48 protein-coding genes and 4 pseudogenes are annotated in these 47,107 nt (G+C 68.8%); 28 read left to right on the forward strand and 24 right to left on the reverse strand.

The window, feature by feature from the left end; genetic code table 11:
• A pseudogene (locus A5622_RS01110) lies at positions 1-188 on the reverse strand (mycothione reductase); the annotation flags it as partial.
• Here A5622_RS01110 and A5622_RS01115 point away from each other — a divergent pair.
• Positions 181-1,227: pseudogene (locus A5622_RS01115) on the forward strand (mycothione reductase); the annotation flags it as partial. The pseudogenes A5622_RS01110 and A5622_RS01115 overlap by 8 nt on opposite strands.
• A gap of 2 nt (positions 1,228-1,229) precedes the next feature.
• On the opposite strand, the gene A5622_RS01120 reads toward A5622_RS01115, so the two are convergent.
• Positions 1,230-1,721, reverse strand: a complete 492-nt coding sequence (locus A5622_RS01120) for a Fur family transcriptional regulator (RefSeq protein ID WP_066876122.1) — start codon at positions 1,719-1,721, stop codon at positions 1,230-1,232.
• Between the two features lie 157 nt (positions 1,722-1,878).
• On the opposite strand from A5622_RS01120, the gene A5622_RS01125 reads away from it, so the two are divergent.
• The 21 genes and pseudogenes from A5622_RS01125 (at position 1,879) to A5622_RS01225 (ending at position 21,805) form a co-directional block, all read left to right on the forward strand.
• Positions 1,879-2,991 carry a HoxN/HupN/NixA family nickel/cobalt transporter gene (locus A5622_RS01125; RefSeq protein WP_066876125.1) on the forward strand — a complete coding sequence of 371 codons (1,113 nt, stop codon included), beginning with the start codon at positions 1,879-1,881 and terminating at the stop codon, positions 2,989-2,991.
• A gap of 99 nt (positions 2,992-3,090) precedes the next feature.
• Entirely contained in the window at positions 3,091-3,426 is a 336-nt protein-coding gene (locus A5622_RS01130) for a hydrogenase maturation nickel metallochaperone HypA (protein ID WP_066870348.1), read from the forward strand.
• Between the two features lie 28 nt (positions 3,427-3,454).
• Positions 3,455-4,228 carry a hydrogenase nickel incorporation protein HypB gene (hypB, locus tag A5622_RS01135; RefSeq protein WP_066870345.1) on the forward strand — a complete coding sequence of 258 codons (774 nt, stop codon included), beginning with the start codon at positions 3,455-3,457 and terminating at the stop codon, positions 4,226-4,228.
• Between the two features lie 256 nt (positions 4,229-4,484).
• Positions 4,485-5,540, forward strand: a complete 1,056-nt coding sequence (locus tag A5622_RS01140) for a hydrogenase expression protein HypE (RefSeq protein WP_066870342.1) — start codon at positions 4,485-4,487, stop codon at positions 5,538-5,540.
• Positions 5,541-5,642: 102 nt separating this feature from the next.
• Positions 5,643-7,442 (forward strand): nickel-dependent hydrogenase large subunit, encoded by a 1,800-nt coding sequence (locus A5622_RS01145; RefSeq protein ID WP_066876127.1) that lies wholly within the window; start codon positions 5,643-5,645, stop codon positions 7,440-7,442.
• A gap of 50 nt (positions 7,443-7,492) precedes the next feature.
• Positions 7,493-8,425, forward strand: coding sequence for a NifU family protein (locus A5622_RS01150; protein WP_066876129.1), 933 nt, complete (start codon positions 7,493-7,495; stop codon positions 8,423-8,425).
• A gap of 46 nt (positions 8,426-8,471) precedes the next feature.
• Positions 8,472-9,116, forward strand: a complete 645-nt coding sequence (locus A5622_RS01155) for a DUF5947 family protein (RefSeq protein WP_066876131.1) — start codon at positions 8,472-8,474, stop codon at positions 9,114-9,116.
• Positions 9,113-9,754, forward strand: a complete 642-nt coding sequence (locus tag A5622_RS01160; RefSeq protein ID WP_066876132.1) for a DUF6084 family protein — start codon at positions 9,113-9,115, stop codon at positions 9,752-9,754. The genes A5622_RS01155 and A5622_RS01160 overlap by 4 nt, the downstream gene beginning before the upstream one ends.
• Positions 9,751-11,113 (forward strand): annotated as a pseudogene (locus A5622_RS01165) (hypothetical protein); the annotation flags it as partial. The gene A5622_RS01160 and the pseudogene A5622_RS01165, both read left to right, overlap by 4 nt.
• Before the next feature lie 127 nt (positions 11,114-11,240).
• Positions 11,241-11,732, forward strand: coding sequence for a hydrogenase maturation protease (locus A5622_RS01170; protein ID WP_066870323.1), 492 nt, complete (start codon positions 11,241-11,243; stop codon positions 11,730-11,732).
• A 3-nt stretch (positions 11,733-11,735) separates the two neighbouring features.
• Complete coding sequence (locus tag A5622_RS01175) at positions 11,736-11,999, forward strand: HypC/HybG/HupF family hydrogenase formation chaperone (protein WP_066870320.1); 264 nt, start codon at positions 11,736-11,738, stop codon at positions 11,997-11,999.
• A gap of 1 nt (position 12,000) precedes the next feature.
• Positions 12,001-14,370: a carbamoyltransferase HypF gene (gene hypF, locus A5622_RS01180; RefSeq protein ID WP_066876133.1), complete on the forward strand. Its 2,370-nt coding sequence runs from the start codon at positions 12,001-12,003 to the stop codon at positions 14,368-14,370.
• The gene (locus tag A5622_RS01185) at positions 14,367-15,086 is read left to right on the forward strand and encodes a HypC/HybG/HupF family hydrogenase formation chaperone (protein WP_066870314.1); all 720 of its coding nucleotides are present in this window, start codon (positions 14,367-14,369) and stop codon (positions 15,084-15,086) included. Before hypF ends, A5622_RS01185 begins: the two co-directional genes overlap by 4 nt.
• Positions 15,083-15,757: an SIS domain-containing protein gene (locus tag A5622_RS01190; RefSeq protein WP_066876134.1), complete on the forward strand. Its 675-nt coding sequence runs from the start codon at positions 15,083-15,085 to the stop codon at positions 15,755-15,757. Before A5622_RS01185 ends, A5622_RS01190 begins: the two co-directional genes overlap by 4 nt.
• Positions 15,757-16,869, forward strand: coding sequence for a hydrogenase expression/formation protein HypE (gene hypE / locus A5622_RS01195; protein ID WP_082972112.1), 1,113 nt, complete (start codon positions 15,757-15,759; stop codon positions 16,867-16,869). The genes A5622_RS01190 and hypE overlap by 1 nt, the downstream gene beginning before the upstream one ends.
• Before the next feature lie 11 nt (positions 16,870-16,880).
• Positions 16,881-17,153 (forward strand): HypC/HybG/HupF family hydrogenase formation chaperone, encoded by a 273-nt coding sequence (locus A5622_RS01200; RefSeq protein ID WP_066870309.1) that lies wholly within the window; start codon positions 16,881-16,883, stop codon positions 17,151-17,153.
• A 12-nt stretch (positions 17,154-17,165) separates the two neighbouring features.
• Positions 17,166-18,296: a hydrogenase formation protein HypD gene (gene hypD, locus A5622_RS01205; protein ID WP_066870306.1), complete on the forward strand. Its 1,131-nt coding sequence runs from the start codon at positions 17,166-17,168 to the stop codon at positions 18,294-18,296.
• Positions 18,293-19,027 carry a DUF6390 family protein gene (locus tag A5622_RS01210; protein WP_255361664.1) on the forward strand — a complete coding sequence of 245 codons (735 nt, stop codon included), beginning with the start codon at positions 18,293-18,295 and terminating at the stop codon, positions 19,025-19,027. Before hypD ends, A5622_RS01210 begins: the two co-directional genes overlap by 4 nt.
• A gap of 21 nt (positions 19,028-19,048) precedes the next feature.
• Positions 19,049-20,182 (forward strand): alkaline phosphatase family protein, encoded by a 1,134-nt coding sequence (locus tag A5622_RS01215; RefSeq protein ID WP_066876138.1) that lies wholly within the window; start codon positions 19,049-19,051, stop codon positions 20,180-20,182.
• An 85-nt stretch (positions 20,183-20,267) separates the two neighbouring features.
• Positions 20,268-20,723, forward strand: a complete 456-nt coding sequence (locus A5622_RS01220) for a hypothetical protein (RefSeq protein ID WP_066876140.1) — start codon at positions 20,268-20,270, stop codon at positions 20,721-20,723.
• 122 nt (positions 20,724-20,845) lie between these two features.
• Positions 20,846-21,805, forward strand: a complete 960-nt coding sequence (locus A5622_RS01225) for a PPE family protein (RefSeq protein WP_066876142.1) — start codon at positions 20,846-20,848, stop codon at positions 21,803-21,805.
• On the opposite strand, the gene A5622_RS01230 is transcribed toward A5622_RS01225, so the two are convergent.
• The 13 genes from A5622_RS01230 to dxr form a co-directional block, all read right to left on the reverse strand.
• Positions 21,802-22,581 carry a 3-oxoacyl-ACP reductase gene (locus tag A5622_RS01230; RefSeq protein ID WP_066876144.1) on the reverse strand — a complete coding sequence of 260 codons (780 nt, stop codon included), beginning with the start codon at positions 22,579-22,581 and terminating at the stop codon, positions 21,802-21,804. The genes A5622_RS01225 and A5622_RS01230 overlap by 4 nt on opposite strands.
• Before the next feature lie 3 nt (positions 22,582-22,584).
• Entirely contained in the window at positions 22,585-23,949 is a 1,365-nt protein-coding gene (locus A5622_RS01235; RefSeq protein WP_066876153.1) for an aldehyde dehydrogenase, read from the reverse strand.
• A gap of 1 nt (position 23,950) precedes the next feature.
• Positions 23,951-24,760, reverse strand: coding sequence for a gamma-glutamyl-gamma-aminobutyrate hydrolase family protein (locus A5622_RS01240; RefSeq protein WP_066876181.1), 810 nt, complete (start codon positions 24,758-24,760; stop codon positions 23,951-23,953).
• Positions 24,747-26,120, reverse strand: coding sequence for a glutamine synthetase family protein (locus tag A5622_RS01245; RefSeq protein WP_156752797.1), 1,374 nt, complete (start codon positions 26,118-26,120; stop codon positions 24,747-24,749). The genes A5622_RS01240 and A5622_RS01245 overlap by 14 nt, the downstream gene beginning before the upstream one ends.
• A 41-nt stretch (positions 26,121-26,161) precedes the next feature.
• A complete protein-coding gene (locus A5622_RS01250; RefSeq protein WP_066870371.1) occupies positions 26,162-26,713 on the reverse strand; it encodes an alpha/beta hydrolase in 552 nt (183 codons plus the stop codon).
• A gap of 129 nt (positions 26,714-26,842) precedes the next feature.
• Positions 26,843-28,348 carry a cobyric acid synthase gene (locus A5622_RS01255; RefSeq protein ID WP_066876155.1) on the reverse strand — a complete coding sequence of 502 codons (1,506 nt, stop codon included), beginning with the start codon at positions 28,346-28,348 and terminating at the stop codon, positions 26,843-26,845.
• Positions 28,349-28,358: 10 nt separating this feature from the next.
• Positions 28,359-29,216 carry a type I methionyl aminopeptidase gene (gene map, locus A5622_RS01260; RefSeq protein ID WP_066870276.1) on the reverse strand — a complete coding sequence of 286 codons (858 nt, stop codon included), beginning with the start codon at positions 29,214-29,216 and terminating at the stop codon, positions 28,359-28,361.
• Positions 29,217-29,248: 32 nt separating this feature from the next.
• Complete coding sequence (locus A5622_RS01265; RefSeq protein WP_066876157.1) at positions 29,249-29,833, reverse strand: DUF1707 domain-containing protein; 585 nt, start codon at positions 29,831-29,833, stop codon at positions 29,249-29,251.
• Between the two features lie 154 nt (positions 29,834-29,987).
• Positions 29,988-31,802: a penicillin-binding transpeptidase domain-containing protein gene (locus A5622_RS01270; RefSeq protein ID WP_066876159.1), complete on the reverse strand. Its 1,815-nt coding sequence runs from the start codon at positions 31,800-31,802 to the stop codon at positions 29,988-29,990.
• A 162-nt stretch (positions 31,803-31,964) separates the two neighbouring features.
• Positions 31,965-32,819 (reverse strand): GNAT family N-acetyltransferase, encoded by an 855-nt coding sequence (locus A5622_RS01275; protein ID WP_066870268.1) that lies wholly within the window; start codon positions 32,817-32,819, stop codon positions 31,965-31,967.
• Between the two features lie 53 nt (positions 32,820-32,872).
• Positions 32,873-34,051: a flavodoxin-dependent (E)-4-hydroxy-3-methylbut-2-enyl-diphosphate synthase gene (gene ispG / locus A5622_RS01280; RefSeq protein ID WP_066876163.1), complete on the reverse strand. Its 1,179-nt coding sequence runs from the start codon at positions 34,049-34,051 to the stop codon at positions 32,873-32,875.
• Between the two features lie 16 nt (positions 34,052-34,067).
• Complete coding sequence (locus A5622_RS01285; protein WP_066876183.1) at positions 34,068-35,282, reverse strand: RIP metalloprotease; 1,215 nt, start codon at positions 35,280-35,282, stop codon at positions 34,068-34,070.
• Between the two features lie 20 nt (positions 35,283-35,302).
• Positions 35,303-36,514, reverse strand: a complete 1,212-nt coding sequence (gene dxr / locus A5622_RS01290; protein WP_066876165.1) for a 1-deoxy-D-xylulose-5-phosphate reductoisomerase — start codon at positions 36,512-36,514, stop codon at positions 35,303-35,305.
• A 120-nt stretch (positions 36,515-36,634) separates the two neighbouring features.
• Between dxr and A5622_RS01295 the strand changes: the two genes are divergently transcribed.
• Positions 36,635-36,889 carry a DUF2631 domain-containing protein gene (locus A5622_RS01295; protein WP_066870261.1) on the forward strand — a complete coding sequence of 85 codons (255 nt, stop codon included), beginning with the start codon at positions 36,635-36,637 and terminating at the stop codon, positions 36,887-36,889.
• A 17-nt stretch (positions 36,890-36,906) separates the two neighbouring features.
• Here A5622_RS01295 and A5622_RS01300 read toward each other — a convergent pair whose 3' ends face one another.
• The 6 genes from A5622_RS01300 to pyrH all read right to left on the reverse strand — a co-directional run bounded on the left by A5622_RS01300 (position 36,907) and on the right by pyrH (position 41,954).
• Positions 36,907-37,764 (reverse strand): cytochrome c biogenesis CcdA family protein, encoded by an 858-nt coding sequence (locus tag A5622_RS01300; protein ID WP_066876167.1) that lies wholly within the window; start codon positions 37,762-37,764, stop codon positions 36,907-36,909.
• Positions 37,765-37,768: 4 nt separating this feature from the next.
• A complete protein-coding gene (locus A5622_RS01305) occupies positions 37,769-38,275 on the reverse strand; it encodes a protein disulfide oxidoreductase (RefSeq protein ID WP_066870256.1) in 507 nt (168 codons plus the stop codon).
• Positions 38,276-38,409: 134 nt separating this feature from the next.
• On the reverse strand, positions 38,410-39,504 hold the full coding sequence (rlmN, locus tag A5622_RS01310; RefSeq protein WP_066870253.1) for a 23S rRNA (adenine(2503)-C(2))-methyltransferase RlmN: 1,095 nt from the start codon (positions 39,502-39,504) through the stop codon (positions 38,410-38,412).
• A gap of 34 nt (positions 39,505-39,538) precedes the next feature.
• Positions 39,539-40,468, reverse strand: coding sequence for a phosphatidate cytidylyltransferase (locus A5622_RS01315; RefSeq protein ID WP_066876168.1), 930 nt, complete (start codon positions 40,466-40,468; stop codon positions 39,539-39,541).
• Positions 40,469-40,500: 32 nt separating this feature from the next.
• Positions 40,501-41,058 (reverse strand): ribosome recycling factor, encoded by a 558-nt coding sequence (gene frr, locus A5622_RS01320; protein WP_066870247.1) that lies wholly within the window; start codon positions 41,056-41,058, stop codon positions 40,501-40,503.
• Between the two features lie 62 nt (positions 41,059-41,120).
• Positions 41,121-41,954: a UMP kinase gene (pyrH, locus tag A5622_RS01325; protein ID WP_066876169.1), complete on the reverse strand. Its 834-nt coding sequence runs from the start codon at positions 41,952-41,954 to the stop codon at positions 41,121-41,123.
• Positions 41,955-42,295: 341 nt separating this feature from the next.
• On the opposite strand from pyrH, the gene A5622_RS01330 reads away from it, so the two are divergent.
• Together A5622_RS01330 and A5622_RS01335 are read left to right on the forward strand one after the other, a co-directional pair.
• Positions 42,296-42,535 (forward strand): general stress protein CsbD, encoded by a 240-nt coding sequence (locus A5622_RS01330; protein WP_066870241.1) that lies wholly within the window; start codon positions 42,296-42,298, stop codon positions 42,533-42,535.
• Positions 42,536-42,741: 206 nt separating this feature from the next.
• The gene (locus A5622_RS01335) at positions 42,742-43,461 is read left to right on the forward strand and encodes a response regulator transcription factor (protein WP_066876170.1); all 720 of its coding nucleotides are present in this window, start codon (positions 42,742-42,744) and stop codon (positions 43,459-43,461) included.
• A gap of 45 nt (positions 43,462-43,506) precedes the next feature.
• Here the strand turns inward: A5622_RS01335 and A5622_RS01340 are convergent, their stop codons facing one another.
• Complete coding sequence (locus A5622_RS01340) at positions 43,507-44,445, reverse strand: lysophospholipid acyltransferase family protein (protein WP_066870234.1); 939 nt, start codon at positions 44,443-44,445, stop codon at positions 43,507-43,509.
• Between the two features lie 93 nt (positions 44,446-44,538).
• Positions 44,539-45,102, reverse strand: a complete 564-nt coding sequence (locus A5622_RS01345; RefSeq protein ID WP_066870231.1) for an MPT63 family protein — start codon at positions 45,100-45,102, stop codon at positions 44,539-44,541.
• Positions 45,103-45,405: 303 nt separating this feature from the next.
• On the opposite strand from A5622_RS01345, the gene A5622_RS29475 reads away from it, so the two are divergent.
• The gene (locus A5622_RS29475) at positions 45,406-45,579 is read left to right on the forward strand and encodes a hypothetical protein (RefSeq protein WP_197499689.1); all 174 of its coding nucleotides are present in this window, start codon (positions 45,406-45,408) and stop codon (positions 45,577-45,579) included.
• Between the two features lie 90 nt (positions 45,580-45,669).
• The gene (locus A5622_RS01350) at positions 45,670-46,509 is read left to right on the forward strand and encodes an SDR family oxidoreductase (protein ID WP_066870228.1); all 840 of its coding nucleotides are present in this window, start codon (positions 45,670-45,672) and stop codon (positions 46,507-46,509) included.
• 53 nt (positions 46,510-46,562) lie between these two features.
• Here A5622_RS01350 and A5622_RS01355 read toward each other — a convergent pair whose 3' ends face one another.
• Positions 46,563-46,934 carry a ChaB family protein gene (locus A5622_RS01355; RefSeq protein WP_232002813.1) on the reverse strand — a complete coding sequence of 124 codons (372 nt, stop codon included), beginning with the start codon at positions 46,932-46,934 and terminating at the stop codon, positions 46,563-46,565.
• Between the two features lie 77 nt (positions 46,935-47,011).
• Between A5622_RS01355 and A5622_RS27725 the strand changes: the two are divergent.
• Positions 47,012-47,107, forward strand: a pseudogene (locus tag A5622_RS27725) (cation transport regulator ChaB); the annotation flags it as partial.

The following is a 47,107-nucleotide window of genomic DNA, read 5'->3' on the forward strand; positions in this document are numbered from 1 at the left end:
GCCGCGAATTCGTCGCCCGCATCGGTGCGCAACAGGTAGCGGCCGTCGGCCTGCACGCCACCGAATCGGGTGCGCTGCTTGTAGACATCGATGTTGGGTGCGGCGTTCCGGTAATCCTCACCGCTGACCCCGATCGGGTCGATGCGCCCGAAGACGCGCGAGACGATGTCGTCCCAGCGCACCCGATTCGGTGGCGTGCAGGCCGACGGCCGCTACCTGTTGCGCACCGATGCGGGCGACGAATTCGCGGCCGACCAGGTGGTGATCGCCGCCGGGGCACGAGCGGTGGTGCCCCCGGCGATCCTCGAGTGCGGCGCCCGGTACTACACCAGCGACACGATCATGCGAATCTCGGAGCTGCCCGAGCATCTGGTGATCGTCGGGGGCGGCTTCGTGGCAGCCGAATTCGCCCACATCTTCTCCTCGCTGGGCTCGCGGGTCACCCTGGTGATCCGGGGCTCTGCCCTGCTGCGGCATTGCGACGACATCGTGTGCAAGCGCTTCACCCGCATCGCGTCGAGCAAATGGGAGCTGCACACCCACCGCAACGTCGTGGGCGCCGAGAACCAGGGCTCGGACGTCGCGGTGGAACTCGACAACGGGCACACGGTGCACGCCGACGCGCTGCTGGTGGCGACCGGGCGGGTCTCCAACGCCGATCGACTCGACCTCGAGCAGGCCGGTGTCGCCGTCGAGGACGGCCTGGTGGCCGTCGACTGTTACCAGCGCACCACGGCGCGTGGCGTCTTCGCCCTCGGCGACGTCTCCTCGCCGTATCAGCTCAAGCATGTCGCCAACCACGAGGCGCGCGTCGTGCAGCACAACCTGCTCTGCGACTGGGACGACACCGACGCGATGGCACTCACCGACCACCGCTACGTGCCGTCGGCGGTGTTCACCGATCCGCAGATCGCCTACGTCGGGCTGACCGAAAACGAAGCCATCGCACAGGGTTTCAAGATCTCGACCAAGATTCAGGACTACGCCGACGTCGCCTACGGCTGGGCGTCGGAGGACACCACCGGGATCGTCAAGCTCATCGCCGAGCGCGGCACCGGGCGGCTGCTGGGCGCGCACATCATGGGAACCCAGGCATCGTCGATCATCCAGCCGTTGGTCCAGGCCATGAGCTTCGGACTCACCGCGCCGGAGATGGCCCGCGGCCAGTACTGGATCCATCCGGCGCTGCCCGAGGTGGTGGAGAACGCCCTACTGGGCCTGCGCTGACCTCAGCGCCGGCGCGAGCGCGCGTCGCCCTCGGCGTCCTGGCACTGCGGGCACAGGCCGTGCAACGTCAGCCCCGCCGCCTCCGAGAGCGCGAAGGAACTGCCCGCCATCGCGTGCTCGAGCGCCGAACTCAGCTGCCGGGCGGGCACCTCGATGATGGTGCCGCAGTTCGTACATACCGCGTGATGGTGCGGCGCGGTGGCCAGCCCGTAGGTCGTCACGCCGCCCTCGAGCGTCAGCGCGTGCAACACCCCCTGATCGACCAGCGTCGTCACCGTGCGGTAGACGGTCGCCACGTCGGGCGCATGGGTGCCGGGCGGCAGGCATTCGCGCAGCCGCTTGTCGATCTCGGCGACCGGCAGGTGACCGTTGACGGGCTCGAGCACCGCCAGCACCTGAATTCGCGAGGCCATCCGCCGCAGCCCCCGAGCGCGCAGCAGATCGCCGATCCGCTCGGTGACCGACGCATCCAGTACCGACGGGTTGGGCGTCACCGGTTCAGTGTCGTCCCCATGCGGCCGGATCGCCAGTCCCGGGCGCGATCGGCGGCACGCGAATTCCTGCGACTCACTTGCATCTGGCGAGCCGCGGTACTTACAGTCGTGCCGGTTGTCTCAGCCGATACCGCAAGGACGCGCCGGAAGGACCCCAGTGGCCAGCACCGAGATCGACCGGCGGCCGTCACGAACGAGCAGGCTTCGCGGCGCCCTGACGCGGGCGGAGCGGTGGCGGCTGGCGACGATGCTGGCGGTGATCGTCGCGCTACACCTGCTCGGCTGGCTCACCATGATTCTGCTCGTGGCACCGGCCCAATACAGCTTGGGCGGCAAGGCATTTGGTGTCGGCATCGGACTGACGGCCTACACCCTGGGCATGCGGCACGCGTTCGACGCCGACCATATCGCCGCTATCGACAACACCACCCGCAAGCTGATGAACGATGGGCAACGCCCGCTGGCGGTGGGCTTCTTCTTCTCCCTGGGTCACTCCACCGTGGTGTTCGGGCTGGCCTTGCTGTTGGCGTGCGGGGTGAAGGCGGTCGTCGGCCCGGTCGAGGACGACTCCTCGACGCTGCACCATTACACCGGGCTGATCGGCACCAGCGTCTCGGGCGTGTTCCTCTACGCCATCGCGCTGCTCAACCTCATCGTCCTGGTCGGCATCCTGCGGGTGTTCACCCGACTGCGGCGGGGCGAATACGATCCCGACACCGACGCGGCCGAACTGGAACGGCAACTGGGCAACCGTGGGCTGATCAACCGGTTGCTCGGCCGCTTCACCAAGTCGATCACCAAGTCCTGGCACTGCTATCCCGTCGGGCTGTTGTTCGGGCTCGGTTTCGACACCGCCACCGAGATCGCCCTCCTGGTGCTGGCCGGCACCAGCGCCGCGGCCGGGCTGCCCTGGTACGCCATCATGTGCCTGCCGGTGCTGTTCACCGCGGGCATGTGCCTGCTGGACACCATCGATGGCTCGTTCATGAATTTCGCCTACGGCTGGGCCTTTTCCAATCCGGTGCGCAAGATCTACTACAACATCACCATCACCGCGCTGTCGGTGGCCGTCGCGTGGGTGATAGGCAGCATCGAACTGCTCGTCCTGTTCGCCGACCAGTTCGGTTGGCGGGGCGCGTTCTGGAGCTGGATCGGCGGGCTGGACCTCAACGCGATCGGCTACATCGTCGTCGCCATGTTCGTCGCCACCTGGGCGGTGGCCCTTCTCGTCTGGCGCTACGGACGCATCGAAGAGAAGTGGACCTCCTGAGTCGACCAAGCGCCTGACCGCAAATCGCCGTTCGGGTGTAGAACAGTGCTCATGGGCTCGTTGGCCTGCGCCCGGCTCGCGGATCGCCGGTGATCGGCGATGCACGAGCTGTCGCTGTGTGAAGCGATCGCCGGTGTGGTCAGGGATCACGCCGCCGGCCGCCACGTCGACGTGGTGCGGGTGCGGGTCGGTGCGCTGCGCCAGGTGGTGCCCGAGTCGCTGTCCTTCTGCTGGACGCTCGTCCGCGACGCCGAGGACATGCCGGACGCCGAACTCGAACTCGAATGCGTCGGCGCCGAAGTCCGGTGCCGCGCCTGCGGCGGGCAGTCCGAGATCACCTCGCCCTGGTCGATCTGGTGTCCGCGGTGTGACAGTCCCGACGTCGAGGTGCTGCGCGGCGACGAATTCCTGGTGACCTCGCTGGACGTGTCATGAAAAAGATGTCTCGTGAAAGGCGTTGACGATGGGTAGATTTCATCGGCACGACGACGGGACCGTGCACACCCACTCCCACGATGACCTCCCGCACGACCACGACCGCGGCGACCACAGCCGCTATCAGACCGGCGGCCAGCGCGTCGAGGTGCTGGAGGCGATCTTCGCCGAGAACGACATGCGGGCCGACGCCAATCGGGCGGCGTTCGAGCGCAACGGGGTACGCACCCTCAACCTGATGAGCTCCCCGGGCTCCGGCAAGACCACCATCCTGCAGGCCACTCTCGACGAACTCGCCGGCGACCTGGCCATCGGGGTGATCGAGGGCGATATCGCCACCGACCTGGACGCGGCCAAGCTCAGGGGCCGCGGCGCCCAGGTGTCACTGCTCAACACCAGCAACGGATTTGGTGGCGAGTGCCACCTCGACGCGCCCATGGTCAACCGGGCACTGCGCGGCCTCGACCTGGCCGCGCTGGATTTGGTGGTCATCGAGAACGTCGGCAATCTGGTCTGCCCGGCGGAATTCGACGTCGGCGAACACGCCAAGGCCATGGTCTACTCGGTGACCGAGGGCGAGGACAAGCCGCTGAAGTATCCGGTGATGTTCCGGTCTGTCGACGTGGTGCTGCTGAACAAGATCGACCTGGTGCCCCACCTGGACGTGGACGTCGACAGCTACATCGCCCACGTCCGCAAAGTCAATGCGACAGCTTCGATTTTGCCGGTCAGTGCCCGCACCGGCGATGGTATGGCCGCGTGGTTCGGCTGGCTGCGGCGCTTCGCCACGGATGAGGACTGAACGGCGCCTCCGCCCGCGCACTCCTGCGAAACGTTCGCAGGAGCAGCGCCCCGTTTCGACGCAACCGTCGCGGCGGATCAGCTAAGCGCGACAAGGCTTTTCACCACTGTACAACATGTGCCTACTAATCAGTAATGTCGAACCGTTGACAACGCCCAATAGCGGGAGTAGACCCAAAAAATAGCGCTGCGCAAGTGGGCCGACGGTCGACTCCGGCGGCGCCAGGAGCCCCAGCCCGGCTCCGGAAAGCTGCAGCATGCCAACGGAAGCAGCAGTCAAGGCAGAACAAACATTGATCCATGTTCTATGGATAAACGCGGGCCTCAGTTGTGACGGCGATTCGGTGGCATTGACTGCTGCCACCCAGCCCAGCGTCGAGGAGATCGCCTTGGGAGCGTTGCCCGGACTCCCCCAGGTCGCGGTGCACTGGCCCCTGATCGACTTCGAATGCGGACCCAACGGAGGCGCGGACGACTTCCTGGAGTGGTTCTTCAAAGCCGATCGCGGCGAGCTGGAACCCTTTGTTCTCGTGGTCGAAGGCTCCATCCCGAACGAGAAGATCAAGGACGAGGGCTATTGGTGCGGCTTCGGCAACGACCCCGCCACCGGGCAGCCGATGACCACCAGTGAGTGGCTCGACCGGTTGGCGCCCAAGGCCACCGCCATCGTGGCGGTGGGGACCTGCGCCACCTACGGGGGCATCCACGCGATGGCCGGCAACCCGACGGGGGCGATGGGCGTGCCGGACTACCTGGGCTGGGACTGGAAGAGCAAGGCGGGCATCCCGATCGTGTGCGTGCCGGGCTGCCCGATCCACCCGGACAACCTGTCGGAGACGTTGACCTACCTGCTGTACATGGCGACCGGTCAGGCACCGATGATCCCGCTCGACGACGCGCTACGGCCACAGTGGCTGTTCGGCAAGACCGTGCACGAGGGCTGCGACCGGGCCGGCTACTACGAGCAGGGCGACTTCGCCACCGAGTACGGGTCGCCGAAATGCATTGTGAAGCTTGGCTGTTGGGGACCCGTGGTCAAATGCAATGTGCCCAAGCGCGGATGGATCAACGGCGTCGGGGGTTGCCCCAACGTCGGCGGAATCTGCATTGGCTGCACCATGCCGGGGTTCCCGGACAAGTTCATGCCGTTCATGGACGAGCCGCCGGGCGGCAAGATCTCGAGCACCGCGTCGGGCTTGTACGGAGCCGTGATTCGCAGTCTGAGGGGTATCACGGAACGCACCGTCGACAAGGAGCCGCGGTGGCGCCACAACGGCGACCAACTCACCACTGGAGCGCGCCGCACCTGGTAGGTCACCTACCGGGTCGGTGCGCTCCTTATCCACATTCGTAGCCGAAGAGCCGTCGCCGCATCAGCCGACGCGCAAGCAGCCACAGCGGGAAGAAGTAACGCGATGACAACCATCAGCCCTGACGCCACCCAAGCCAAGCGGGAACCTGGCCAACTGGTCGACATGGCCTGGGACCCCATCACCAGGATCGTGGGCAGCCTGGGCATCTACACCAAGATCGACTTCGAGAACAAGGAAGTCGTCGAGTGCCACAGCACCTCGTCGATCTTCCGCGGTTACTCGATCTTCATGAAGGGCAAGGATCCTCGCGACGCCCACTTCATCACCAGCCGCATCTGCGGCATCTGCGGTGACAACCACGCCACCTGTTCGTGCTACACGCAGAACATGGCCTACGGCGTCAAGCCACCGCATCTGGGCGAGTGGATCGTCAACCTCGGCGAGGCCGCGGAATACATGTTCGACCACAACATCTTCCAGGAAAACCTGGTCGGCGTGGACTTCTGCGAGAAGATGGTCTCCGAGACCAATCCGAGCATCCTGTCGCTGGCCGAGAAGACGCCCGCCCCGCACGCGGACGCCCACGGGTACCGGACGATCGCGGACATCATGCGCTCGCTCAATCCGTTCAGCGGTGAGTTCTACCGCGAGGCGCTGGTGGTCAGCCGCTGGACGCGAGAGATGTTCTGCCTGATGGAAGGCCGCCACGTGCACCCGTCGACGCTCTACCCCGGCGGGGTAGGCACCGTCGCGACCGTCCAGCTGATGACCGACTACATGACGCGCCTGATGCGGTACGTCGAGTTCATGAAGAAGGTCGTGCCCATGCACGACGATTTGTTCGACTTCTTCTACGAGGCTCTGCCCGGCTACGAGAAGGTCGGGCTGCGCCGGACCCTGCTGGGCTGCTGGGGCTCCTTCCAGGACCCCGAGGTGTGCAACTTCGAATACAAGGACATGGAGCGCTGGGGCAACGCCATGTTCGTCACCCCGGGCGTAGTGGTGGACGGCAAGTTGGTCACCCATTCGCTGGTGGACATCAACCTGGGCATCCGAATCCTTTTGGGCAGTTCGTATTACGACGACTGGACCGACCAGGAGATGTTCGTCAAGACCGATCCGCTGGGCAACTCGGTGGACCGACGCCACCCGTGGAACCAGCACACCAACCCGCACCCGCAGAAGCGCGACATGGAGGGCGGCAAGTACAGCTGGGTGATGTCACCGCGCTGGTTCGACGGCAAGGACCACCTGGCGCTGGACACCGGCGGCGGCCCGCTGGCCCGGCTGTGGTCGACGGCGCTGGCCGGCCTGGTCGACATCGGTTACGTCAAGGCGACCGGCAACAGCGTCAAGATCAACCTGCCCAAGACGGCACTGAAGGGGCCCGTCGAATTGGAGTGGCACATCCCCAAGTACGGCAGCAACACGATCGAACGTGACCGGGCGCGCACCTACTTCCAGGCCTACGCGGCGGCGTGCGCTTTGCACTTCGCCGAGAAGGCGCTCGAGGAGATCCGCGCCGGGCGCACCAAGACGTGGGAGCGCTTCGAGGTGCCCGACGAGGCCATCGGATGCGGGTTCACCGAGGCGGTGCGCGGCGTGCTCAGCCACCACATGGTGATCCGGGACGGCAAGATCGCCAACTACCACCCGTACCCGCCCACACCGTGGAATGCCAACCCCCGCGACAGTTTTGGCACCCCAGGCCCGTACGAGGACGCGGTGCAGGGGCAACCGATCTTCGAGGAGAACGGCCGGGACAGCTTCAAGGGGATCGACGTCATGCGCACGGTGCGCAGCTTCGATCCGTGCCTGCCATGTGGTGTGCACATGTACCTGGGCAAGGGCAAGACGCTCGACAGACTGCACACGCCCACCCAGTCACCCGCTGCGGAGTGACACATGGCGGAGCCGGGCGCAGCGGGTCGGCACCGTTAAAGGAGTGACGCATGGCGGATCGCCCGGCGAACCCCGAGACCGACACGCAGTGGCGCACAGCTGGCGATCGGATCCAGACACTGCTGGATTCCTGCGCCGCGGGCGGGGCCGCCGCGTATGACCATGCGCAACAACTGGTTCGCGAGGTAGTCGGGCTGTACGGCGCCGGGCTGGAGCGGATCATGCGGATGGCCGCCGAGCCCCGGCCGGACGGGGGGCTGGTCGAGCGGCTGGCCACCGACGACCTGGTGGCCAGCCTGCTCCTGGTGCACGGCCTGCATCCGCACGACGTGCACCGCAGGGTCGCCGATGCGCTGGATCGGGTGCGCCCCTACCTGGGTTCGCATGGCGGCGACGTCGACCTGCTCGAGGTCGTTCCAGGCGAACGCCCGGACGAATTCACCGTGCGGCTGGCGTTCACAGGCAGCTGCAAGAGCTGCCCGTCGTCGGCGGTCACCCTGGAGCTGGCCGTGCAGGACGCGGTTCGCGCGGCGGCGCCGGAGGTCTCCTCGATCGAGGCGGTCGCCGCCGCCGACACGACCGCTCCGGCGGGCGTCATCCCCGCCGAATCGCTACTGGCGCACGTGCATTCGAACGGACATGGACCTACCACCTGGCACGCGGCCCCCGAGCTTGCCGAGCTGCACCCCGGTGACGTCGCGGGATTCGTCATCGACGGCGTGACCATGTTGGCCTGCCGGGTGGGTGATCGGACATTCGCCTACCGGGATCACTGCCCGGTGTGCGCCGCCTCGATGGCGGGTTCCCAACTGCGCGAGCGGCTGCTGCGCTGCGCGGGCTGCGGGACGGATTTCGACGTCGTCCACGCCGGAACCGCGGCGGTCGATGGTTCGGCCGCTCATCTCGAACCGATTCCCCTGCTGACTCACGACGGCCTGCTGTCGGTGGCGTTGCGGGCCGACGCGATGGGCGCGCCGGCATGACCGCCGGCGACGATGCAGAACGAAGTGATGCTGAGGAGCGGCGCATATGACAGGTCCCTTCGACGTCCTGGCCCGCATCAGGAGCGACCGGCGCGCCCCCGAGCCCGCGGGCGAACGCTGCGAGATGTGCGCCGAGCCGATCGCCGACGAGCACCAGCACGTGGTCAATGTGGCCGGCCGCCAACTCATGTGCGTCTGCCGCGCCTGCTATCTGCTGTTCACCGACTCGGCGGCCGACCTGCGCTACCGCGCGGTGCCCGACCGGTACCTGTCTTTTCCCGATTTCGCGCTGGATCGCCTGGTGTGGAAGGCGCTGCAAATCCCGGTGGGGGTCGCCTTCTTCTTCACCAACTCCGCCCTGGGCCACACCGTCGCCTTCTACCCCGGACCGGCCGGAGCATGCGAATCCGAGCTGGACATGAAGGTCTGGGAAACCATCCGCGACGCCGACTCACGGGTGAGCTTGCTCGCCGACGACGTGGAGGCGCTGCTGGTCCGAGTCGCCGACAGCGCCCAGGATGGGGAATTGCCGCAACCGGAAACGTATTTGGTCCCGATCGACGCCTGCTACGAATTCGTCGGACGCCTGCGCATGTTATGGCGCGGCTTCGACGGCGGCCAGCAGGCCCGCGAATTCATCGACGGCTTCTTCGACCGGCTCGCCGCCCGCGCCGTGAAGACACTCCCATGAACGTCAGCTTCGACGTGCTGGACGTGACGGCCGAGCCGTACACCGTCAGCCCGATGTTGACCGCCCGCGTCGCCGTCACCGCGGCCGGCGACGACCCGGTGCACGCCATAGCCCTGCGTTGCCAGGTCCGCATCGAGCCGCTGCGTCGTTCCTACTCCGACGACGAAGCGGCCGGGCTGATGGACCTGTTCGGCGGCCGCGAACGCTGGGCCAGCACCCAGCGCACCTTCCTCTGGCAGCATTGCACCGCCATGGTGCCCGGCTTCACCGGCCACACCACCGCCACCCTGCCGCTGGATTGCACCTACGACTTCGAGGTGGCCGCCGCCAAATATCTGCACGCGCTGCGCGACGGGGCGGTGCCCCTGCAGTTCCTGTTCAGCGGAACGGTTTTCGTCAACTCCGAGCGCGGGTTCTCGGTGCAGCAGGTGTCGTGGGACTGCGAGGACAACTACGCGATGCCCGTCACGGTCTGGCGCGACCTGGTCGCACAGCACTATCCGAACAGCGGATGGATCCGGCTGAGCCACGAAACCATCACCGAGCTGGCCCGCTACAAGTCGGCCGGCGGGATGCTCGACTTCGACCACGCCGTCACCTCGCTGCTGGATGCCACCGATCGCGAGGTGACCCGATGACGTCGAGTTGGGATAGGGCCCGTACGGTCGCCGACGCGGTGCTCTACGAAGGCTATCTGCTCTACCCGTACCGGGGGACGTCGAGCAAGAACCAATCACGCTGGCAGTTCGGGGTTTTGGGGCCAAGCGGTGCGGTTGAGACCGGCCTGGGCGAGGACGATGCCCTTGCCGCACAGTTTTTGGTCGACGGCGCCCGGGCGCTGACGCTGGTGGTGCGGTTCCTGCAATTGCAGCACCGGCGGGCCGAAAGGGCCACCGATGGCGGCGATTTCGAACCCGTCGACGAGCTGAGCACCGCGACCGGATCGTGGCTCACCTGGGACGAGGCGGTGGAGTGCGAGGTCTCCTTCGGCCCCCTCGCGTTCGGCGATCAACCCTGGTCGCTCCCGGTGACGGCACTGGGGGCAACCGACCTCGAGATGTTGGACGGCGGCCGGCTGGTCCGCGAACGCCACGAGATTCGGGGCGTGTTGACCGTCACCAGCCAGCCCGACGGCGACCTGCAACGCGTGTCGGTACGGGTCACCAACACCGGCGCACCCGTGAGCGCACAGGACGATAAAGATTCAGTCATCGCACGATCCTTGATCGGAACGCACCTCATCGCCGAAGTGGTTGGCGGCCGGTTCGTCTCGTTGCTCGAGCCGCCGCAGAGCGCGACCGACGCGGCGTCCCGATGCGCGCAGCATCGCTGCTTCCCAGTGCTGGCCGGCCCCCCGGGCACCGACGACATGCTGCTGATCTCGCCGATCATCCTCTACGACCACCCCGAGGTCGCCGAACAGAGCGACACCGCCCTGTACGACTGCACCGAGATCGACGAAATCCTCACCCTGCGCGTCATGACCATGACCGACGACGAGAAGGCACAGGCCCGGGCCACCGACCCGCGGGCCGCACGGATCATCGACGAATGCGACGCCATGTCGCCCGAGGCCATGGCCCGGCTGCACGGCGTGCTGCGCGATCCGCACGGGCTCGAGGTCTCCGCCGGACTGGTGCCCGAAATTCCCGACGGCATGGACTGGTGGGACCCGATGGCCGACAACGCGGTTCGCCCCGAGATCGACGCGGTGCTGGTGAACGGGGTCCGGGTAGCGCGCGGCAGCAAGGTCCGGTTGCGACCGCGGCGCAACGCCGACGCCCAGGACATCTTCGTCGCCGGCAAGACCGCCCGCGTCACGTCGGTGCACGAGGACGTCGAGGGCAACAAGCACGTCGCCGTCGTCGTCGACGAGGACCCGGCCGCCGACCTGCACGACTGGTACGGCCGCTACCTGTACTTCTCCCCCGACGAAGTCGAGCCGCTGCAATCGCAGCACAGCACAAACCCCTGAAAGGAGTTCGTCATGGAAGTCCTCGGTTGGATCTTCATCGCCATGGTCGCGCTGGTGGTCGCAATCGCCCTGGCCCTCGGCGCGATATCCGTGCCCGATGCCCGCCGCTATCTGAAGTTGAGGCGGATGTAGCCGACGCGGGTGCCACCATGACTTCGCGCATCCTGGTAGCCGGGATCGGCAACATCTTCCTGGGCGACGACGGGTTCGGCTCCGAGGTGGTCCGCAACGCCGCACTGCCCCAAGACGATCCGACGGTTCAGGTCATCGACTACGGCATCCGTGGCATGCACCTGGCCTATGACCTGCTCGAGGAGTGGGACACGCTGGTTCTCGTCGACGCCGTGCCCAGCCGGGGCCATCCCGGCACGTTGCACGTCTTTCAGGCCGAGCACGACGGGCCGTCCGAGACGAGCGGCCTGGACGGTCACAGCATGGACCCGGCCGCCGTCTTCGCCAGCCTGCGGGCCCTGGGCGGCCACCCGCCCTACACCGTGGTCGTCGGGTGCGAGGCGGGCAGCGTCCAGGAGGGCATCGGCCTGACCGAGCCGGTCGCCCAGGCCGTCCCCCGGGCGGCGCGGGCGGTCGAAGAGATCGTCGCCGCGCTGCACCCGTCCTCGTCGACGGAAAAGGGGTGCTGAGCCATGTGTTTGGGCATACCCGGCCAGGTCATCGGAATGCTGGACGGTTTCGAGGGCCAGCTGGCACTGGTCGACGTCACCGGCGAACAGCGCAAGGTCAATGTCGGCATGTTGCCGGACGAGACGTTCGCGCCCGGTGACTGGGTGATCATCCACATGGGCTTCGTCGTCGAGAAGACCGATCAGGCCGGCGCCGAACAGGCCATGGCCGGGCTGGAGTTGATGGGCCGGGGCCGCGCGGGCCCCGCACTGAGCCCGGAGGCTTGAGATGACCGAAATTGCCGAAGCCACGATGCTGTTGCGGCCCGAAGAGACCCGGGTGCGGCGACGCGTCATGGTGACCGGCGTGGTTCAAGGGGTCGGCTTCCGCCCGTTCGTGCACCGGATCGCGACCGAACTGGGTCTGGCCGGGTTTGTCGGCAACGACTCGGGTGCGGTGTTTCTCGAGGTGCAGGGCCGGCCGGAGCGGGTGGCGGAGTTCGCGCGCCGGCTGCGGGCGCAGGCGCCGCCCCTGGCGCGGATCACCGGCGTCCACGTCGCCGACGTCGCGGTCGACCCCGCCTGCCTGCCCGAATTCCGCATCGCGCCAAGCCGATTGGCTCCCGGGGCGACCACGCCGATCCCACCCGACATCGCCGTGTGCGACGACTGCCTCGCCGAACTGTTCGACCCGCACGACCGGCGGTACCGGCACCCGTTCGTGACCTGTACCAACTGCGGGCCGCGGTTCACCATCATCGAGCGACTGCCGTACGACCGGCCGGCCACCACCATGTCGGCGTTCGCCATGTGTGCGCGCTGCGCCGCCGAATACCACGATCCGGCGGATCGCCGCTTCCACGCGCAACCGATCGCCTGCCCCGACTGCGGGCCGACGCTGTGGTTCACCTCGCCGGCCGGCCGGGTGACCGGCTCCGATGCGGCACTGAGCGCCACCCAGGCCGCGCTGGCCTCCGGCGCGGTGGTGGCCGTCAAGGGCATCGGCGGCTACCACCTGGCCTGCGCCGTCGACGACGCAACCGCGGTCGCCGCGCTGCGGGCACGGAAAGCGCGCGGCGCCAAGCCCTTTGCCATGCTCGTCCGCGATCTCGATGTGGCGCGCCGCTACGCCTACGTCGACGACGCCGAGGCCGCGGTGCTGGCCAGCCCGGCCCGCCCGATCGTCCTGCTGCGTCGGCGCCCTCGCGCCGCGGTGGCCGGGGGCGTCGCGCCCGGCAGCCCGCTGCTGGGCCTGATGCTGCCCTACTCCCCCATGCATCACCTGCTGCTGGCGGCGGTGCCGGACGGTCCCGGACCGGGGCCCGACGCGCTGGTGCTGACCAGCGCCAACCGCTCCGACGAGCCCATCTGCTTCACCGAGGAGGATGCGGCGCAACGCCTTCCCGGTCTGTGCGACGCGGTCCTCGACCACGACCGGCCCATCCATGTGCCGTGTGACGACTCGGTGGTGCGCGTCGTCCACGACGAGCAGGGCGCCCACGAGCTGCCCGTCCGCCGGTCCCGGGGCTATGCGCCGCTGCCGGTCGACCTACACATCGAGGGTCCCACCGTGCTGGCCGTGGGCGGCGAACTGAAGAACACCTGCTGCCTCACCGACGGCGGCCGGGCGTACCTGTCCGGCCACATCGGCGACATGGCCACCTGGGAGACGCTGCGCGCGTTCGAGCGCGCGGTGTCCCAGCTCAGCGAAATCCGCGGCCGGCCCGTCCGGTTGGCCGCCGACCTACACCCCGGCTATCACACCCGCAGCTGGGCCGAGCGCCACGCGGACGAGCGCCCGCTGGACCTGGTGCAGCACCACCACGCCCACGTCGTCTCGCTGCTGGCCGAACACGGTCGCCTCGGCGAACCCATCATCGGGGTCTCCTTCGACGGCACCGGTTACGGGTGTGACGAAACGATCTGGGGCGGTGAGATTTTGGCCCTCGGAACGCGAAGCCACCGTTTCGTGCGGGCCGGACACCTGCTGGCGGTGCCGCTGCCGGGCGGCGACGCCGCCGTGCGCAACCCGTGGCGGATGGCGCTGTCCCAGTTGTGGATGGCCGACATCGACTGGACCCCCGACCTGGCGCCGGTGGCCGCAGCGAGCGCCGACGAACTAGGGCTCATCCGTTCGCAATTGGAGACCGGGACGGGCTGCGTGCCGTGTTCGAGCATGGGCCGCCTGTTCGACGCGGTCGCCTCCCTGCTCGGCGTGCGACACCGCATCGACTACGAGGGGCAAGCCGCGATCGAACTCGAGGCGCTGGCCCAGTCGGTCGGCGTGGAGTCCGCGCGGCCGTCGCTGCCGCTGGCGGTGCGCCCCGACGGGGTGATCGATCCCGCCCCGATGGTGCAGACCATGGTCGCGGCGCTGTACGCCGGAACGCCAGCGGCGACGCTGGCGGCGGCGTTTCACCGGGCCGTCGCCGAGGCCGTCACCGAGGTGGTCACCCGGGTGGCGGGCCCCACCCGGCTGGTGGGCCTCACCGGCGGGGTTTTCCAGAACGTGCTGTTGTTACGGGCCTGTCGTACGAGGCTGCAGCACAACGGGTTTGAAGTTCTCACCCATCATGTCGTGCCGCCGAACGACGGCGGGCTGGCGCTGGGCCAGGCCGCGGTCTCGGTGCTGATCGCGCAGGAGGAGTCGACGCGATGATCACCACCGCCATCGATCGCGGCCTGAGTGCCGAACTGGCCGAAGACCTCGCCGCCACCGCCCTGACACTGGCCAAACGATTCGCCGCCGGCGCGACCATGTGGTCCATCGCGCCGTCGTGGGAACCGCACGCGCTGCACATCGCGGTGGAATTCGTGCATCCGGTGATCATGGGCAAGCGGGCCCTGCCGGCGGTCGCGCTGACCGGGCCCGATCTGGTGGATCTGGTCCGGGTCTCGGTGCGGCCCGGCGACATCGTGGTCGCGGTCTCGGGTGCGGACAACGCGCAGGTGCGCTCGGTGATGCGCCGCGCACCGGCCTGGGGCGCCACCACGATCTGGATCGGCAGCGGCGAGCGGCCAGCGGCCGCGATGGCCGATCATGTGCTCTGGCTGGACGATCCCGACCCGCGTGTCCCGGCCACCGGCGGCTTCGTGCTGTTCTACCACCTGCTGTGGGAGCTGACCCATGTGTGCTTCGAACACTCCGGGCTGCTCAAACCCAACCCCGACGACGACGTCTGTGTCACATGCAGCGACGAGGGCCGGCTCGGCGAAGTGGTCAGCGCTTCGATCGGCGGACAAGCACGGGTGCGCACCGCCCGGGGGGTCGAGGACGTGGTCACCACGCTCGTCGACCCGGTGAAGCCCGGCGAGTTGGTGCTGGTGCATGCCGGCATGGCGATCAGTCGCGTGGATGAGGAGGACGTTTCATGAGCCCGGCCGACGAACCCACCAATTTCCTGTACCCGTTCATCGACGCCGAAGAAGACGACCCGTCGGCGCTGCTCGCCGACCTGGCCGCCTCCGCCCACGCCAAAGCGTCGGAAAGCCTGGCGTTGCGGCGGTCCACGCTCGAGGCCAACGCCGAGCTGCTGGCGGCGGCCGCCGCCGAGCTCGCCCGCCGATTCGCCGCCGGCGCAAGGATGTTCACCTTCGGCAACGGCGGCAGCTGCACCGACTGCACCACGCTGGCGAGATTGTTCGCCCGGCCACCGCTGCGCAAGCCGCTGCCGGCGTGGTCGTTGACCGCCGACCAGGCGATCCTGACCGCGTTGGGCAACGACGTCGGGTTCGAGCTGGTGTTCGCCCGGCAACTGATCGCCCGCGCCAAGGACGGCGACATCGCGCTCGCGATGTCGACCAGCGGCGGTTCGCCCAACCTGCTGGCCGCCCTGGCCGAGGCGCACAAGCGCGGCCTGTACACCATCGGCTTCGCCGGCTACGACGGCGGCGCCTTCGTGGACAACCCGAACGTGGACGCCTGCTTCGTCGTTCGTTCGCAGAGCGTGCACCGAATTCAGGAGGCGCAGGCGTTGGTCGGCTACCAGTTGTGGCTGGACGTCCACGAAAACCTCGGCAGCGATCAGGGTTTGGGGGCGGCGTGATGAACAACCCGGCAAGTGACTACCTGTCGTCGGGGCCGCGGTTCGGCGAAGGTGACGTGATCGAGCGGATCGAGTCGTTCCGCCGGCGCCGCCCCCGGCTGCTCGACGATCACGTGACGCTGGCGCACGGCGCCGGCGGCAAGGCATCGGCGGCGCTGGTGGACGCCGTGTTCGTGGAGGCGTTCCGCAACCCGCTGCTCGAGTCGCTGGGCGACGGCGCCGTCCTGGCTTTACCCGGCGGCGAGCGGCTGGCGATGTCCACGGATTCGTTTGTGGTGCAGCCCCGCCGGTTTCCCGGGGGTTCCCTGGGTGCCCTCGCCATCCACGGCACCTGTAACGACCTGGCGGTGGCCGGCGCCGTGCCGTCCTGGATCTCGGCGGCGTTCGTGCTCGAAGAGGGTTTTGGAATCGCCGAATTGAAGGAGATCGTCGCCGACATGGCCGCGGCGGCCGCGGCCGCCGGCGTGCAGGTCGTCACCGGCGACACCAAAGTGGTGCCCCGAGGCGCGGCCGACGGACTGTTCATCACCACCGCCGGAACCGGTGTCATCCCCGCGGGCCGCACGCTGTCCGCGCAGTCGGTGCGCGCCGGCGACAAGGTGCTGTTGTCGGGGTCCATGGGCGACCACGGCATGGCGGTGATGCTGGCCCGAGGTGATCTGGCCATCGAGGCCGACATCGCCTCCGACACCGCGTCGGTGAGCCCGTTGGTGGAGCTGTTGATGGCGGCCGCCCCGTCCACCCGATGGATGCGTGATGCGACGCGCGGCGGCGTCGGCACGGTGTGCAACGAGCTGGCCCAGGCCTGCGGCCTCGGGGTGTTGCTCGACGAGGAGCGACTCCCGGTGGCGCCCATGGTCAATGGCGCCTGCGAGTTGCTCGGCATCGATCCGCTCTACGTCGCCAACGAGGGCAAGTTCGTCGCCGTCGTCGCGCCGCAGGAGGCCGCGGCCGGTCTGGACGCGTTGCGCTCGCATCCGTTGGGTGCCGATGCGGCCGAGGTCGGGGAAATCGTCACCCAACCCGCCGAAAGCGTGGTCCTGCGTACGGGATTCGGCGGCACCCGGATCGTCGACATGCTCGTCGGGGATCCGTTGCCGCGGATCTGCTAGGAGGTAATCAGATGTGTCTTGGAATTCCGGGCCGGATCGTCGAGATCACCGACCCCGCCAATTGTTTGGCGAAGGTGGACGTCAGTGGTGTGCAGCGGACCATCAGCGTCCGGCTGCTGGAAGACGACCTGCCCGCACCCGACGACTGGGTGCTGGTGCATGTGGGATTCGCGATGGCCAAGATCGACGAGACCGAGGCGTTGCTGACGCTGGCGGCCATCAAGAAACTCGGCGACGCCTACACGACCGAAATGCAGGCCTTCGATTCGTCGGCCATCGTGTAACGAGGAGCGGCAATGAAATTCGTTGACGAGTTCCGCGACCCGGCCGCGGCGCGCAAGCTGCTGGTGGCCATCGAGCACCTGGCCGGGACCGACGGTGCGGAGTTCAAGTTCATGGAGGTGTGCGGCGGTCACACGCACACCATCTACCGGCACGGCATCGAACACCTGCTGCCCGACAACGTCGAACTGGTGCACGGCCCGGGCTGCCCCGTCTGCGTGATCCCGATGGGACGCATCGACGACGCGATGTGGCTGGCCGGCCAGCCCGATGTGATCTTCACCTGCTTCGGCGACATGATGCGGGTGCCCGGCTCGCACGGCAGCCTGCTGGACGCCAAGGCCCGCGGGGCCGACGTCCGGTTCGTCTACTCCCCGCTGGACGCGTGCAAGATCGCGGTCGACAACCCCGACAAACAAGTGGTGTTCTTCGCCATCGGTTTCGAGACCACCGCGCCCTCGACCGCGGTGACGCTGGTGCGGGCCCGCGAGCTGGGCCTGCCCAACTTCAGCGTGTTCTGCAACCACGTCACGATCGTGCCGCCGATCAGGGCCATCCTCGAGTCGCCGGACCTGCGGCTGTCCGGCTTCATCGGACCCGGGCACGTGTCCACCGTGGTCGGCAACCGGCCCTACCGGTTCGTGCCCGAGGTGTACCGGAAGCCGTTGGTGGTGGCCGGTTTCGAACCCCTGGACATCCTCGCCTCGGTCGCGATGCTGCTGCGCCAGATCCGCGAGGGCCGCTGCGAGGTGGAGAACCAGTACAAGCGCGTGGTGCCCGAGCGTGGCAACCCCGCGGCCCTGGCGTTGCTGGGCAGGGTGTTCGCGCTGCGGCCCCACTTCGAATGGCGCGGGCTGGGCTTCATCTCGCAAAGCGCGCTGCGGCTGCACGACGACTTCGCCGAGTTCGACGCCGAGCTGCGGTTCGCGATGCCCGGCGTGCGGGTCGCCGACCCGAAGGCCTGCCAATGCGGTGAGGTGCTCAAGGGTGTGCTCAAGCCTTGGGAATGCAAGGTTTTCGGCACCGCCTGCACACCCGAGACCCCGATCGGAACGTGCATGGTCTCGCCCGAAGGGGCGTGCGCGGCCTATTACAACTTCGGCCGCATGCACCGCGACGCGGTCAAGCTGGTGGGGCGCACTTGACCGATTCCCGCGGTGCCGAGATGTTCGCGCGCTACGCCTACGCGCCCAACGCGCTGGGCTACTGCGGTCCGCCGTTGGGAGCCACCCTGCGGGGCGGGTCGGTCGCCGACGTGCGCAGGGCGGCGACGCAGTTCTCCGGGGCCTGGCCGTATCTGCGAGTGCTGTCGGAGCTGACCGGCATCGCCGACCCGTTGGATTACCGCCTGGTCGAATCCTATTGGCTCGGCGGTGGCGTCGCCGCCGACCTCGACCCGCAGCGATTCTTCGACGCGCTGCTCGAAATCATCGGCCCGCAGGCGGGCCACTACTGGTCGCACCTCACCGCGGATCTGGCGGGCGAGGCGGCCGGCAACCACTGCTTCCACGTGTTCGGGGTATATCCGTGGACGCGCTTCCTGGGCCGCGGTACCGACGCACAACCGCTGAGCGTGCTGGACAACTGCCGAATCACTTCCGGCACAGTGCTTTCCCGCGACGCGGACCGCGTTGAGGTGTTGTGCCGCAGCCTGACCTGGGACGGTCAGGCGCTGGCGCTGTCGACACCGTCGGCGCGCGCGCTCGACGTGTGGGTTGACGGCTACAGCGCGGTCCCCGACGTGGCCGCCGGCGATGTGGTGGCGATGCACTGGGGCCGGTTGTGTGGCCGCCTGTCGCCGGTGCAGCTGTGCGCGCTGACCGACAGCACGAACCGGCAGCTGCTGGTGACCGGCCATCGACTGGCGCACGTCTGACTTCGCCACCAGACTGGCCCCGTGCCCGGTTCTCTGCGCGACGTGCTGCCCGCCGCGGCCACCCTGCTCGGGGTCCCGGGCGGCTCGCACCCACCGGACGAACTGACGGTGGCGGAGTCGGTGGACGCGGACCGGATCGACCGGGTGCTCGTCGTGCTGGTGGATGGATTGGGCTGGGACCTGCTCCCCCAGCTGGCCGGCAGCGCCCCACTGCTGGCCTCCGTGCTGGCCGGTGGCACCGGCCGACTGACCCGGCTGGACTGCACGTTCCCGTCGACCACGCCGACCAGCCTGGTGTCGCTTGGCACCGGCGCGCAGCCGGGCGAGCACGGGATCCTGGGCTTCACGCTCCGGGTGCCGGGCACCGATCGGGTGCTCAACCACGTCCGCTGGCGTGACGACCCGCCGCCCGCCACGTGGCAGCCGGTGCCGACGTGGTTCGAGCGGCTCCAGGCGGCGGGCGTGAGCGCCCGAGCGGTGTTGCCCGCGGTGTTCGTCGGCAGCGGGCTGACCGACGCCGCCTACCGCGGCGCCGAGCTGCACCCGGCGGATCCGGCCGACGACTACGCGCGGCTGGTGGCCGACGTGCTGCGCGCGGGGCCCGGGCTGGTCTACGGCTACACCGCCGAGCTCGACACCGCCGCCCACGTCTTCGGGATCGGTTCGCAGCAGTGGCATGACGCGGCGACCAACGTCGATGCGCTGCTGACCCGCCTGCTCGAGGCGCTGCCGCCGACCGCGGCGATGCTGGTCACCGCCGACCACGGCGGCATCAACGTCCCACAGCGGGCGCGGATCGACCTCGACTCCGACCCCAGGCTGAGCGAGGGAATCGAGGTGGTGGCCGGCGAACCGCGGGTGCGGTATCTGCACACCGTGCCGGGGGCGGCCGGCGACGTGCGGGCGGCGTGGGGCGAGCTGCTGGACGGCAGCGCCACCGTGTACGGCCGCGAGCAGGCGGTGGCCACCGGCATGTTCGGGACGGTCGCCCCGCACCACCTGGAACGTCTCGGCGACGTGGTCGTCGTCTGCTCCGGTGACGCTGCGGTACTGGCCAGCGCGCACGAGCCCCCGGAAACGTCTCGCCTGGTCGGCTTTCACGGCGGAGCCACCGCGGCGGAGATGGCCATCCCGCTCATCGTTTTCGGGCCGTAACTGCGCAAACACACACCGGGCTCGGATCGAGTTCACAGCTCGTTTAGACCGTTCGCCGATCTTTGCGCGCTACATTCGGTGCACTGTGGTTTCCCGGGGCGTTGGCGAGACTCGGCGATGGCAGGCGGCCATCGCGGTTGCCGCAGCGCTGGCGGCCTTCACCGCCCTGATCGCGGGTTCGGCGCTGCGACCCGCCTTCTCCGCGGCGGCACCGCCGGAGCCCGCCGCGTGGTCCGCAGGACTCGGCGCGGCCGCGGGACTGACGCACGGTCGTCTGCCCGCCCTCGGCCAGCCCGCCGTGGCGGCGTCGCGCGTCGGCGCGCCGGCCAACAAGACCAACCGCAAGCCGTTCCACAGCGCGTGGATGACGAAGGAGCGGCCCCTGACCTGGAACCGCGTGTCGGCACAATCGGTGCTGGCGCCGGTGCCGTTGTCGTTCACCCCGATAGGGTTTGCGCCCGCCGGCGCCCGATCCCGCGCGCCGGCGGTCACTTTGTCCGACCGAGATATCTTGACCCAGATCTGCGTCGCCCGTAGCTGATCGTGGCGCCCGGGCCGAGCGTGCCTCGCCCACCGGCTTGTAACCCCCGCGTCTATCTCGTGAAGGAACACCCTCATGTTTTCGGGCACAACTCACACCGCCACTCTCGGGCGGAGGCTGTAATGGATTTCGCGACGCTACCTCCGGAGATCAACTCCGGGCTGATGTACTCGGGACCCGGCGCGGGCTCGATGATGCGGGCCGCGGCGGCATGGGATGCGCTGGCGGCGCGGCTCTTTACCGCAGCGGCCGACTATCGGGCGGTGACCGCGAAGCTGGCTGCGGCCGACGCGGGCTTGGCCCCGGCGGCGCTCACCGCAGCCGCACGCTACGTCGACTGGCTCGAGACGGTCGCGGCCCGCGGTGAGCAAGCGGCCATCCAGCTCGCGGCGGCGGCGGGCGCGCATCAGACGGCCTTCACGGCGACCGTCTCGCCGCAGGCGATCGCCGGCAACTGCGCCCGACGACTCGCGCTGGCCTCGACGAATTGTCTGGGCCACCACAGCACCGTGATCGCGGACGCCGACGCCGAGTACGACGCGATGTGGGCGCAGAACACCGGCGCGATGTACGCCTACGCGCGGGCCGCGGCCGCTGCCACGGCGATGGCTCCCTTTCCCGAACCACCCGGCAATCCTGCTGTGGCCGAACGTAGTTGGGTCCTACAATCGGCACCGGACGTCATATCGGCCGGCGGCAAGGTGATGTCGGTGATACCCGACGCTTTAGCACGGCTGTCATCGTCACCACTGCAGACGATCGATGCGTCCCTGTCCCCGGTCACCGCGCCGCTGTCGAAGCTGAACTCGGTGACCGCACCGTCGGATTTCGCGATCGCCCACCTGAATTCGGTGAACAAGACGGCGGCCCTGCAATCGCTCTTCCCGAAGCCTGCCGCCACCAATGGCGTCGAGGCGGCCTGGCGCCGCGCGGCGCCGGTCGGTGCGCTGTCGGTGCCGCGCGCCTGGGCGGCCGCGGCGCCCCTGCTGCAGCGCTCGATCGACGACCGGACCGGCGAACCCATCCGCCTGGTCGCGATCAGCGAGCCGCCCGGACCGCATGCGGCCAATGAGCTGGGTTAGAGCGGGGTGACGTAGGCCGCGCTGATGCCGCCGTCGACCATGAACGTCGAGGCGGTGATGAACGACGCGTCGTCGCTGGCCAAAAACGCTACCGCCGAGGCGATTTCGTTGGGATCGGCGAACCGGCCGACCGGGACGTGCACCAGCCGGCGCGCGGCGCGTTCCGGGTCCTTGGCGAAAAGCTCTTGCAGCAGAGGGGTGTTGACCGGCCCCGGGCACAAGGCGTTGACGCGGATGCCTTGCCGGGCGAACTGCACGCCCAGCTCGCGCGACATGGCCAGCACCCCGCCCTTGGATGCGGTGTAGGAGATCTGCGACGTCGCCGACCCCAGGACCGCGACGAACGACGCGGTGTTGATGATCGATCCCTGGCGGGCGGGCACCATGTGGCGCAGCGCCGCCCGGCAGCACAGGTACACCGACTTCAGGTTGACGTCCTGAACGCGTTGCCACGCCGGCAGTTCGGTGTTCTCGATCAGGTCGTCGTCGGGCGGGGAGATGCCGGCGTTGTTGAACGCGATGTCGATGCGCCCGTGCGCGCGCGCCGCGGTATCGAACAGCGCGTCGACCGCGCCCTCGTCGGACACGTCGGTGGGCACGAACAAGCCGGACAGTTCCTCGGCCGCCGCGCCACCGGCGTCGGCGTCGATGTCGCCCACCACGATGGTGGCGCCCTCGGCGCGCATCCGCCGCGCCGCGGCCAGCCCGATGCCGCCGCCGGCGCCGGTGACGACGGCCACCCGGCCCGCCAGTCGTTGGGTGAGATCGACCGCCACCGCCTAGTCCTCCTTGATCGCGATGAACACGTTCTTGGTCTCGGTGAAGTGCAGCGGCGCGTCTGGGCCCAGCTCACGGCCCAGCCCCGACTGCTTGAACCCGCCGAACGGGGTGCTGTAGCGCACCGACGAGTGCGAATTCACTGACAGGTTCCCGGCTTCCACCGCCCGCGAGACGCGCAACGCGCGGGACAGGTCGTCGGTCCAGATCGATCCGGACAGGCCGTAGCTGGTGTCGTTGGCCAGCGTGACGGCGTCGTGCTCGTCGTCGAAGGCCAGCACCGTGACGACCGGGCCGAAGATCTCGTCGGTGACACAGCGGTCGGTCCGGGGTGGCGTCAGAACCGTTGGCGGGAACCAGAATCCGCGGCCGTCCGGTGCGGTGCCGCGAAACGCGACCGGGGCGTCGTCGGGAACGTACGACGCCACCTTGTCGCGGTGCGCCGCGGACACCAGCGGCCCCATCTCGGTGTCCCGAGACGCCGGGTCGCCGACGACGACGCGCGTGACGGCGGGCTCGAGTAACTCCATGAAGCGGTCATAGACGCTGCGCTGCACCAGGATTCGGCTGCGGGCGCAGCAGTCCTGACCCGCGTTGTCGAACACCCCGGCCGGCGCGGTCGCGGCGGCACGCTCCAGGTCACAGTCGGCGAAGACGATGTTGGCGCTCTTGCCGCCCAGTTCGAGGGTCACCCGCTTGACCTGTGCGGCCGCACGGGACATCACCTGCTTGCCGACCTCGGTGGACCCGGTGAACACGATCTTGCGGATGCCGGGGTGGGTGACGAACCGCTCCCCGACCACCGCGCCCCGCCCCGGCAGCACCTGCAGCAGGTCCGCGTCGAGGCCGGCCTGCACCGCCAGCTCACCGAGCCGGATCGTGGTCAGCGGCGTCACCTCGGCGGGTTTGACCAGCACGGCGTTGCCCGCGGCCAGCGCCGGCGCGAAACCCCACGACGCGATGGGCATCGGGAAGTTCCACGGGGTGATCACGCCGACCACGCCCATCGGCTCGTTGAACGTGACATCCAGGCCGCCGGCCACGGGAATCTGCTTGCCGGACAAGCGTTCCGGGCTGGCCGCGTAGAAGTTCAACACGTCGCGGACGTGACCGCCCTCCCACTCGGCCGACGCGATGGGATGCCCCGAGTTGGCGACCTCGAGGGCGGCCAGCTCGTCGAGATGGGCGTCGACGGCGGCGGCGAAGGCCCGCAGGCCGGCGGCCCGTTCGGCCGGAGCCAACCGCGCCCACCTGCGCTGGGCCGCCCGCGCCCGGAGCACCGCGTCGTCGACCGCCGCGACGTCGGCGTGCTCGACCGACCGCAGCACCTCCTCGGTCGCCGGGTTGATCAGTTGCGCGGTGCTCACCTCAGCTCACGCGTCCCGCGTAGGACCGCGCGGCGTCCACGATCGCGGTGAACAGCCGCAGATCGTCCAGCGACTGCTCCGGATGCCATTGCACGGCAAGCACAAACCGGTCCCCCGGCAGCTCCAGCGCCTCGACGACGCCGTCGCCGTCCCGCGCGCTGACCACCAGGCCGTCCCCCACTTTGTCGATGGCCTGGTGGTGATAGCTCGGCGCATCGGCGGCCTCCCCGACCAGCGCGGCCAGCCGGGTGCCCGCCACGGTGCGCACCGGCAGCCGGGTGAACACGCCGTTGCCCGCCCGGTGTCCGCTGTGCCCGAGCACATCGGGCAGGTGCTGGTGCAACGTGCCGCCCAGGGCGACGTTGAGTATCTGTGCGCCGCGGCAGATTCCGAGCACCGGCAGGCCCCGCCGCAGCGCGCCACGCAACAGCGCGAACTCCCACGCGTCGCGGTCGGTGCGGGGCGCGTCGGTGCTCGGGTGGGGTTGCTGGCCGTAGCTGGCGGGGTCCACGTCGTAGCCGCCCGTGATCACCAGGGCGTGCAGGCTGTCGAGAACCGAATCGACGATCTCGGCGTCCACCGGCTGCGGTGGCAGCAGCACCGCGATCCCGCCGGCCAGGATGACGCCTTCGAAGTAGTCGGCGGGCAGATACCCGGCGGGGATATCCCAGATGCCGGTCTGCACCCGCTCCAGGTACGTCGTGAGGCCGATCACCGGGCGGGGCGGGCGGCCACCGTCGGACAGTGGCGATCGCAAGCGCGGCGCAGCCGGGCGCAGCGGGTCGCCACCGTCGAACTCAGAGCCGTTCAAACCCACGCATCCTCTCCCAGTCGGTGACCGCCGCGTTGAAGGCCGCCAACTCCACCCGCGCATTGTTCAGGTAATGGGCGACCACGTCGTCGCCGAACGCGTCCCGCGCGAGCGCCGAGCGTTCGAACGCCGAGGCCGCCTCGGCCAGGGTGACGGGCAACCGCTCGACGCCGGGAGTCTGATAGGCGTTTCCCGCGCAGGGCTCCGGTAGCTCCAGGCCCCGTTCGATACCGTACAGCCCTCCGGCGACGATGGCCGCCACCGCCAGATACGGGTTGACGTCGCCGCCGGGCACCCGGCACTCGACGCGGGTGTTGGATCCATGACCGACCACCCGCAGCGCGCAGGTGCGATTGTCCAAACCCCACGCCAGCGCGGTGGGCGCGAAACTGCCGTCGGCGAATCGCTTGTAGGAGTTCACGTTCGGCGCATAGAACAGCATGAGCTCGCCCAGGCTGGCGAGCAGGCCGGCCAGGAAACTGCAGAACGTCGAGGACATGCCGTGCGGGCGGCTGGGATCGGCGAACACGGCACCACCCTGCGAATCGCGCAGCGAGAGGTGCACGTGACAGCTGTTGCCTTCTCGCTCATCGTATTTCGCCATGAACGTCAGGCTCTTGCCATGCCGGTCGGCGATCTCTTTGGCGCCGTTCTTGTAGATGACGTGGTTGTCGCAGGTGATCAGCGCGTCGGCGTAGCGGAAACCGATTTCCTGCTGTCCCCTGTTGCATTCGCCCTTGACGGCCTCGAAGCGCAGGCCGGCGCCGATCATCCCCTGCCGGATGTCGCGCAGCAGCGGCTCCATCCGCGAGGACGCCGCGATCGCGTAGTCGATGTTGTAGTCACTGGCCGGGGTCAGCCCGCGGTAGCCGTTGGCCCACGCCTGGCGATAGGGCTCGTCGAACACGATGAATTCCAGCTCGGTCGCGACGTCGGCGGCCAGGCCGCGCTCGGCCAACCGGTCCAGTTGGCGGCGCAGGATCGCCCGCGGCGACACGGCGACCGGGCTGCCGTCGGACCAACCCACGTCGGCGATCACCAACGCCGTGCCGGGCAGCCAGGGAATGCGCCGCAGGGTGGACAGGTCGGGCCGCAGCACCGTGTCGCCGTATCCGGTGTCCCAGCTCGACACGGCGTAGCCGCTCACGGTGTTCATGTCGACGTCGACGGCGAGCAGGTACCCGCAGCACTCGGCGCCGTGCGTGGCCACCTCGTCGACGAACAACCGGGCGTCGATCCGCTTGCCGACCAGCCGGCCCTGCATGTCGGCGAACGCCACGATGACCGTGTCCACCTCAGCGGCGCCCACCAATCGCTGCAGGTCCGTCAACGACAGCATCGCGGCGCCGGGATCGGTCACGGCAGGTTCTTCACTGGCCATGACCGTCAGTCAACCAGGCGCTACCAGGTGCTGGTGCGCAGAATGATCTCGGCGGCCAGTTGCGCCGTCGACTCCTGCACGCTGCGGCGCCCCAGGTGCACCACCCGGTAATCGGCGTAGACGTAGCGCTGGCTGGCCTGCGCCACGGCCCGGGCGGCCGGCGAGCTGACCAACACGGTGGTGCCGATCTCGACCGGCGGGCAGTGCCCGTCGGTGACGGCGCCCTCGTAGTTGGAGGCCCGCGGGTGGCCGCGGTCGATCACCACCAGTCCGACGAAGCGGCCCAGCCGCGTGGCGGTCAGCTCCCAGGCGAGCTCGGCGCCGGCGCGATCGCCCATCACCACGGCCCAGCCGATGCCCAGCGCGTCGAGGATGCCGATGAGCGACTTGGGGGTCAGCCGAGAATCGAAGCCGACCACGACCGTCCGAAGCGATGCGGTGTGCAGGCGCTCGCAGACCGCGTCGTACGCCGCCGGGACGCGGTCTTCGTCGCCCAGTATGACGACGACGACGCCGTTCTCCGGGCCGGCCACCACCACCGGCACGGGGAATCCGTCCAGGGTGGTCATCATCGAGGACACCCCAGCACGCTACAACCAAACGGCATCCGTGCGCGACGATTCTTCGGCATCTGGTACGCAAATTCGTTTTTCGGCCGCGTCGTCAACGGCGGCGTTCATACCGCGCTGGGCGCGAATGCCCTAGGGGCGCAAGGCGCTTGCCAGATGCGGTCGCCGCGGCGGGGGACCATCAAGCAAGCTGAGAATACCGTCGATGTCGAGATGGGATGCCAGCAAGTCGGCGGCGACATCGAGTTGCGCGTCGCGGCGGGCGGCGACGTCAACGTCACCGACCACGAATCCGCCGCGGCCTGCCGCGTCTGCGACCCGGCGCAGCCAGCCGCGCCGGAAGTCGTCGTTGTCGAGCAGCCCGTGCCAGTGGGTCCCGAAGACCGCTCCGCGCACCACACCCTGGGGCTGGGGATCGGCGCCGCACTCGAACCAGCTCGCCTCGGCGCAGCGGGTGACCCGGCCGTGATGGATCTCGTATCCGGACAGCGGCCGCTGCCAGCGGCGCAGGGTCTTGTCGACATCGAAGGCGATGTCGGCGTCCAACAGCCCGAGCCCGGGCACGCCCGTCGTGCCGGATTCCACCGGATCGTCTAGGCGACTGCACAGCATCTGAAATCCGCCGCAGATTCCCAGCACCGGCCTGCCCGCGCGGGCGTGCGCGGCGATCGCGTCGGCCAGGCCCTGACCGCGCAACCACGCCAGGTCCGCGACGGTGGCCTTGCTGCCCGGGATGACGATCAGGTCGGCGTCGGTGACGTCGGCGGGGTCGGTGACCCAGCGCACCAGCACGCCCGGTTCACAGGCCAGCGCCTCGACGTCGGTGGAGTTGGAGATCCGGGGCAACCGGACCGCGGCCACCCGCAACCACTCGTCGCCGCACGGCGGGGCGGGCGTGCCGATGACGCGGTGCGCGACCACCGACAGCGAGTCCTCGGCGTCCAGCCACAGCTCGTCGGCGTACGGGAGGACGCCGTAGGTGGGCCGGCCGGTCATGTCGTGCAGCTGGCGCAACCCGGGTTCGAGCAGCGCGGGATCACCGCGGAACTTGTTGACGACGAACCCCGCGATCAGCGCCTGGTCGTCGGGCTCGAGGACCGCGACCGTCCCGAACAGGTGCGCCAACAGCCCCCCGCGATCGATGTCCCCGACCAGAAGCACCGGCAAGCCCGCGGCCCGGGCCAGTCCCATGTTGGCCAGATCGGTGGCGCGCAGGTTGATCTCGGCCGGCGAACCGGCCCCCTCGCATATCACCGCGTCGAATTCGGCACGCAGGCTTGCCAATTCGTCGCCGACGATGACTGACAGCCGTTCACGGTGCCGCACATAGCTTTTCGCGCTGACCGTGTCGGCGACCCGACCCTTGATCACCAGTTGCGAGGTGCGGTCACTGCCCGGCTTGAGCAGGATCGGATTGAAGCGCACGCTCGGTTCCAGTCCCGCCGCGCGCGCCTGGATCGCCTGGGCGCGGCCGATCTCACCGCCTTCGACGGTCACCACGGAGTTGTTGGACATGTTCTGCGCCTTGAAGGGGGCGACGCGGACCCCGCGGCGGGCCAGCAACCGGCACAGGCCCGCCACCACCACCGATTTCCCGGCGTCGGAGCTGGTGCCCGCGACCAGCAGGGCTCCGGTCATCCGGCGAAAGTCATGGCAAGGTGAGGATTTCGACGCCGGTGTCGGTGACCAGCAGGGTGTGCTCGAACTGCGCGGTCCACTTGCGATCGCGGGTGACCACCGTCCAGCCGTCGTCCCAGATCTCGTAGTCCAGGCCGCCGAGGTTGATCATCGGTTCGATGGTGAACGTCATCCCCGGTTGCATGATGGTCGACACCGACGGCTGCTCGTAGTGCAGGACCACCAGGCCGTTGTGGAACGTGGTACCGATGCCGTGACCGGTGAAGTCACGAACGACGTTGTAGCCGAACCGGTTTGCGTACGACTCGATGACGCGGCCGACGACCGACAGCGCCCGCCCGGGCTTGACGGCGTTGATCGCGCGCATCGTCGCCTCCCGGGTTCGTTCCACCAGCAACCGGTGCTCCTCGGACACGTCGCCGGCCAGGAAGGTCGCGTTGGTGTCGCCGTGCACGCCGTCGATGTAGGCCGTGACGTCGATGTTGACGATGTCGCCGTCCTCGATCACCGTCGAGTCCGGTATTCCGTGGCAGATGACCTCGTTGAGCGACGTGCAGCACGATTTCGGGTAGCCCTTGTAACCCAGCGTGGAGGGGTAGGCGCCGTGGTCGACCATGTACTCGTGGGCGATGCGGTCCAGTTCGTCGGTGGTCACGCCCGGTGCGACGGCCTTGCCCGCCTCCACCAGCGCGCCGGCCGCGATCCGGCCGGCGACGCGCATCTTCTCGATCACTTCGGGGGTCTGCACCCACGGTTCGCTGCCCTCCTGGGCGGTGGGCTTGCCGACGTATTCCGGGCGCGCGATACTGCCGGGCACCGGCAGAGTCGGGGACAACTCTCCAGGGGAAAGCGCGGTGCGAGCAGGCATGCGACCAGCTTAATGGCAGGGCGGATGGACGCTCAGAGCCGCTGACGGCGCAGCAGCGAGCGCCGCGGCCCGCGGATGATCACCGAGCCGCACACCACCCGCCCGGTCAACACCACGTGCGGCCTGCCCTCACCAGGCGGGTCTTTGCGACGGTCGCTGGCGCTGCCCACGTAGACCTCGACGTCGTCGATGGACGCGCTGGCGCCGTCGGGCAATCGAATCTCCACGGAGCCGAATCTCATGTCGAGTTCGATGACCACCACCGGCCCCGCGAAGCGGGCCTTGGTGAGGTCGAGTTCCACCGAGCCCAGCCGGCGGACCAGCGCCAGGCGGGTGGGCACCTGCCATTCGCCGTGGCGCTTCAGCGAACCCGCCCAGCCCCGCAGCTCGACCCGGTCGGCCGCGGAGGTGACGATGGCGCCCGGCCCCGGCAGGTCGCCGACCAGATGGTCCAGCTCGCCGCGCGTGCGCGCGTAGGACACCAGCGACGAGCGCTGCTCGAACTCGTCGATGTCGATCAGCCCGAGTGCGACGGCGTTGTGCAGCCGGCGCATCGTGCCGTTGCGGTCGGCGTCGGAGACCCGCAGGGCCACCATGTCGCCGCCGGTATCGGTCATGTTCGCAATTTACCGCTGAAGCGGGCCGGGGTCGCCCCTGTCAGATCAGGGGCGATCGCAAGCGCGGCGAAGCCGGGCGCGGCGGGTCGCCCCCATCAGATCAGGGGCGATCGCAAGCGCGGCGAAGCGGGCGCGGCGGGTCGCCCCCGTCAGATCAGGCCAGGAAGTTCGGCGGCAGCGCCTCGAACATGAACTTGGTCATCCGAACCGCCCACTCCGAGCTGCCGCCCCCGACGATCAACGAGGCGAAGGCCAGGTCGCCGCGGTAGCCGGCGAACCAGGAATGCGATCCGCCCGGGAACTCGGCCTCACCGGTCTTGCCGTAGATCTCGCCGCAGCCGGCGATCTCCTTGGCGGTTCCGTTGGTCACCACCAGCCGCATCATCGGCCGCAGCGCGTCGATCATCTTCGGGCTGATCGGCGTGGTGTCCCCCTGGACCGCCGTCTGGCGGCCCACGATCAGTTGCGGCACCGGCGTCTTGCCGGCGGCGACCGTCGCCGCCACCAGGGCCATGCCGAACGGGCTGGCCAGCACCTTGCCCTGGCCGAAGCCGTCCTCGGTGCGTTCGGCCAGGTCGACCGTCGGCGGCACCGACCCCGTCACGGTGGTGACGCCGTCCACCGTGTAGTCGAGGCCGATGCCGTATTGGGCGGCCGTCTGGGTCAGGCCGCGCGGCGGCATCCGGCTGCTCAGCTCCGCGAACGTGGTGTTGCACGAGCTGGCGAACGCGCGCGACAGCGACACCACGCCCAGATCGAAGCCGCCGTAGTTGGGCACCGTGCGGTGGCCGATGTCGAGGTGGCCCGGGCAGCCCAGCATCGAGTTGGGCGTGGCCATGCCGCGGTCGACGGCGGCGCCGGCGGTGATCATCTTGAACGTCGACCCCGGCGGGAACAGGCCGTTGGTGGCCGGCAAACCGTCCGCGTCGGCCCCGCCGTTCTGCGCGATCGCGAGGATCTCTCCGGTCGACGGCTTGATGACCACGATCATCGCCTTGCCGCCCTTGTTGTCGACCGCGCGCTGCGCGGCGTTTTGCACCGTGCGGTCCAGGGTGATCGACACCGACGGCGCCGGAGACCCCTGGACCTCGTGCAGCACCTCGACCTCGACACCGTTCTGGTTGACGCTGACCACCCGCCAGCCCGCCTCACCGTCGAGCTGGTCGACCACCGCCTTCTTCACCGCGGAGATGACCGCGGGGGCGAAATGCGGGTCGGTGGGCAGCATTTCGGGCTGGGGGGTGACCACGACACCGGGCAGGTGCCCGATCAGCGGGGACACCTTGTCGTTGTCGTCGGGGTGCAGCGTCACCCCCAGATCCACCGGATGCGGCGTCGAGCTGGCCTGCTCGGCCAGCAGCTGCGGATCGTTGAGGGCGCCGTTGAAGGGATGCAGCACGTCGACGATGGCGTGCGCCGTGCCGGACAGCGCGGGTCCGGCCTGGGTGGCGTCCAGCGTGTAGTGGTACAGGTAGCCCGGCACCAGCACATCGCTGCCGCCGAGCTCGTTCACCGAAGCGCGATGCGGCCGGTCGGCGCGCAGCGCGAACGTCTGGTGCTCGCCCAACTTGGCGTGCAGCGCGGTGGTGGTCCACCGCACGGCCCAGTGCCCCTCGTCGCGGGCCATCCTCAGCTGGCCGTCATAGGTCCACGTGCGGTTCTTGGGCAGGTGCCAGGTGAAGCGGTAGCCGACCGTGCCGCTGTCCTCGGCGTACTTGGCGTTGAGCAGCTGGGCATCGAGGTGGGTTGCCTGCAGGCCGGACCAGGCGGCGTTGAGGGCTTCACGGGCCTCGTTCGGGCTGTCGCTGAGTTGCGCGGCGGTCGCGGTGTCGCCGATGGCCAGGGCGCGGAAGAACTTCTCCGCGGCAGGGCCCGGGCCGTCGGGCCGCGGCGTGCAGCCGGACAGGGCGACGGCCACGACCAGCAGCACGCCTGAGGCAGATGTGGCAATTGTTGTTCTCGTTACCATCGGTGCTGATGTTAAGAACTGTGGCCTGAACGAGGGCGCCGACACACCGAGACCGAACCGTTATGCGTGGATTGCGGACCATCTGTGCACCGAGGGCCCGGCCACGCGGGCGTTGGTCACCCGGCGTCCGGCTGGCCGGGCGCTCGCGGCGAACGTGACCGGCTAGTCGAGCAGCACCGTCGCGAAGGTGCCGATCTCGGTGAAGCCCACCCGTGCGTAGGCGGCGCGGGCCACCGTGTTGAAGTCGTTGACGTAAAGGCTGGCGGTGCGCCCGGTGCCGACGATCACCGCGGCCACCGTCGCGGTGCCGGCGGTGCCCAAGCCCAGCCCGCGCCACTCCGGGTGCACCCACACCCCCTGGATCTGGCCGACGCCCGGGGACTGCGAGCCCACCTCGGCCTTGAAGACGACCTGGCCGTGCTCAAACCGCGCCCAGGCCCGCCCCGCCGTGATCAGGCTGGCCACCCGGCGCCGGTAACCGCGGCCGCCGTCGCCGATGCGCGGGTCGACGCCCACTTCGCCGATGAACATGTCGACGGCGGCCACCAGATAGGCGTCCAGCTCTTCGGGCCGGACCTGCCGCACCCCGGGGTCGAGGTCGCAGCTGGGGTGGTTCGACAACGCCAGCAGCGGCTGGCGGTCGCGCACGTCGCGAGCCGGACCCCAGGCCGCCTCGAGCCGCTCCCACATCGGCATCACCAGGTCGGCCCTGCCGACCAGCGACGAGCAGCGCCGCGTCCCGCGCATGGCCTCGTCCGCGAACGCGCTCAGGTCGGCCGGCGCGCCGCGCAGCGGAATCAGGTTGGCGCCGGCAAAGCACAGCGATTCGTCGGCGCCGCGCAGCGTCCACAGTTCGCCGCCGATCGAGTTGGGATCGATGCCGTGGTCGGCCACCCGCGCCGCGACCATGCAGGAGGCGACGGGATCGTCGTCGAGCACCCGCCAGACGGCGGCCGCGTCGCGCACCACCGACACCCGTCGCTCACCGACAAGGCGGAACAGGGGCGGAGCCGACATAGGGCGAACTCTCTGTGGTGCGAATTCTCAGACCAGAACGTCGCTGGCCTTCATCAGCTTACGGTGACAACAGGTGAACCGCTGGATGTTGCTTCGGGCCCGTCGCCGCTGTTCATCTCGTGGCCCATTTCAGCGGCGATGCGCATCGCCTCTTCGATCAGCGTCTCGACGATCTGGGCTTCGGGCACGGTCTTGATCACCTCGCCGCGAACGAAGATCTGGCCCTTGCCATTTCCCGATGCGACGCCGAGGTCGGCCTCGCGGGCCTCCCCCGGGCCGTTGACGACGCAGCCCATCACGGCCACGCGCAGCGGCACGTCGAGGCCGTCCAGGCCGGCGCTGACCTCGTTGGCCAGGGTGTAGACGTCGACCTGGGCGCGGCCGCAGGACGGGCACGACACGATCTCGAGCCCGCGTGGGCGCAGGTTCAGCGACTCGAGGATCTGGATGCCGACCTTGACTTCCTCGACGGGCGGCGCCGACAGCGACACCCGGATGGTGTCACCGATCCCCCGCGACAGCAGCGCGCCGAAGGCGACCGCCGACTTGATGGTGCCCTGGAAGGCGGGGCCGGCCTCGGTGACGCCCAGATGCAGCGGGTAGTCGCATTGCTCGGCCAGCTGCTCGTAGGCGGCGACCATCACGACGGGATCGTTGTGCTTGACGCTGATCTTGATGTCGCCGAAGCCGTGCTCCTCGAACAGCGAGGCCTCCCACAGCGCGGACTCGACCAGCGCCTCCGGGGTGGCCTTGCCGTACTTCTGCATGAACCGCTTGTCCAGCGAGCCCGCGTTGACGCCGATGCGGATCGGGATGCCGGCCGCACCGGCGGCCTTGGCGACTTCGCCCACGCGGCCGTCGAATTCCTTGATGTTGCCGGGGTTCACCCGCACGGCGGCGCACCCGGCGTCGATGGCGGCGAAGATGTACTTGGGCTGGAAGTGGATGTCGGCGATCACCGGGATCTGGCTGTGCCGGGCGATTTCGGCCAGCGCGTCGGCGTCCTCCTGGCGCGGGCAGGCCACCCGGACGATGTCGCAGCCGGCGGCGGTCAACTCGGCGATCTGCTGCAGCGTCGTGTTGACGTCATGCGTCTTGGTGGTGCACATCGACTGCACCGAGATCGGATAATCGCTGCCGATCCCTACGTCGCGGACCATCAGTTGGCGCGTGGGGCGCCGGGGCGCAAGCGTGGGCGCCGGGGTCTGCGGCATGCCCAGGCCGATAGTCATGTGCGCTGCCTTCTCTCTACTGGAACAGCCGGATCGGATTCACCAGATCGGCGGTGACGGTCAGCAGCATGTAGCCGACCACGAACACCAGCACGACGTATGTCGCGGGCATCAGCTTGAGGTAGTTCACCGGCGCGGCCGCGACCATGCCCCGCGCCGACCGCACCAGGTTACGGATCTTCTCGAACACCGCGATGGCGATGTGGCCGCCGTCGAAGGGCAACAGCGGCACCAGGTTGATCGCACCCAGGATGAGGTTCAGCTGGGCCAGGAAGAACCAGAACGCCACCCACAACCCGTGGTCGACGGTGTCACCGCCGATGATGCTGGCGCCGACGACGCTCATCGGGGTCTGCGGATCGCGCTGCCCGCCGCCGATGGCGTGTACCAGCGCACCGACCTTCGTCGGGATCGCGACCAGCGCCTTGCCGACCTCGCCGGTGAGGTCACCGGCGAAGGCAACGGTGGCCGGGATCGCGGTGAACACCCCGTAGCGGGTGGGCGCCACCTTGACGGCGCCGACGCCGATGGCGCCGACCGTCGAGGGTTGTTGCTGAGCGCCCTGCCCGTTGCCCAGGTAGCGCTGGGTGGTGGTGACGTCGACGTAGGTGGTGATCTTGGTGCCGTTGCGCTCGGCGACGATCGGGACATTGCCGTGCACCTTGCGGATGGCGGCGGCCATGTCCTCGAAGGTCGACACCGGGGTGTCACCCACCTTGACGATGACGTCGCCCGGCCGGATTCCGGCCAGCGCCGCCGGCCCGGGGCCGGTGCAGTCCGCGATCTTTCCCGGCGCCACTTCCGGTGCCACACAAGCGGTTTCGCCGACCACGGCCTGGGTGGCCGGGTGCAGGTTCGGCAGCCCCCAGATGAGCGCGATGCCGTAAAGCAGCACCAGGCAGATGATGAAGTTCGCGGCGGGACCGGCGAACAGCACCGCGACCCGCTTCCAAACCTTCTGCTTGAACATGGCGCGGTCGGTCTCGTCGGGCGCCAACTCCTCCACCGACGTCATGCCGGCGATGTCGCAGAAGCCGCCCAGCGGCACGGCTTTGAGGCCGTATTCGGTTTCGCCGCGCCGGGTCGACCACAGCGTGGGCCCGAAACCGACGAAGTAGCGGCGCACCTTCATGCCGGTCGCGCGCGCGACCCACATGTGCCCGCACTCGTGCAGGGCCACCGAGATCAGGATGGCCAGTGCGAACAGCACAATGCCGATTACGAACATCATCTGGTCTCCCAGGACCTTTCTCACACCATTCCGGAGGCTTTTGCCGACACCTCGGCGGGCCGGGCGTGTGCGACGGAACGCCGCGCCCGCTCGCGTGCCCAGCGCTGCGCGTCGAGTACCTCATCCACGGTAGCGGGTGACACGGCCCATTGGTCGGCGGCGTGCAGCACGTCGGCGATGGTTTTGACGATCGCGGGGAACCCGACCCGTCCCGCGAGGAAGGCCGCCGCCGCCTCCTCGTTGGCCGCGTTGTAGACGGCGGTCATGCAGCCGCCGATCTGCCCGGCGTGCCTGGCCAACTCGACGGCGGGGAAAACGTCGTCGTCCAGCGGCTCGAAGTCCCAGCTAGAGGCCGTGCTGAAGTCGCAGCTGGCGGCCGCGCCCGCAACCCGCTGCGGCCAGCCGAGGGCGAGCGAGATCGGCAGCTTCATGTCCGGCGGGCTGGCCTGGGCCAGGGTAGAGCCGTCGATGAAGGTGACCATCGAATGAACAATCGACTGGGGGTGCACCACGACCTCGATGCGGTCATAGGGAATGCCGAACAGCAGGTGGGTCTCGATGAGTTCGAGCCCCTTGTTGACCAGCGAGGCCGAGTTCAGTGTGTTCATCGGGCCCATCGACCACGTCGGGTGGGCGCCCGCCTGCTCCGGGGTGACGTCCTCCAGCTGGGCGGCGGTCCAGCCGCGGAACGGGCCGCCGGAGGCGGTCAGCACCAGCTTGGCGACCTCGTCGGGGGCCCCGCCGCGCAGGCACTGGGCCAGCGCGGAGTGTTCGGAATCGACGGGCACGATCTGCCCCGGCTTGGCGGCCCGGAGCACCAGCGGACCGCCGGCGATCAGCGATTCCTTGTTGGCCAGCGCCAGCCGGGCGCCCGACTCCAGCGCGGCCAGCGTCGGCCGCAGGCCCAGCGCGCCCACCAGCGCGTTGAGCACGACGTCGGCCTCGGTCTCCTGCACCAGCCGGGTGGCCGCGTCGGACCCGCAGAACGGGATGTCACCGACCCGCTGCGCCGCGCGCTCGTCGGCGACCGCGACGTTGGTCACGCCGGTCTCGGCGCGCTGCCGCAACAGGGTGTCCAGGTTGGCACCGCCCGCGGCCAGGCCGACCACCTCGAAGCGGTCCGGGTTGGCGGCGATGACGTCCAGCGCCTGGGTGCCGATGGAGCCGGTGCTGCCGAGCACCAGGACGCGCAGCCGGTCGCGCGTTTGCCCGTCGGTCGTCGGGTTGGTCACTCATTCATTGTGCCGCCCGGCACCGACCGGGGCCATCCGCCGGACCGCGGCCGTCGAGCCAGGCGGGGGTATGCCAGAATTTGGGTTCGACAAGCCAATCCGATCCGAAGGGGATTCGCCGTGGCCAGTACCGAGGTGGAGCGCTTCACCGGCGTCGACGACGTCGAGGTGCCGTCGGCAGCGTGGGGTTGGAGCAGGATCAATCACCGGACCTGGCACATCGCCGGCCTGATCGGCTTCGGATTCCTGCTGGCGATGCTGCGCGGCAACCATGTCGGCCACATCGAGAACTGGTTCCTGATCGGGTTTGCCGCGCTGATCCTCGTGGCGCTGATCCGCGACCTGTGGGGCCGCCGCCGCGGCTGGATCAGGTAGCCGGCCGCGCGTTTGCCCTAGCGGCGCACCCGGCGATGCCAGGCGCCCCCGATCACCACGGCCGTCAATGCGAACACGGCCACCAGCCACGGCCACATCCCGTGCTGATGCACCCAGCCGGCCATCGCGCCCTGTAGCCGCCCGGCCGCGGTGATCACCGCGTCCCGCGGGTCGCCGCCGGCGCCGAACAGTCGCACCTCGTAACCGCCGTAATAGGCCACGTACAGCCCGACCAGCACCAGCAACGCGCCACCGATCCGGTTGACGAACGGCAGGAGCCGGCGCAACCGGTCCACCAGCGCCGTGCTCGCCGTGGCCGCGGCGACCGCCAGCACCCCGACCACCAGGGTCAGCCCCGCGCTGTAGGCGAGATAGATCGCCACCCCGGTGACGAGCGATCCCCCGCGTAAGCCGGCCGCCGTGACGGCCAGGAACGGCCCGACGGTGCACGACAGCGAGGCGATCGCGTAGCTGATGCCGTAGCCGTACATGGAGCCCAGCCGCGCGGTGGGCGCCCACCGCGGGCCCAGCGGTCGTGGGGTCAGGGCCGACAGTCCCCGGCCCGCCAGCAGCCACGCCCCGAGCCCGATCAGCACCACACCCACGCCCACGGTGGCGTACGGCAGGAACCGCTGCACGGTGCTCGCCGCCGAGACGGTCAGGGCGCCGAACGCGCCGAACACCGTCAGGAAGCCCAGCGCCATCCCCGCGGTGGCCGCCAGCGCACGCCCGGCCGCCGCCGCACCCGAGACCGCCCCCGAACCCTGGCCGCGCACCACCAGCAGCAGGTAGCCGGGCAGCATGGCAAAACCGCACGGGTTCAGCGCGGCCACCGATCCGGCGGCGAAGGCCAGGCCGACCAGACCCTGGTCCACCGGGTCAGGACCTCAGGGCCGAGACCCGGTCGGAAAGCTCCTGCTGGGACATCGCCGAGGTCGGGTTGTTGACGAACGTCGAGCTGCCGTCGGCGCGGTAGAACACGTAGGCGGGCTGCCAGGGGACGTTGTAGCGGGCCCAGATCGAGCCGTCGGCGTCGTTGAGGTTGGTGAATCTCAGGCCGTACTTGGAGACGAAGTTCTGTTCCGCGCCGACATCCGAGTGACCGGCGACGCCGACGAAGGTGACGCCGGGATTGGCGGCCGCCACCTGGCTGACGCCTGGGGCCTCGGCGTTGCAGAACGGGCAAAACGGCGCCCAGAACCACAACACCGCGGGTCTGCCCTGCAAGCTGGCGCCGTTGAACGGCGCACCAGCCAGGGTCGTGCCGCTGAATTGCAGCCGGTCATCGGCGGCGGCCGCGCGCGGCGCGCCACCGAGCACCACTATCAGTGCCGCGGCGATGAGGGCCGCGACAAACAACTTGAGCGGAGAGAACAAGCGGATCACGGCACACCCCCGGGTTGCTGAAGTTATGCCTTTAAGACGTGCGCGTCGCCCTGCGGGTTCACCCGACGGCCGCGCGCTACCCGCCTTCGGCGGCCAGCTGTCCGCACGCTGGTGCCTGATCGCCTGCGCTCCAGCTACCCGCCTTCGGCGGCCAGCTGTCCGCACGCGGCGCTGATCTCGCGGCCGCGCGTGTCGCGCACCGTGCAGGAAACGCCTTTGGCGCGGACGCGCCGGACGAACTCCCGCTCGACCGGCTTGGGGCTGGCGTCCCACTCACTACCCGGGGTGGGGTTGAGTGGAATCAGGTTCACGTGCACCAGCGGGCCGAGCGCGCGATGCAGCCGCTGCCCCAAAAGGTCTGCGCGCCAAGGCTGATCGTTGACGTCGCGGATCAACGCGTACTCCACCGACACCCGCCTGCCCGTGACGTCGGCGTAATGCCGCGCGGCGTCGAGGGCTTCGGTGATCTTCCACCGGTTGTTCACCGGCACCAGGGTGTCGCGCAGTTCGTCGTCGGGCGCGTGCAACGACAGCGCCAACGTCACCCCGAGCCGTTCGTCGGCGAGCTTGCGGATGGCGGGCGCCAGCCCCACCGTCGACACGGTCACCGAACGGGCCGAGATGCCGAAACCGTGGGGCGGCGCGGCGGTGATGCGCCGCACCGCGGCCACCACGCGGGCGTAATTGGCCAGCGGCTCCCCCATGCCCATGAACACCACGTTGGACAGCCGGTCCCCGAAGTCGTCGCGCAGGGCCGCGGCGCCGGCGCGGACCTGCTCGAGGATCTCCGCCGTCGACAGGTTGCGAGTCAGCCCGCCCTGACCGGTCGCGCAGAACGGACACGCCATGCCGCAACCGGCCTGCGACGAAATGCACACCGTGTTGCGTTGCGGGTAACGCATCAGCACCGACTCGACGGTGACCCCATCGAGGGCCCGCCACAACGTCTTTCGCGTCTGGCCTGCGTCGCAGGTCACCTCGGCGGCCGCGGTGAGCAGGATCGGGAACATCGTCTCGGCGAGGGCGTCGCGCAGGCCCGCCGGAAGGTCGGTCATCTGCCGCGGGTCGGCGATCAGCCGCGCGTAGTACTGATGCGCCAGCTGCTTGGCGCGAAACGCCGGCAGGCCCAGCTCGGTGACGGCGGCCGTGCGACCGTCCTCGTCGAGGTCGGCCAGGTGCCGCGGCGGCCTGCCGGGACGCGGCTCGGAGAAAACCAGTTGTGCAACCATGACCTGTCCAGTATCGCCTCTCGACCGGACCGGCCTAGGGAACGAGGGTCAGCACCGTCCAGGCGGCGACCGCCGAGGGCAGGACGCCGTCGAGCCGATCCATCAGTCCGCCGTGGCCGGGCAGCAGCCGTCCCATGTCCTTGATGCCGAGGTCGCGCTTGACCTGAGACTCCACCAGATCCCCCAACGTGCAGGTCAGCACCAGGATGACGCCCAGCAACGCGCCGATCCACCATGGTTTGTGGGCCAGCAAAGTCGCGGTCAGCGTCGCCGCGGTGATCCCGAACACCAACGATCCGGCGAACCCCTCCCACGACTTCTTGGGGCTGATCGCCGGCACCATCGGGTGCTTGCCGAGTAGCGCCCCCACGGCATACCCGCCGGTGTCGGAGGCGACGACGGTGATCATCAGGCAGAACACCCGTCCTGCGCCGTCGTGCGGGTAGACCAGCAGCACGCCGAAGGAGGCGAACAGCGGCACCCAGGCGGCCAGGAACACCGTCGCCGAGGCGTCCCTGAGGTAGTTGGCCGACGGCGACCCGTCGAACGGCTCGGGCCGTTTGGTGTTGTCCTGCATGAACAGCCGCCACACGTTGCAGACCACGACGGTGACGCCGAAGCCGGCCAGGGCGCCAGCGGCGTGGAACGGCCAGGTCAGCCAGACGGTGAGCTGGCCGCCTGCCAGCAGCGGGATGACCGGGATGACGTAGCCGGCTTCGCGCAATCGCCGCACCACTTCGTGGGTGGCCACCATGATGGCGAGCGCGACGATGGGAACCCAGAACCGCGGGGCGAACACCAGCGTGACGATCAGCACGCCGCCGATCCCGGCCCCCACCGCGATGGCGGCGCGCAGGTCGCGTCCGGCCCGGGACGTCTTCTTGGCCGGCTGCGCGCTCGTCTTCTTGGCGGCGCGCGCCCGATTGTCGGGCGGGTTGCCTGCGCCGGGTTCTGGGGTTGCCACTGGCCTGGATGAACTTAGCTGCTGAGCGGTCGTCAGACCTCCAGCAGTTCGCCTTCTTTGTGCTTGACCAGCTCTTCGATCTGGGTGATGTACTGGTGGGTGGTCTTGTCCAGGTCCTTTTCGGCCCGGCCGACCTCGTCCTCGCCGGCCTCGCCGTCCTTGCGGATGCGGTGCAGCTCCTCCATCGCCTTGCGGCGGATGTTGCGCACCGAGACCTTGGCGTCCTCGCCCTTGCCCTTGGCCTGTTTGACCAGCTCGCGGCGGCGTTCCTCGGTGAGCTGCGGGACCGCTACCCGGATCAGGGTGCCGTCGTTGGTGGGGTTGACGCCCAGGTCGGAGTTGCGGATCGCCGTCTCGATCGCGCCGACCTGGCTGGCCTCGTAGGGCTTGATGACGACCAGGCGCGCCTCGGGCACGTTGATGCTGGCCAGTTGGGTGATGGGCGTGGCCGAGCCGTAGTAGTCGATCACGATCCGCGAGAACATGCCGGGGTTGGCCCGCCCGGTTCGGATGGTCGACAAGTCGTCGCGGGCGACCGCTACGGCTTTCTCCATTTTCTCTTCCGCGTCGAAGAGAGCCTCGTCAATCATGTGCGCCGCTCCTCCTCAGCTGCGTTGCGGATCCTCGCAAGCGCAGATCATCGCGTCTCGGTTCAGGTGGTGACCAGAGTCCCGATCTTCTCACCAGCGACCGCCCGGGCGATATTGCCATTGGTCAGCAGGTTGAACACCAGGATCGGCATGCCATTGTCCATGCACAGGCTGAACGCGGTGGCATCGGCCACTCGTAGCCCCCGGTCGATGACCTCGCGGTGGCTGATCGCGGCGATCAATTCGGCATCGGGATGCTGCCGCGGATCCGCGGAGAACACGCCGTCGACGGCCTTGGCCATCAGGACCACCTCGGCGCCGATCTCCAAGGCGCGCTGCGCGGCCGTCGTGTCGGTGGAGAAGTACGGCAGTCCCATGCCGGCCCCGAAGATCACCACCCGCCCCTTTTCCAGGTGACGCACGGCGCGCAGCGGCAGGTAGGGCTCGGCCACCTGGCCCATGGTGATCGCGGTCTGGACGCGGGTGACGATGCCTTCCTTCTCCAGAAAGTCTTGCAGCGCAAGGCTGTTCATGACGGTGCCCAACATGCCCATGTAGTCCGACCGGGTGCGTTCCATGCCGCGCTGCTGAAGCTGCGCGCCCCGAAAGAAGTTGCCACCGCCGATGACGACGGCCACCTGCACACCGCCGCGGACCACCTCGGCGATCTGCCGGGCCACCCGCGCCACCACGTCCGGGTCCAGGCCGACCTGCCCGCCGCCGAACATCTCACCGCCGAGCTTGAGCAGCACTCGCGAGTACCTGGCCCGGCTCGGGGACTGGCCGGCAACCAGGCCGTTGTCCGGTGCGGATTTCGGTATGCCGTTGCTGGCGGTTGTCGGCTCCGGCCTTCCAGCCGCCGCGCCGGCGACTTGGGGGTCCCTGGACTCCGTCATCAGACTCCTCGCATGAGAGTGCCATCCCGGGCGATCTCCATCCGGAACGGCATTTCACATCCTGCCTCATCGCAGCACAATGCGACGTCGACGGGGTGCATTATGCGCATAGTTGGCGTGCCGGACCAATTTTCGAGTCTCCAGGTACCGGAATACGTCCACGCCGATGCCGCCGTTGCCCGCGTTTGAGCGATGCATGGCATGGGAACCCGCAACAACGCGGCAGAATTACGCGGTCTCAAGCAACGAGGACCAGCCTCGCCGTATGACCGGGTTGATCGCTCGCGATCGCCGTTGAGCGTGGATCGCTCAGAGTACGCCAACGAGGAGGAACACTTTCCATGGCTGAAGAAAACAAGTCGGGACCTGCCGAAGCTGTCAAGGGCGTCGTCGAGGACGCCAAAGGAAAGGCCAAGGAGGCCGTCGGCGCGGTGGCGGGTCGTGACGACCTGACCCGCGAGGGCCAGGCGCAGCAGGACAAGGCCGACGCGCAGCGCGACGCAGCGAAGAAGGAAGCCGAGGCGGAAGCCGCGCGCGGTGGCGCCAAGGCGGCCGAGGAGCGCCAGAAGGACAACCAGTAACAGGGCTGTGAACGATGGGCCCGATCCGTGAAAACGGGTCGGGCCCATCGTCTTTCTTTCCGGCAGATTCGGCCGGTGAAAAGCCTGAGGTTGCATAGCTTTGCATAGTTTTCGGCGGGACGGGTATCCAGGCGTAGCGCTGTAAGACATCTCCACAGAGGTGCCTACGGACCGGGGGGGAAGCCGGGACGTGACGAGGTTTGGAGATGCTGTTGGACGTGGTGGTGCTCACCGACGAGGACGATTTCGAATCGGCCCTGCCGGACTTGGCCGCGTTCGCCCAACCGATTCGCCGCATCGCCCTGACGGCCGAGACCGACGGGCATCTCGCCACCGCGGACGTCGCGATCATCGACGCGCGTAGCAACGTGGCGCTGGCCCAGGCGGTCAGCCATCGCCTCACGACCGACAGCCCCGCCACCGCGGTGGTCGCCCTGGTGGCGCCGGCGGACTGTGCGGCGGTCGACGTCGATTGCAATTTCGACGACGTGATGCTGCCCGGCACCTGTGCCGAGGAGTTGCAGGCGCGGCTCCGGCTGGCGATCGGGCGGCGGCGCAGCGTGATCGACGGCACGCTGAAGTTCGGCGACCTGGTGCTGCATCCGGCCAGTTTCACCGCGTCGCTGGACGGCCAGGATCTGTGTCTGACCCTCACCGAGTTCAAACTGCTGAATTTCCTTGTGCAGCATGCCGGTCAGGCGTTCACCCGGACCCGACTGATGCAGGAAGTGTGGGGTTATGACAGCACCGGCAAGGTGCGCACCGTCGACGTGCACATCCGGCGGTTGCGCACCAAGCTCGGCGCCCGGCACCAATTCCTGGTCGACACCGTGCGAGGTGTCGGCTACCGGGCGGCGACGCCGCCGCAACCCGAATGGTTCGTCACCGACGCCGGTCTCCACCTCAACGGAACGCGGGCAGGCTGACCCTAACGGCCGTAATTGGCTGCGCTGCAGCGCTTCGGTGCCTGGTCAGCCGAATAAGGGGAACGCGCGCTTGCGCGCCAGCGCATTCATCCCGTCCTGGATGGCGTGTTGCACCTCATGGTATTTGCGTTCGACGTATTGGTCGTCGTCAGCCTTCGCGGGATCGTTGTCGAGTTCGACCGCGGGCATGAAGCGGGTGCGGATCTTGGCCGGCAGGGGCAGCTGCGGCAGCGCCGCCGGCGCGATACCCCACGGCAACGAGACAGCCAACGGGAACACCTTGAGCCGCAGGATCTTATCCAGGCGCAGAGCTTTCGACAGCCGGTCCCCGCGGATCAGCACCGGCATCGCGTCGGCGCCGCCCACGGTGGCGATGGGCACGATCGGCACCCCGGCCCGGATCGCCATCTTGACGAAGCCGGTCCGCCCCGCCAGGTTGGCCTGATCGCGCTCGGTCCACGGGCGCAGCGAATCCACTTCCCCGCCGGGCCACAACGCCACGTCACGCCCCTCTGCCAGGGCGGTCGCGATCGCGTCGGGGGCGGCCGGCAAAACGCCCATGGACCGGAAGTAGCGCCCGAACAACGGAATCGCCATCAACGCATCGTGGGCGGTCCCGTGCAGGGTGCGCTCCTGTCCGAACCGCCGCCACCATTGCAGACCGACGGTCCACGCGTCCCACACGAACGGCGCCCCGGAATGAATCCCCACCAACAGCGCCGGTGGCGACTCGGGGATGTTCTCCCAGCCGTCGATCTCCATGCGAAACCAGTAGTCCACCAGCACATTCCACAGATACTTCTGGCGCTGCAGGGCGGTCTCGTCCTGACCGGACAGATCCCATCTCCCCGCGCGTTCGGCCACCCAACCGCTCACCCCGCCGGTTTGCTTGCTGCGTCGTTCTTCCATGGCCTCGCGGGCTTGCTCGGCGTTCCGCTTCGCCTGGGCACGCACCGGCGCCGGCCTGTGATCCGGGTTACTCATGAGTAGTCGCATACCCGATTCGAGCGCGCACGATTCCCCTCAATGCAAATCTCCCCGCGCCACGGCGGTGTGGCGCGGGGAGATTTACTCAGATCAGGCGTGTGCCGCGGGTGCGGGTGCAGGCGCCGGCGGCGCACCCGGTGCCGGGCTGTTCGGCGCACCCGGCGCCGCGCCACCCTCGACGTTGGACGTCCAGATCAGGATGTCCTGGTTGCCGTCGTTGTAGACGACGCCGTTCGGCGGCGCGCCGGTCACGTCGAAGTACAGCGTGCCGGTCGACTCGTTGCCCGGCGCGATCGGCGCCGGGTTGAGCCCGTTGGGCGCCCCCACCTTGTCGATCACGCGGTAGTTCTGGCCGTTGGGCCCGCGGGCGATGAAGTCGTTGACCATCGGGGTGACCAGCCCGCCGTCCGACCTGGCGCTGATGTCGGCCTGGTACAGCGTGCCTTTCGGCGTGTACCCGGGAATCGTGACATTGCTGGGCTGCAGGTTGCTGACCGTGTAGTTGGTGATCAGCGGCCCGTCCACCAGTTGTTCGCTGGTGCCGAACCCCTGAATGTTGGGCGCGGCGGCCGCGGGCGTCGCTGCGAAGACGCTCGCCACCGCTATCCCCCCGGCAGCGGCAGCTGTCGCGACGGCAGTCTTGGTGACCTTCATTGTCCATTCCTTTCGTGTCGAACAATTGCCCCCCGGAAGGGCATGACGATATGAGCAGCAAATAGCCAACCGACTTCCGCTTTAAACACCGACGTTCGCCCCATTAGCCGAATTGCCCGGTTAGAGACGCAAAATTGTTGCTTTCGCGGGGAGCACCTTCAGCCTCAGTTGATAACAGCTGCACCATCATTCACATTCGGCACGGTGATTAGTCCGGGTGCTGAGGGGTAACCGGTGCGCTGAGGCCCGCGTCTGGCAAATGTCGGGGGCGCAAGCCGAGACAGCCGCAAAGGGGGCAGTTAGGTGCAACGCGGAAACTCCAAGCACGGCTCACGCGAGGACGACGCGCTCAAGGAGGAACTGGAGGGCACGATTCGCGGCAATCGATCCAGTCGCAGCGAGGAATGGCGCGATCCGGAGCCGCCCGCCGACGACGACCCCGACGTTCCCACGGCGGGCCCGGCGCAGCGCGACTGATAAAGCGGTGCACCGTTAAAACCGGCAAGATGCTCGGCCTGCCCGAAACGTCAATCACACAACAAACTTCGAATCGGTAAAGGAAATGGCATGGGCTTCGTGGCGCAGCAACAATCCGTTCCTGGCGTACAGGCGCAGATGGACCCGATTCCCGACTGTGGTGAAAACAGTTACCAGGGCTCGGGAAAACTGCTGGGCAAAAAGGCGATCATCACCGGCGGCGATAGCGGCATCGGGCGCGCCGTCGCGATCGCCTTTGCGCGCGAGGGCGCTGACGTGTTGATCGCCTACCTCAACGAGGACGACGACGCGCGTGACGTCGCCCGTTACGTCACCAATGCCGGTCGCAACTGCGTGTTGGTGCCCGGCGACCTCTCCGATGCCGCGCACTGCCGCGCCGTGGTGGACCGCGCGGTGCAGGAGTTGGGCGGCGTGGACATCCTGGTCAACAACGCCGCCTTCCAGATGATGCACAAGAGTCTCGACGAGATCAGCGACGAGGAGTGGGAGTACACGTTCCGGCTCAACATCGGTGCGTACTTCTACCTCGCCAAGGCCGCCGTGCCGCACATGCGCCCGGGCTCGTCGATCATCGGCAGCTCGTCGGTGAATTCCGATAGTCCCAATCCGACCCTGGCGCCGTACGCGGCGACGAAGGCGGCGATCGCGAATTTCTCGGCCAGCTTGGCTCAACTCCTGGGCGACAAGGGGATTCGCGTCAACAGCGTGGCACCCGGACCGATCTGGACGCCCTTGATCCCGTCGACGATGCCGCCGGACAGCGTGGAATCCTTCGGGGACAACGTGCCCCTGGGGCGCGCGGGTCAGCCGGCCGAACTCGCCGCGATCTACGTGTTGTTGGCCTCCGACGACGCGAGCTACATCTCCGGGGCCCGGGTGGCCGTCACTGGCGGCCGGCCTATCCTCTAGCGAAAAGCGTTACACCGCGGCGCATCCCGCCCTAGCACGGTCCGCGCTGCCGCTCAGCGACCCCGGACCTTGCGGTTGTGCTTCTTGATCGCGTCCACCAACTCCGACTTGTTCATGCTGGACCGGCCGGCGATGTCGAGCCGACGGGCCAGGTCGAGCAGGTGTTTTTTGCTGGCGTTGGCGTCGACACCCTCGGCCGATTGACCGGTCGGACGCCGGCCACCGCTCTTGGCCCGCTCGTCGGACGGGCCCTTTTTGTCCTTGGGCTCCCAGTGATCGCCCACCTTCTCGAAACTGTGCTTGACGGCGGAGTAGGCCACCCGGTGGGCGCGCTCCTCGCTGCCGTACTCCTCGGCGGCCGCATCATGGGTTTTCGCGAACGTGCGCTGGGCCTTGGCGCTGGAACGTTGCAACGTGCTGGGCAATTCGCTCTTCTTGGCCGCGCCGCAACGGGGTAACCGGTTGGCTACCCGAAAGCGCTTGTGGTACCCGAGGAGGTTCGATGCCGAAGACGACAAAGGGCGGCGCGGCCAAGAAGAGCGAATTGCCCAGCACGTTGCAACGTTCCAGCGCCAAGGCCCAGCGCACGTTCGCGAAA

The organism is Mycobacterium sp. 1245801.1, assembly GCF_001673055.1.
GTDB classification, from domain to species: domain Bacteria; phylum Actinomycetota; class Actinomycetes; order Mycobacteriales; family Mycobacteriaceae; genus Mycobacterium; species Mycobacterium europaeum_A.

Bases quoted from the DNA above. Each gene is read 5' to 3' on its own strand.
- A5622_RS01130 (WP_066870348.1), top strand. From the start codon at position 3,091: ATGCACGAGCTGTCGCTGTGTGAAGCGATCGCCGGTGTGGTCAGGGAT.
- hypB (WP_066870345.1), top strand. From the start codon at position 3,455: ATGGGTAGATTTCATCGGCACGACGACGGGACCGTGCACACCCACTCC.
- A5622_RS01140 (WP_066870342.1), top strand. From the start codon at position 4,485: ATGCCAACGGAAGCAGCAGTCAAGGCAGAACAAACATTGATCCATGTT.
- A5622_RS01145 (WP_066876127.1), top strand. From the start codon at position 5,643: ATGACAACCATCAGCCCTGACGCCACCCAAGCCAAGCGGGAACCTGGC.
- A5622_RS01150 (WP_066876129.1), top strand. From the start codon at position 7,493: ATGGCGGATCGCCCGGCGAACCCCGAGACCGACACGCAGTGGCGCACA.
- A5622_RS01155 (WP_066876131.1), top strand. From the start codon at position 8,472: ATGACAGGTCCCTTCGACGTCCTGGCCCGCATCAGGAGCGACCGGCGC.
- A5622_RS01160 (WP_066876132.1), top strand. From the start codon at position 9,113: ATGAACGTCAGCTTCGACGTGCTGGACGTGACGGCCGAGCCGTACACC.
- A5622_RS01170 (WP_066870323.1), top strand. From the start codon at position 11,241: ATGACTTCGCGCATCCTGGTAGCCGGGATCGGCAACATCTTCCTGGGC.
- A5622_RS01175 (WP_066870320.1), top strand. From the start codon at position 11,736: ATGTGTTTGGGCATACCCGGCCAGGTCATCGGAATGCTGGACGGTTTC.
- hypF (WP_066876133.1), top strand. From the start codon at position 12,001: ATGACCGAAATTGCCGAAGCCACGATGCTGTTGCGGCCCGAAGAGACC.
- A5622_RS01185 (WP_066870314.1), top strand. From the start codon at position 14,367: ATGATCACCACCGCCATCGATCGCGGCCTGAGTGCCGAACTGGCCGAA.
- A5622_RS01190 (WP_066876134.1), top strand. From the start codon at position 15,083: ATGAGCCCGGCCGACGAACCCACCAATTTCCTGTACCCGTTCATCGAC.
- hypE (WP_082972112.1), top strand. From the start codon at position 15,757: ATGAACAACCCGGCAAGTGACTACCTGTCGTCGGGGCCGCGGTTCGGC.
- A5622_RS01200 (WP_066870309.1), top strand. From the start codon at position 16,881: ATGTGTCTTGGAATTCCGGGCCGGATCGTCGAGATCACCGACCCCGCC.
- hypD (WP_066870306.1), top strand. From the start codon at position 17,166: ATGAAATTCGTTGACGAGTTCCGCGACCCGGCCGCGGCGCGCAAGCTG.
- A5622_RS01225 (WP_066876142.1), top strand. From the start codon at position 20,846: ATGGATTTCGCGACGCTACCTCCGGAGATCAACTCCGGGCTGATGTAC.
- A5622_RS01250 (WP_066870371.1), bottom strand. From the start codon at position 26,713: ATGATGACCACCCTGGACGGATTCCCCGTGCCGGTGGTGGTGGCCGGC.
- A5622_RS01255 (WP_066876155.1), bottom strand. From the start codon at position 28,348: ATGACCGGAGCCCTGCTGGTCGCGGGCACCAGCTCCGACGCCGGGAAA.
- map (WP_066870276.1), bottom strand. From the start codon at position 29,216: ATGCCTGCTCGCACCGCGCTTTCCCCTGGAGAGTTGTCCCCGACTCTG.
- A5622_RS01265 (WP_066876157.1), bottom strand. From the start codon at position 29,833: ATGACCGATACCGGCGGCGACATGGTGGCCCTGCGGGTCTCCGACGCC.
- A5622_RS01270 (WP_066876159.1), bottom strand. From the start codon at position 31,802: ATGGTAACGAGAACAACAATTGCCACATCTGCCTCAGGCGTGCTGCTG.
- A5622_RS01275 (WP_066870268.1), bottom strand. From the start codon at position 32,819: ATGTCGGCTCCGCCCCTGTTCCGCCTTGTCGGTGAGCGACGGGTGTCG.
- ispG (WP_066876163.1), bottom strand. From the start codon at position 34,051: ATGACTATCGGCCTGGGCATGCCGCAGACCCCGGCGCCCACGCTTGCG.
- A5622_RS01285 (WP_066876183.1), bottom strand. From the start codon at position 35,282: ATGATGTTCGTAATCGGCATTGTGCTGTTCGCACTGGCCATCCTGATC.
- rlmN (WP_066870253.1), bottom strand. From the start codon at position 39,504: ATGGTTGCACAACTGGTTTTCTCCGAGCCGCGTCCCGGCAGGCCGCCG.
- frr (WP_066870247.1), bottom strand. From the start codon at position 41,058: ATGATTGACGAGGCTCTCTTCGACGCGGAAGAGAAAATGGAGAAAGCC.
- pyrH (WP_066876169.1), bottom strand. From the start codon at position 41,954: ATGACGGAGTCCAGGGACCCCCAAGTCGCCGGCGCGGCGGCTGGAAGG.
- A5622_RS01330 (WP_066870241.1), top strand. From the start codon at position 42,296: ATGGCTGAAGAAAACAAGTCGGGACCTGCCGAAGCTGTCAAGGGCGTC.
- A5622_RS01335 (WP_066876170.1), top strand. From the start codon at position 42,742: ATGCTGTTGGACGTGGTGGTGCTCACCGACGAGGACGATTTCGAATCG.
- A5622_RS01340 (WP_066870234.1), bottom strand. From the start codon at position 44,445: ATGAGTAACCCGGATCACAGGCCGGCGCCGGTGCGTGCCCAGGCGAAG.
- A5622_RS01345 (WP_066870231.1), bottom strand. From the start codon at position 45,102: ATGAAGGTCACCAAGACTGCCGTCGCGACAGCTGCCGCTGCCGGGGGG.
- A5622_RS01350 (WP_066870228.1), top strand. From the start codon at position 45,670: ATGGGCTTCGTGGCGCAGCAACAATCCGTTCCTGGCGTACAGGCGCAG.